The sequence below is a fragment of the Pseudomonas sp. LBUM1659 genome, assembly GCF_059716045.1.
Genome location: NZ_CP166797.1, coordinates 1,490,086 through 1,547,013 on the forward strand (window position 1 = coordinate 1,490,086; position 56,928 = coordinate 1,547,013).

Sequence of the window (56,928 nt, forward strand, 5' to 3'; positions counted from 1 at the left end):
ACGTCTGAAGAGCCGTTGGGCCGCGCTGGAAAAGGTGGTCGGGGCGGAGCCGCGGATTCAAAGCGTGGCGGCGGATCTGGTCACACACTTTGAGGAGCCTAATCAGGGGCTGGTGAGCATGGGGCAGATGCTCGGCAAGGCCATGGTGGTGGGCAGGAGTCTCGAGATCTGTGTGCACCTGTACAACGAGATCGTCGCACTGGGTCCGGAGTGGCACGACGAAGATCCCAGAAAGGCGCGATTTAAGTCATCATGACCGGCAGCGCGTCGGACAAGGCCGCTTCTGACCGTTTGGCTTCACACGAAAATACAAGCCATGACCATCAAGCTCCCAATACTCCTTGGTTTCCGGCTCTAGACTAGCGAGCGCGGTGTCAGATATGGGGCGTTATTTGATGTCCGCACGCTTCATTTGTGTACACCAGAGTTAGTGTTTTTTCAGTGTGCAGCTGGGTGTACACCGATCACAACCGTATGGGGCATCAACGAAAATCATGTGGACACAAAAAAACCGGCTCAGAAGGCCGGTTTCGTTGGTGTTCAGCTGCTCGCCGGTATATGCGGGATCATGCTGGAACAAGGAAGTGGAGCGGGTGAAGGGAATCGAACCCTTATAGGACAGATCCGACACCAACCTGTGTAGGTGTGTAGGTGGCTCACGCAATCAAGCCATTGATTTACGTGCCTTGCAGGTCTCGCTCATCCGAAATTATCTATGTTCACAGGTGAGCAATATGCAGATCGTCTGGAGGATTCATGTGAGTGACCCATTGCACGGTGGAAAGCTGCAAGGAGCGACTCAGTTCACTGAGCTTTCCGTCTTACTCTTCAACCTCCCGGCTCTTCATTCCACAGACGTCCCACCGTGGTTTTTGCGTAACCGAGCTCATCTGCAACCTGACGCTGAGTGAATCCTTTAGCTTTTAGCACTTGAATCGCTCGCCATTTTTCTCTTGCAGCTGTCAGTTTCCGAGCCTCAAGTTCCAATGCCTCCGCTGGCGGTATTTCATCAGCTAGATCTAGGCCTTCGAGTTCAGCAATTGCTGATAGCAGAATCTCTCTGGGCGTTCCCCTTTGCTTAGCCGCATTCACCATGGCAAAGAAGGAGGTAGGTTGAACATTAAGTGCGCTTGCTAAGTCCTCCATGACATCGACTGTCGCCGTAATTTTAGCCGTTTCAAGCAGGCTCACATGAGACTGCGCCACTGCCCCAGAAATTGCCTTCTGAGAGAGATCTTGACGGTTACGTAACAGCTGAAGGACAGCCGCGAACGGGCGACGCAACGACATTTGCCATCTCCATAAAAAAAGACGGTATGCCTCGTTTGCTTTGCCCCGTTCAAATATATATATTGATTGTTGCGGGGCAAAAAGCGGCGCCGTATAAAAAAATACTGGGCCACAGCAACTCACCCCAAGATTTCAGGGGCTTCTATCACTAAAGACCGGTGATTACCTAGCCCTAACAATTTTCATGAATTGTCACTTCAGAGGAATACCGGTGACCGATCTTTCACCAAGCAGCGAGCTACTTTCCGGCCCCGGCGAACCCCTGCATGGAGCGTTAGGCTCAGACGAAATTCTCATCGGACTCGTGCAAGCTCAATTCCCCCGCAAGCCGTATTGCTTAGTCGAGGACTGGACAATCTTCAAGGTTGACGCCACAGAGGACGAACTGATCAAGATCCACGCAGCCGGTCAGTTACCTATGATCGCTTTCGCTCACAACGTCCTGTTTGATAGCCAGAGAAGATTTGATGTCGGCGATTGGGTGCGTTCCACGCTAGCGATTTCGTTTGAAAACGGTTTTCTTTTTGAAACCAGGAATACGGTTTACGTGCTCAAGGGCCCAGGCCATGAGAAGAAAGCGAGTTTGGAAACAATCTTTTCTTTTTTCTAATCCAGTGGCTGCGGCCGTTGCAAATACTAGAGATTCGACATGTTCAGAACACAAGACAGCGACCTTTTAGGAGTACCCGGAATGTTCGGGGCAGGCCTGGCTCACTGGCACACCGTGTCGCGAGTGCTCCGAATGCACTGGTACTACGTCACTGTTCATCATGAGTTGGAAGGTCGACAGGTCGAGTACGAGTTGATGATCAACGATGAACATCAGCTGGAAGCGGTATTGAACTCCAAAGATCCCACAATGGTGGTTATCGGTGCCCAAGTAGTAATCCCAGCCTACATGAATGGGGGAGGGATACCGAGTATGGAACCACTTACCAGGGTGTCTGTGGGGGAAGATGAACTTGAGTGCGTCGTTTGCATTATCGAAGTGGAAACCGGTGCCGTGTACCACGACTCGCATCGTAAAGATTTCAACCGAGCATTGGTTTCCAATCTGAAAGAAATTTTCCACTCAAGTCGCATTCGTCCAGTCTGAAGCTGACCACGGCCAAACGGAGCTTTCGTATGAGCGGTACCGAAATGACGTTTCACAGCAAACGACTATCAAATTTCGATCTACTTCGAATTCATAAGGCGCAAGCGCAAGGTTTTGATCTTCCAGTGACGGCTTATCTGAATCATGTGGCCATCGTTGGTAAAAGTGCAGTGGGAGTCGTCTTCGGCCACGTACGGAAAGGCCCATTCGGTCGCTTCGATGATGGTCATTACATGCATACCTCTGACATCATTTGCGCTCGGCGTGAAGGTCGATTTTGGGTTCTCAATACACTGAACTCGCGATACGTCATCGCGACATTTCAGCGTGACATCGGCCGGCAAACTCTGCGCGACTTTCTAAAAGTATCGAGCCAGGAGGCTCACGAGCCACCCCATTCGATTCAATGAGTTTCTCACTCGTGCCCTCGCAGACCTGATTCAGCGTCCAGGAGGCTTTATGGCAATCAAACCTTTCAAAAAGGGCGAAGTCATTTGCATTCCATCTGGAGTATTTGAGAACTATCACCGATTCGGGCCATTCTTGGTTGAGATGGACTTTGATCTCAACGAATTCGTAACCACCGTCAATCATTCTCAAAAAAAGAGCTGGGAGATCGCGGAGTTAATGCACGAAATCTCCCGGATGCTTCTTGCTCAGGGCATTCTCTCAACGATCCCTTGTAGGAATATTCACTTAGGTGCGTTCGGCGAATGGCATATCAAGGAAGAGAACGACGATTACACCTAAAGCCTCTTCCACGTTAGTCGAACAGGGAAGGTACTGGCAACATCAGCCTGCATCAGGTACTGGCTCGATCCGAAGCACTTTGATTTTGCTTTGAGGACAAAGGAGACTTTCACCATCCTCTGCATAATTCTTCTTGGATTCGAAGGCTGCTTCGATTTCGCTGGAATTGCTGCAATCTTGATAATCATGCGTGTCGGTACTCACGTATTCATGATACATGCAACTCAATGCAGAGCCATTTACCCAGAAGCCGTCGGATATGGTCGTATCGATACGGATGAAGCTGATAAGAAATTTCATGCGACGCCCTTAAGAATTTGTTCCTGAACATAGAGAGTGGGCGTCGTGCACAAGGTCAATAATATCGATTATTGGCCAGCGGTCAATATTGAGCTGTATTGTTTGTGCTGCTTTTCACAACGCAGTACCATACTCAAAAATATTTTTGATTGGAGCTAAAGTATTCTCAGTTTTGAGCCGTTTAACAAATAAACATACCTTGAGGCTCAAGATATATGACTACCATCTCCTCGCAAGAATCTACTCACGCACATAATTTTCACCGAGGCCGAAAAGCCTACGAGATTTCAAGTCTTGTAGGTGCCTTTAGGGATGGAGACCAAGTCATACTAAAAATTGATGAGTGCGTCTTTCACTTGAGCCAAATTCAAGCCGATCTCCTCGCTCAAGGCTTTTTCATGTCAGCTCTACGCACCGATCTCGGGGAATTCGATATGGCATGGTGTAATGAGAAGATTCACAGTGTCAGTGCAATACCTAAAAAGACATCGCGTATGGGTATCAGGGAAGTCACGCTTTACACCCCGGAGGCAGACCACAGTTTTTTCGCGATGGGTTGGATCTACGAGGGAACAGGGGAGGATTTTGATTATCCCGCCAACGTGGTTTTCTTTAAAACTAGGCCGGATGGTGTTATCGAGTTCGTGAAGGGTAACGATGAATTTCTTTTGAGCTCAAAGCAGGCCGCTCAGCTCTGCTTAGAACTTGCAGATTCTTCCAGTTAACTTGGCACGCGTATCTGGAGTTCTTGGGGCAAGTACATCGAGTGGAGTGTCGGGGACGCCACATCGGATCAAGTCGCTGCTGTTCACGCGAAAAAGACTCTGTTCGCTTAACTGAAGCCCTACAAGTGCCTCGCTGGGGAATTGGATTGGCATAAGTATCGAGTTGAATGCTGGAGGAACCTTCGCTGAGCTTCAGCAAGGTTCCTCATTGGGTTTGGATGTTATGGGGAAGGACAACCAAGTAACGATGCCTCGCTGACAGCTTCGGAAAGTGGCTGTGGAGAGATGATTGCTTTCGTTGAGTATATTTGTATCTGATCAACCCACTGCGATACTTCAAGACCCAGCGTATATAGCTCCTTCTTGAGTTGCTCTACCTGTAGGAGCATCATCAAGCCATCTTCACTGCGGTTTTCAGAAGCCATGGCATAGTAACTGACGGTAATGCAGTAGTTTAAGATTGCGATCAACTCGTAGTAGTTGTTCGCCAAGCGAATGTGTCGCTCTTCCTGACCGCTAAGCAGAGTCATTTTAAACATCGAGCGTTCCTGTTGTGTATCTACAACATAGTCCGCGATGCTCAGTTTGGCGCAAAGATCGTTTAATGACTTCATGATCTCCAGGTAAATTCCGTCGTGATTTTTAGTTGGCTTACGGAGAGTTCGGTCTTTCAGTAGCTCTAAGGTCGGTAAAAAAAATGAGAGGTTATCTAATATATAATCCACTCGCCGGACGATATCTCTCATCACTTTTGCGTCCGCTTCCATTGCGCCCGTCGTGTGCGTTGAGTTACAGAAAACCGCTGAATGGAAGGCTTGGTTGATCTGGAGTTTTAGTGACACCTGGTGCGCCAGTTTGATAGTCCCCAATGACGCAATGTACTCAACTATTCCTTTTCGCTGTGCATGAAAAGCATCCAACCGGTTCTTCATGTCGGTCGCCTCTATCTGCGCCGCTGTCTGCTGGGTACTGTGCAACCTGCTAATGAAAACACCGACTGGAATTGTTAACGACAGCACTCCAAGTGGAAATTTACTTATCTCGATGAAGGTATCAAATCCTTTAGGAGTAAAGGATAGGGTGTAGGTCGACCAACAAGCGTAGCCTGCCGCGAGAAAATACAAGAATATCGTTGATAACCAGAACAGTAGAGGATATTGAGAGAACAGCCCTCGGCGAGGATTTAGATGGCATGCGAAATTGTAGAAGGTGAGGCTTTTGTCCTTTGATTGTACGGCAGCATGGGCAAAGATCACGGTGGTAAAAAAGATTGGCGCTAATGCCTTCATCATGTTGCTAAGGTAAATTAGATCCTGGATTTGCTGATTCATTTACGCTTCCTTTAGCTGGACAGGCATTTTGCCATATATGCGCCAAGGCAGCTTTCAGCGCAGCTGCAAAAAATGATCGGGGCATCCGAAAGAAGGCATGCGCATGATGACTTGGACTGCAGCAGCGGAAATGGATCGGTACAGGGCTCAGGCGCACTATGGTGGAGGTTCTTTTGGGCAACCTCTGAGAGAAAGCGAACACACTGATGACCTTGTTCCCTCTCCCAACCCGTCGCTTCAAAAAAGGTCATGAACGTACTGGATTCCATCAATGAGCAATGGGGCAGGGGAGCACTTTGCTTGGTGAATGTGCCAACCAACCCAGATTGGGGTGAGCTGGGAGATGATCAGCCAGAGCTTCACGACTCGATTTGATCAGCTTTGGGGAGGGCATTACATGTGATCACTATTTACTAGGCAGAATGGCGTTAAATGGGTGTGAATGGGTGTGAATGGGTGTGAATGGGTGTGTAATTGGGTTTTGAGGCGCTTACGCTCTTTTTAGATCACCTTTCCCCCGGCTTGGGTGAGGGCGCCTTAGCTTACAGACTCGCTGCTCTGTCCCTTCAAGTCTCGGCCACTGTCGTTTCTGGGGAGTTTTAAAACTCGCTCAGGCATCAGAAGCTCCGTACGTGATCGCTGAACACACCGTGGGCTTCCACTTCTTCGTTGTAGGTATTTACGGCTTCGCTGTTCTCTGCCAGCCATTGCTCGCACTGTTGCTTCTTTAGGGCATCGGCCAGTGGCTGTTCCGGTGGAGTTTTCACTTGAGTGTGCATGGTATTGTCTCCCGTTCAGTCGCGATCATAAGGGGAACCCTTAAGCAAGTACCCCATTTTCCAGCCGGCCAATCAGATCCAGTACGGCTTGAGTTTCCACCCGCGTTTCCAGCATATCTATTGGACATTTTCCTAGTCCCCGCACTGGTGTGCTCATCTAACCAATCAGCAGTGCTGACTTCACCTTAGACAAAGGCATCCTGAAAAACACCTATCGGCAGTTGAGGGGTTACAGCTGGCGTTTGACGGAATAGAGCGCTGGGTTGTGCCCTTGTCAGTGATCGTGCTGGTGGCGCTGTTCCTGATACAGAAACATGGCACAGCTCGCATCGGTATCCTGTTTGGCCCGGTCATGGTGCTGTGGTTTGTGGTACTGGGCGCGCTCGGAATCTACGGCATTTTGCAGCGCCCCGAAGTGTTGGAAGCGCTTAACCCTGCTTGGGCTGTGCAATTCTTTGTCGTACATCCGGGAATGGGTGTGGCGATTCTGGGCGCCGTCGTGTTGGCATTGACCGGTGCTGAAGCGCTGTATGCCGACATGGGCCACTTTGGTCGCAAACCGATTTCCCGTGCCTGGTTCATTCTGGTGTTGCCGGGCCTGGTGCTCAATTATTTTGGCCAAGGCGCCCTGATCCTGGAGAACCCGGAGGCGGTGCGCAATCCGTTCTATCTGCTCGCGCCAAGCTGGGCACTGCTGCCAATGGTTGCGCTTTCCACACTGGCGACCATCATCGCTTCTCAAGCAGTAATCTCTGGTGCTTTCTCCCTGACGCGCCAGGCCATCCAGCTAGGTTACGTCCCTCGGATGTTTGTCCAGCACACCTCCAGCCAAGAGCAGGGTCAGATTTACATCGGCACGGTTAATTGGGCGTTGATGGTCGGTGTTGTGCTGCTGGTGATCGGCTTCGAGTCGTCCAGTGCCTTGGCCGCTGCCTATGGGGTCGCTGTGACGGGCACCATGTTGATCACGACCATTCTGTCTTCGGCGGTCGTCCTGCTTCTTTGGAAAACGCCGCGCTGGCTGGCCATCCCGATGCTGCTCGGATTTTTGCTGGTAGACGGTCTGTACTTTGTCGCCAATGCTCCGAAGATTTTTCAGGGCGGTGCGTTTCCGGTGATCGCCGGCATTGGCCTGTTCATCTTGATGACCACCTGGAAGCGAGGGCGAAAAATCATCGTCGAGCGGTTGGACGAGACCGCGCTGCCTCTGCCGTTGTTCATCAGCAGCATTCGTTCGCAGCCTCCGCATCGGGTGCAGGGAACGGCGGTTTTTCTGACGGCCAGGGCCGATGCTGTTCCGCATGCGCTACTGCACAATCTGCTACACAACCAGGTTTTGCACGAGCAGGTGGTACTTCTAACCGTGGTGTCCGAAGACAGTCCTCGGGTGCCTGCTGCTCGACGGTTTGAGGTTGAAGCTTATGGTGAAGGTTTCTTCCGAGTCAGTCTGCACTTCGGTTTCATGGAGGAGCCAGATGTACCGACGGCCTTGAGTCTTTGCCACTTGAATGAGCTGGATTTCAGCCTGATGCGCACGACCTATTTCCTCAGTCGGGAGACGGTGATCCCTACCAAGCGCATTGGTATGGCGCGCTGGCGAGAAAGTCTGTTCGCGTTCCTGCTGAAGAATGCCAACAGCAACCTGAAATATTTCAGATTGCCGCTAAACAGGGTGATTGAACTGGGGACTCAGGTGGAGATGTAAACAAGAACAAGGCCGCCTCTGCGGCCTTTTTCCTTTGGCGTGCTCGTAGTTATCGCTCTTGATGCGTTTATTCTTTCAAGCGATTGCCGATGGCGCGTAGCAGTTCTTAAGCTGGATCAATATTTGGCGATCTACGCTTCTGCTAATCTCGTGTCCATAGCGTTTCAAAGAGATGACCGCATGTCCTTTGTAGACAAGTTCGTTGCTGAGATACTGGCTCTTCAGGTTGCCCTGTATCACTCCCGTGCTCGGTTAGAGGCGAGGACTGATAGCGAGGCTTTGCATGACCTCAGGATAGCTGTGAGGCGCATCAGGAGCTTACTGCGACCGATGCGCACCATGAGCGAGGTGGTGGCGCTGAACATCGCGGCAGCTGAGGTGGGAAGGATAACCACACCCACTCGCGATCTGGAGGTGATGATTCAAGAACTGGAGAGCAGGGGCTTTCTTGCCCAAGTTCAGCTCAGAAAAGCGCGCTTGGCATCTAACTACTCCAAGATTCTAAAAAGCCCACACCTCAACAACTTGTTCATTCAGTTGGACGAGTGGCCTACTGTTTTTCGTTCAGTTGAAGTCAACGGCGGTTTAAAGCACGTCCAGCCTCAAATTGAAAAAGCGCTAAAAAAGCAGATCGACCGGCTGCATGCTGCTGTGGATGACGCTGGATTTGATCGACACGAGTTGAGAATCCTGGTCAAGCGCACGCGCTACCTCACGGAAGCGTTTCCTAGCCTTTCACCGCTTTCGCGTAAAGCTGCGAGTTCTCTAAAAGCACTGCAATCGGCTTTAGGCTCCTGGCATGATCATTATCAATGGTGTCAAAAGGTGCTGATCGAATCTGACCTGCGCCCGCTGGAAAAGGTTTGGCAGAGCTGCGCAGCTACCGCACTTGAAAAAGCTGAGATCCAGTTGAAAGACTTGGCAACACGGCTGCCAAAATCTTCGGGCAAAAAGAAGCTGCCTAAAGTGGCAGCAAAAGAATGAGCGCGTTTTGAATGGTCTGAGTATTGCGGGCCGAAAGTTACAAATCGATGATGGTTCTTTGTCCATCGATGCCTGTACCTTAAGACAGCTCAACCACAGGTCTGTTTATGCTGATAGGCAAAGGGTGGGCTGCATTTACACGAACTTCCAGCGTTTTTACGAACGCTTCAGCTTCGGCATAGCTGCGAAATTTGACGCACCATGCATCCATCCACACAAGCCAACCTTCGGGCGTGTTCGCTTCTTCGATTCTGATCAGCATCACGAGAATCCTTTCATGAGGTAGCTCGGGTCAATGACGAGCCTAAACAAAAGAGCTCGTACCCTTTCGACGCCTAATTTTCGACTCTCAAGTGATCCAGAGAATTGGCTGGTAGGATTCATCTGATGGCTTTTCTCAGTGCCTCAATGCCCTTTCTGACGGATTCGGCATTCAAGTCGAGCGTGGCGATAGCGCCAAGGGCGTTGCTGGAAACGCCAGTAGATCCCCTTTGATCTATCCACATTGCTATCGACTCAATGGCATCGGCCAGCGCGAGTTGGTTTTCGTGGAGGGTTTCGAGTATGTCCGGTAGTTGGGGAGGGGATGACATGGCGACATTTCCTCAGAATGAACTGAAAGACTAGCAGCGTCAGAGAGGACGTGCAGAATCATCAAAGCTATCCCGTTATGTTGTGCAACCGACAGTAATCAGCCCATGACACGTTGACCATTTCGGCTATCTCCTTGTGCGCGGCAAGAATACGTTGGTGCGCCTGTTCTTCGGAGGTCGCAATCAATTGCAGTGTCAACTCCCAAGAGCCTACACCCAGTCTATCGGCTTCATTCTCGTATGCCTGCTCAATCAGCTCCTGCTGTTCATTGGTACTCAGCATGCGGATGCGTTTCTTGAAGGTCGGGTTGTTGCTCAAGAAGCGAGCGCGTGCGTCCTGGGATTCTTTCGGAGTCGGCAAGCAGTCTCCCTGTCGCGATTCAACGACCCGAATTTTGGCCTTCGAATGCGATGAGTTTTCTGGTGTAGCTGTTTATTGTCTGCTCCTATGTAGAAGCGGTGAGCAGCAGCCCCTTGCCCAGCGCTGTAATACCACCAAGGATACTCATGCTCGGCTTGCGAAGGCGGGGCGCTCTTTGCAGGGCGCCCCTGTTCGACCTGACTTAGTAGACCTGAGGCACGATGAGTTCCGATGGCGTCGGGTTGCGGGAGTAGTCCTCCTGCCGCACGCGCTGAGGCAGTTCAATCATAGGTAGCTCCACTTCTTCGTAGGGCATCTGCCCGAGCAGATGATGGATGCAGTTGAGGCGGGCTTTTTTCTTGTCGTCGGCTTGCACCACCCACCATGGTGCTTCGGCGATGTGGGTGCGTTCGAGCATGATTTCCTTGGCCTTGGTGTAGGCCTCCCAGCGCCGACGGGATTCCAGATCCATGGGGCTGAGTTTCCACTGCTTAAGCGGGTCATGGATGCGGCTGAGAAATCGCAGGTGCTGTTCCTGGTCGGAAATGGAAAACCAGTATTTAATCAACTGAATGCCGGAGCGAGCGAGCATCCGCTCAAACTCTGGCACCGTGCGGAAAAACTCTTCGTACTGATCGTCATTGCAGAACCCCATGACCTTTTCGACCCCGGCGCGGTTGTACCAACTACGGTCGAAGAGCACTATTTCACCAGCTGCCGGCAGGTGCGAGACGTAGCGCTGGAAGTACCATTGGGTACGTTCGCGGTCATTGGGTGCAGGCAGAGCGGCGACACGACAGACCCGAGGATTGAGTCGTTGTGTAATGCGCTTGATAACACCACCTTTGCCGGCTGCATCACGTCCTTCGAACAGAATCACTACTTTGTGACCAGTCTTGACCACCCAGCTTTGCAGCTTCACCAGTTCGCCTTGCAGGCGGAACAGTTCGCTGAAGTAGAGTCGTCGGGCTTCCTTCTCACTTCCGTCCTCGGCGTGTTCATCGAATAGCGCATTCAGGTCATGCCCGTCTTCGGATAATTCCAGTTCCAGCTCTTCGTCACTGTGATCGAGCAGCTCGCGGTGGATGCGCTGTATCAGGGTGTCTTCGATTGAGGGCATGGGACGAACTCGTGTCGGGAAGGGCCTGGCAAAGTGTTAGTCGTAACTTGTTACGAATTAATTACATCAACTTGTGATTTGGGGCAACCAGATAAGGAGTGTGGCCACCAGCGCCATGTGATAGCTGCCTAGATAGACAAGTGATGTCAGCGACATTTTTATGCCATTCGATTTTCATAAAAGCGTCACAAAATTGTTGCAGAGTTTGGGTGCCCGATATCACAAGGAGTTCCTTCGATGAAAAGTTTCATGAAGTCTGCTGCACTTGCCATTACGGTTTCTCTTTGTGCCACCTCAGTGTCCTTTGCTGCGGAAAGCGTTCGCCTGACAGGTTCCGGCGCCAGTTTTCCGGCTCCGATTTATCTCACCTGGTTCAAGGATTTCAGCAAGAAAAGCGCTGGCGTCACTGTGGATTACCAATCCAAGGGCAGCGGTGCGGGTGTACAGGACTTTTTGAACAAAACCGTTGATTTCGCGGCCAGTGACTCGGCGATGAAAGACGAGGACATCGCCAAGGTGGCCGAGGGCGCGCAATTGCTGCCGATGACTGCTGGTGAAATCGTGCTGGCGTATAACCTGCCGGGTAGTCCCAAAGGGCTCAAATTGCCACGCGATGTTTATTCCAACATCTTCCTCGGCAAGATCACTCGATGGAATGATCCGCAGCTCCTCGCGGCCAATCCCGAGCTGAAACTGCCGGATATGCCAATCACCGTTGTCGTGCGTGCAGACTCCAGCGGTACTACCGCAGTGTTCACCAAACACATGGCAGCAATTAATACAGAGTTCAATAAGGCGTTAGGTGAAGGCAACACCGTCAACTGGCCGGCCAGCGACAAATTCATCAAATCGCCCAAGAACGATGGTGTGACGGCCACCGTACGCCAGACCCCGGGCGCCATTGGGTACATCGAATACGGCTTCGCCAAACTGGCCAAGGTCGACTTTGCCCAGTTACAAAACAAGGCCGGTCAGTACGTTGTGCCAAACGCAGAGAGCGGTGCCGAGGCTCTCGCTGCTGTGAAGATGCCAGAGAGCCTGGTGGCTTGGCTGCCTGATCCGGACGGTGCCAAGTCGTACCCGATCACTTCCTATACCTGGATGATCTTCCGCAAGCAAAACGAGAACCCGGCCAAGGCCAAAGCCATGCGTGAGATGGTCGAATACAGTCTGACAGAGGGTCAGAAAATTGCCGATTCGATGGGTTACATTCCCCTGCCGCAATCGGTTATCGATCAAGTTCGCAAGGCTTCCGCCAACATTCAGTGACGCTTGCGAGGCCTCTTTCGGCGTGTGCTTGTAGCCTCGCCGAAGAGATTTCCCCTACGCTCCGGAATAGCCCATGAACAAGCCATTTGTCGTACCGGTTAATCCGGATTCTGCCTGCCGCCCCCCATCTGCGAAAGATTTTCTGGTGGATCGCACCTTCCGCGCGCTTGCGCGCATAGGTGTAGTTCTCGTTCTGGCGCTGGTATTCGCCTTGGTATTTGAGGTAGGGCGCAAGGCACTACCAGGCATGGAGAAACACGGTCTGGACGTCCTTTTAGGTACCGTCTGGGATGTGAATCAGGGCAAGTACGGCATTCTGCCGGCCATTTGGGGCACGCTCTACAGCGCCTTTATAGCGTTAGCGATCGCAGGTTTTTTCGGCGTCAGCATGGCGATTTTCCTGACCCAGGATTTCCTGCCTGCGCAACTCGCGGCCATTTTTCGCACCATTGTCGAATTGCTCGCGGCCATTCCCAGCGTCGTTTATGGTCTGTGGGGAATCTACGTGGTAATCCCGGCCATTCGCCCCCTCACGGATTGGTTAAACAGCGAACTTGGCTGGATACCCTTTTTCGGTACGACCTTGAGCGGGCCGGGACTGTTACCTGCAGCATTAGTACTTGCCATCATGATCCTGCCGACTATTGCTGCCGTTTCACAGGATGCCCTCACCGGCGTTCCGATGAAAACCAAGCAGGCGGCCTACGGGATGGGTACCACCCATTGGGAAGCGATTCTCAAAGTAATGGTGCCCTCCGCTGCTACAGGCATTTTTGGCTCGCTGGTGTTGGGTCTGGGCCGGGCCCTGGGTGAAACGATGGCCCTGGCTATGTTGGTAGGAAACTCAAACAATATTTCTCTCTCTCTGTTTGCACCAGCCAATACGCTGGCGGCGTTGTTGGCGCTGAACTTTCCCGAAGCGGGGCCGACCGAGATTGAGGTTTTGATGTATGCCGCACTGGTGCTGATGTTGATCACTCTCATAGTGAACGTCATCGGATCCATGATAATGGTCTATGCCCAGCGTGGTACTAAATGATGAGAGACCTTACTTCTCCTACAGCCGCTTTGCCAAGTCTGCAGCGCAAGTTTGAAGGCCGCGCCTTGCGCAGCCTGGTGTTGACCACGCTGGTCTGGGGCGGTGCTCTGCTGGCCAGTGTGCCGCTGATTTCCGTGCTCTATATGCTCATCACGCGAGGCGGTGCTCGCCTTAGTCTAGAGGTATTCACCGAACTACCGCCGACCGGATTCGAGACGGGCGGCGGCTTCGGCAACGCGATGGCCGGCACCTTTGTCATGGTCGGTATCGCAGCCGCCATCGCGGTTCCCGTTGGCATCATGGCGGCGATCTTTCTGGCGGAGCTGGGCCCGGACAGCAAGCTGGCTAACGCCGCGCGCTTTGCCGCCAAGATGCTCACGGGGCTGCCTTCGATTTTGGCCGGGGTTTTTGCCTACGCGCTGGTGGTGATGACCACCGGTACCTACTCGGCACCTGCAGGTGGCGTGGCACTGGCGGTACTGATGCTGCCCATCGTTGTGCTGACCGCTGAAGAGTCGATGCGGATGGTGCCAAAAATCATGAAGGATGCCGCCTATGGCATGGGCTGCACCCGCTCGCAGGTGATCTGGAAAATCGTATTGCCAACGGGCCTGCCGGCGATCCTCACCGGCGTCATGCTGGCCGTGGCTCGCGCAGCGGGCGAGACGGCGCCGTTGTTGTTTACTGCGCTGTTCAGCAACTACTGGATCTACCACGACGGCAGTCTGGCGGTGATGAATCCGACCGCATCGCTTGCCGTGCTGATTTACAACTTCTCTGGTATGCCGTTCGACAATCAGCTTGAGCTCGCATGGGCGGCCTCGCTGGTGCTGGTGATGATCGTGCTGGTCGTGAATGTTGTCAGCCGTATTTTCGGCAAGCCAAAGTTTTGAGAATGGGAGCATCTGAACTGTGAATGTATTATCCGTGCAAAAAACTGCCCCGTTTGAAATCCAGGCACCATTGGTCATGGACTGCAAGCTGGACAAGATTTTTTATGGCAACTTCATGGCCGTGCGCGACAGCCATGTACCGATCGAAAAAAACAAGATTACCGGATTCATCGGCCCCTCCGGCTGCGGCAAGAGCACTGTCCTGCGCAGCCTCAATCGGATGAATGATCTGGTAAAAGGCTTTCGTTTCGAGGGCCATGTGCAGTTCCTCGGGCAAGACGTCTATGGCAAGGGCGTTGATCCAGTGGTGGTGCGCCGCTACATCGGGATGGTATTTCAACAACCGAACCCGTTCTCGATGAGCATTTTCGATAATGTTGCTTTTGGCTTGCGCCTCAATCGTTACCAGGGTGATCTGGGTGATCGCGTAAAGCACGCCCTGCAGGGCGCGGCGCTTTGGGATGAGGTCAAGGACAAGCTCAAGGTCAGCGGTCTGTCCCTTTCGGGAGGCCAGCAGCAACGGCTTTGTATCGCCCGCGCTATCGCGACCGAACCTGAAGTGCTGTTGCTGGATGAGCCCTGCTCGGCACTCGACCCGATTGCCACCCGCCGGGTCGAAGAACTGATGGTCGAGTTGAAGAAGGATTACACCATTGCTCTGGTAACTCACAATATGCAGCAGGCGATCCGTGTTGCTGACACGACAGCTTTTTTCTCGGTTGATATTTCGCAGGGAACGCGTACAGGCTATCTGGTTGAGATGGGCCCGACTGCCCAGATTTTCGACAGTCCGCGCGAACAACTGACGAGCGACTACATAAGCGGCAAGTTTAGCTAACCGACGTTCAACCAATGCCGCATGCCGCCAATGGCCAAGTCGCCTTGGCGTTCATCCGGTCGTTTTACTTTCTCACACATGATTTCTTCGAGATTGCCCATGCCTGCAAAGCGTCGTCTTGATTTGCCAGCGATTGAGCGTGCGCTACGTGAAGTGCAGGGTCGCTTCGCTGAACTCAGCAGGCATTTTACCGAGCCGCGTGATCCCTTGACTGACGAAGTGCTGTGCAATGTACTTGATGGCTATGCACTGATTGACGACTACGTTGCACGTGGCGTCGACCTGTTTGATCTTCAGCACCTGAACCTGATGCTGGAGATCAATGCCACGGTTCTCTGTGGCCGAGATCCGGCGCGCCGACTGGAATTCGCTCAACACCTTGCGGCTACCGAGGAACACTTCTTCAACAACGTTGAGGGCGGCATCAAGGACTTGTTCAATTGGTATTGCGCGTATCGCAGCGAATCTGTCTGGAAGCGTGCCGCCGGTGTCTATGTTCGCATTCTCAGCAAGCCGCAATTGTTCATTGAAGGTAATAACCGCAGCGGGTCGCTCATTGTCAGCTATTTGCTCATGCGCGCAGGTTTGCCGCCGTTTGTGCTGTCGCTGGAAAACGCCGAGGGCTACTTCAACCCGTCTTCGGTCATACGCAACTCTGCCAAGCACGGGGTGAAGGCGTTGTACGAATTGCCCAAGATCAAGAAAAAATATGCGGCCTTCCTGGAAGAGCAGTCCCCGGATCTGATGGAGTTTTTCCTGAGCGAAACACCGCTGTCCGTTTATCAGGGAGGCCATTGATGCGCTGGTATCCGACGCTTAAAAAATGCCGAACTTCCAGCAATCGCGTGTGGCAGGCAATCCAGTGTGCTATGCCCATGCACCTGTTCAGGCGTCAGCGTCTACGCATTTCGTTCGATATAGATGACACGTTAGCCTGTCAGGCCCATCACAGCGCTGTCGAGCACAGCAGGCTGCCGGCTTTTGTTCATCGTTGGCTGGGAGAGCCGTTGCGTATGGGAACACGCGACCTGACCCGAGAGTTACGCAGACAGGGATGCAGTGTCTGGGTCTACACGTCGTCCGGTCGGACACCTTCGTACATCAGGCGCTGGTTATTACTGCATGGTATCCACGTTGACGGTGTGGTCAACAGTGTTCGGCATAACCGTGCCCTGACGGCACATGGGCTTTCGAACTCCCCCTCGAAATTCCCGCCAGCATTTGATATCGACTTGCATGTCGACGATTCCGAGGGCGTGCAGATTGAGGGCTATGATCACGGTTTTCGGGTCGTTGTAGTACGTCCGGATGATGATACTTGGGCGAAGAGAGTCTTGGATGCAGCAGCTGAAGTCCAGGCACAACTAGCTTGGCAGCAACCGCTCAGACACAGAGAGCCAGCGCAACAACGCACAGAAGTTTTTTCCTCCTGATGTCGATACGTCTGAATTTTTTGGATCATTCGCGGCAGCATCTGGCGTCTCAGGGGGCACCGCTAGAAAAATTGAACATCCATGCGGTACGTCATCGATATGTGCCACTGACGAGCGCCAGGCGCACCTCCGAAGCGATACGCGAATTCCTGTACCAGCAGCACAGGGATGAAGAGCCCGCACCGATGATCGCCAACGGCATGTTCAAGCCACGCCCACCGGAAGCTAGGGCGTAAAACCCTAGCGGATAGCAGATGTCACTTTTTCTTTTTCTCCGGCTTTTCTGCCTTCTCTGATTTCTTAGCCTTTTCTGGCTTGCTATCAGCTTTTTTTGCAGATTTCTTCGGTTCGGCATCTTTTTTCTTGTCTTTCTTTTCGGAAGATTTCGAAAGAGCCGAGGCAGCAGCTGATTTCTTTGCCGGTGATGACTTTTTGTCTTTTAATTCCTTGCTGGCTTTGGAAGCTTCACCTTTGCTTTTCTTCTCGTCTTTAGCCACGTTGCCCACCTCTCGGAGTATGCCGCTATTGGCAAAATTGCCTGTGGGATGATCCACAAGCTGATCATTAGGCGAGCGCGTCTAAAAGCGGTTCAAATTATTTTGAAGCGTCGAAATAGGCTTTGGGTGATGGGCTTCCACCGCAATCTGTTGTAAGAGCTCATTAAGGAAGGGTTGCCGATTCTCCCGGTGTATCTCGGCAACTCGGTTAAGATGCGTGAATCCCATGAGCGGTGCCTACCCTTGATTCATCTCGACAGGCATCACAAGCTGACAGGCCAGTTCGTTGAGCTCTTGAATGTGTTGGAGGAAGCAAACTGAATCAGCGCTGCTCAATCTGACCTGTCTACCGCCACCGCAATGCCCACCGATGACGCGGGCATTGAAAGATTTGGAAATAGTACATTCCATCGACTTGAAGCCGGGTGATCACAAACGCTGCTTAACTGAGATTGTCGTTTTCTCAGATCACTGTTCGAGCGGAGGAGAAAGGAATGACTGGCAAAATGCGGGTGCTGTTTGTCTGCGCCAAGAATGATGTCCGTTCCGTGTGGGCAGAAGCGCTGCTTCGCCACACTGACTCCTCAAACTTCGAAGCTTTTAGTGCTGGCCTTGAGCCTGGTGAAGTTGACCCTAGAACCTTGGAGTCTCTCGAGCACATAGGCATAGAGACCAATGACCTGCGCAGCAAATCAATAGGTGAATTTGAGGGGCAGGAGTTCCATTACGTGATCACACTGTGTGACAAGTCTTCCGAGGAGGCAGCACGGATGCCGACCTCCGGCGAGGTCATCGTGTGGAGTTTTGAAGACCCGACGACCAGTGAGCGACATGAACCTTTTCGCCATGCGCTTCAGGAGATTCACGACCGGATTAAGATGTTTGTCACGGTAAAGACTAGGCAGTGAAGATATGAGCGCTCAGCAAATTTCTCTGCAATAAGGATGAGCTGATTCGACTTCCATTTATGCATGCAACGTAATGTCTCGTGCCAACGAGCCTCAACTCGATTGAACGCTTTAGCCCGAAAGATCAGCGATGAGTATTCGGGGCGGGAGGGGAATATCTTTGAGGTGAGTGGCGATCACCTTGAGATCGAAGAGCGATTGTAAGAATTCGATGGGATTGGCCTGAAGACTGTTAAAATTTTCATGCGTTAAGTAAGCAGGTTGCTAGCCTAATCGTGCGTGCTCACCTCATGAGTTTGTACGCCCTCGGAGGTGCGTTTTGTAAATTCGGATAATCATCGAGCGCAAGTCTGAGCACGTCTCTATCCTCAGGTTCGAGCTTCGGCTTGTGAATCACTCCTACTTCAGCGTCAAGTGGCTACCGCCTCATAGCTATCCGCTGAAGAGTCTAAGTAGCTGGGAGCGACTCACTCAGCACGTTACCCCAAGCCCACTTATCTGACGCTCTCCTTCTGATTATTTTGATCTCTATTTTCGCCGCATAGCGCCTTGCAATCAGCGACTGACAGTTCCCTGTGTCAAAAAGTCCGGCGGTATAAAATAAGGTTAAGTGTCTAAGCCATAACCGTTTTTGACCTCGTCGTGGTATTTCGAAGGCTAAAAACGAGCATTTATCAGCCAGAAAGAAGCAATACAAGAATAAACTGCTACAATCAAAACGGCCCAGCCGAGTCATTATAAGTCCTTCCTAAGTTTATTTAATGTCTATTGCGATGCTCAGGCATTAATTGGAATAGCCACCATAAAAATAGTATTAATTTTTTGGAGTGCGACGTGACAATTTTCCCGAACTCATTGACTTCGTCCAATGGTTGCCAAGGTTGCAAAAGCACTCTTGAGCTGGATTTAGATTTTACTTTCGCTTTTCAACCAATAGTGGACGTTCGCGATCAAACAATTTTCGCACATGAGGCGTTGGTGAGAGGCATTAATGGAGAGGGGGCGTTGTCAGTGCTGGAGAAAGTAAACGATCAAAACCGTTATCGATTCGATCAGCTTTGCCGCATGCGTGCTATTTCCACTGCTTCGCAACTTGGAATGACTCAACACCTATCAATTAATTTTCTACCCAACGCGGTTTACCGTGCAGAATTGTGCATTAGAAGCACGTTGGAAGCCGCACGTACTCACGACTTCCCGCTCGATCGGCTGATTTTCGAGACAGTCGAAAGCGAATACATTGAAAATAATCACCATCTGACCAACATTCTACGTGTATATCGGGAGTTCGGTTTGAAAATAGCAATTGATGACTTTGGATCTGGTTATTCGGGACTGACCCTGTTGGCAGATTTTCAACCTGATCTTATAAAACTCGATATAGCTTTAGTGCGTAATATCCATCGTGATCGCTCCCGTCAGGCTATCGTCCGTGGTGTTGTCATAATATGTGCGGAAATGGGTATTGAAATCATTGCAGAAGGAATCGAACATGCTGAGGAACGGGATTTTCTTACCGACTGCGGGGTTTATCTGATGCAGGGGTATTGGTTCGCCAAGCCTGCATTTGAAGCAATGGCTCTGGTCACTGCCAAGTCTTGGCATAAAGCATAGATTGCCTCAAATGCGCCGTGGCCAAGGCGCTAAAGATAAAGCTCTTTGTATCTGAGTATCAATACAAAAAACTCCAAAGGGATCGATAGCTTCCAGGATGACAGGTTAAGGGGGTACTAAAAATACAATTAGTGGACGGCATAATAAAAAATGAGTAGATATGCTTGATTTGATACTAGGCTCTTTCTGCAACGTTCCGAAGGTAAGCGCTTGACATGCGAGACATTGGAGTAGAGGGTAAGGTTAAATTGGAAGATAGCCATCCGTTCTTCATAGTTTAATGCTAAAAGGGGAGAGGGGTTTATTGCTATATGGCAGGGTGAATACAGTCCGACTGGGGCGTTTAAAAATTAATATTGTACTTTGCGAGTGAGTAGGGAAATGAATCTTACGTTCGAAGAAGCATCGATTCAAGCATTGTTGGGCGCACTCGATCAACTGGATACTCTGAACTTCGGGGTAATTGGCTTTAGCGACGCGTCAGAAGTGGTGATTTACAATACTTTTGAAGCTACAAGTGCGGCCTTGCGACAGGCGCGTGTTTTAGGTAAGAATCTATTTTTGGAGATTGCTCCCTGCTTGAATAACGCAATGGTCGCTCAAAGATTTGAGAATGAACCTGAGTTGGACGTGATTATTTCTTACGTTCTAGCACTTAGAATGAGGCCCGTCCCAGTAAGATTAAGACTGCTTAAAAAGATTGATAATAACACCCGCTTCCTACTGGTTGAGTGGGCGTGAAAATGAGTAGCATAGAGCTGACCAATGACTCAATCGAGTCAGAGTACGAAGCATTAATTTCATTCATGTATCTATCGCCAGTAGGGCTGGTAAGAACCGACCCCGGCGGAAAAATTGATATGCTTAATCCCATGGCAACACAATTATTGATGCCATTGGTTAAGTCTATTGGTCTTGAAAATCTGTTTGAAACACTTGCTTCCGTTGCGCCTGAGCTACGTAACTTAGTGACAAGTTTTAGAGAACCATGCGGATCAATATGTGTAAATCATAGAATCCACGTGTCGTCAGCAGCTGACGGAGGTATTGTTCTCGCATGTACAATTGTAAAGGTCAATGACGAGGTTCTAATAACAGTTCTAACTGATATTTCTTGCCAAGTTGCAACTGAAAGGAGGCTAAGGCAGACAGACTCATGGCTGGATGCCATCTATACGATTGTTAACGATTTCGCAGTCCTCGGCTTGACTGAACAGGGAGTAATTAATAGCTGGAGCCCTTCGGCAGAGCGTTTAACAGGTTACACGGAGTCCGAGGCTATTGGTGAGACGTTGGGCCGCTTCTATAGCTTGTCCGCTTTGGAAGTGGATGTTTTGAAGGAGCAACTCACGTTCGCACGTGAAGAAGGTTGGCACTCTCGAGACTATAGCTGCCAGCACAAATCAGGACACAATTTTTTTGCTCAAACAATGATCGCCGTTCTGCGTGACGAAGATGACAAGTTTTCTGGCTATACGGTGGTGTTTCGAGATATCACCGAGCGAAAGGTGTCGAGTGACAATCTGGCCAACTTGCTCACTAAAGACCACCTCACAGGCGCAATTAATCGTGCCCACTTTTTCAACTTGGCCGAGAAAGAGTTTGCGCGGGCAGGTCGATACGAGCACTCAATATCTATAATCATGCTAGACGCCGATCACTTCAAGCATGTTAATGATAGCTGGGGGCATCCCATTGGCGATGAAGTTCTTAAGTCGATAGCCAAAATTGCCGAGGGGGTTCTTCGCCCCGGAGATACTATAGCTAGGTTTGGAGGCGAAGAATTTGTTGTTATGTTACCTAAGAGTAATAGCCTCGAGGCTTCAGTTATTGCGGAGCGACTAAGGAGCAGCATTGAAGCATCTAGTGTCGATGCTGGTGGTGAGGAAATCAAAATCACAGTCAGTATTGGGTGTGCCTCGATGAGTCAATCGCGATCCACTCTCAAGGAGCTGTTAATCTCCGCAGATAGTGCTCTCTATCATGCAAAATCCAAGGGTAGGAATTGTGTAGTTGATATTGATGACTGCTAATGTATGGCATCACCTGGGTTAACAAGAGATATGTCGCAAAGACATTAATGAAGATATTGAGGAGATGTGCCACCTGTTCCCGATACTGAAGAAGACGCAAGTAGCATGCGGGCACGATTGACCCGACGCACAACTCGGTTTAGGACACCGTATGCATGCTCTGAAAGGTGGTTAGGTTTGCGACGGTAGTCACGGATCAGGTTGCGTGTGAGCTCCAAGTCAGTAAGGTAGCTGAAACGGCATATGAGATTTCTCAGCAGACCGATGTTAGTGTTCAACACGGCGCGGTCGTAAGGATGACCACCTTTTATCTCCAATCGAATCGAAGCTCTGCAGCAATTTAGGCGATTTTTGCAGAGAAGAAATCCTGGCGGCCGGTGACTTGGACTTGGAGTTAGAACCTTGCTAAACGACAACCAATATTTGGTGTTTGAACAGGGGACTTTATTAGACCGGACATTGCTGGAGCGTTAACTTATCAAGTCCGTACGGAGTTAATCTTTGCGTTCCTACTATCCGAGTTGCTTCTTCAACAGTGCGAGTTCAGCTTCCAGTTCACGCACTCGTTCCTTGGCCTCAACTTCAACGCTGACGTCCTTCTGGATACCGATGAAGTAGGTGAGTTGATCGGTGTCGTTGAACACTGGGGTGATCGACAGTTCGTTCCAGAAGGCGCTGCCGTCCTTTCGATAGTTGCGAATGACTTGGCGACAGGGGAGATGATTCCTTAACGCCTCGCGGATGACTGTCAAACCAGCTTGGTTACGGTCATCACCCTGCAGGAAGCGGCAATCCTGGTACAGGATGTCGTCAACGCTGTACCCCGTCAGGCGCTGGAAGGCGGGGTTAGCATAGATCAGGATGTTTTCGTCGCCTTCCTGCTCTGCTACCACGATGCCATCGTTGGATGCTTCAACCACCAGTTTCAGCAGTTCTGCGTCGATCATTTTCAGAGCCCCAGTGAGTGACATCTCATTTTTAGCGGTTGAGTAGTAGCTAAATTTTTAAGGTCTACGGTAAGACCCAATTAATGCCACTGACGCTTTATTTCCTGCCACTGCTCGTCTGACAGCCACTTATCTGCCAACGGAAAGAAAATATTTTCCTCCGAGTCCATATGATCGAAATATTTTTTTATAAAGTCATCGATAGTGTCAGCAATTACTCTCGTTTCCTGAGTTGTGTCCTCCAACATCTTCAGCTGTCCAGCAATGCGCCCAAATGCTTGATGATCTCGCTCGATATCCTTGACCCGTTGGTGGATCGGTGCCTCAGTCCCTAGCAAAGCCAGCCGAATAAGTTCTTCATTTTCATGGTGGTGTCGTTCTGGATCACCATGCATGGCTTCCAGCATCTTGAACAACAGCTTGCAGTCATCAGCACCATCGGATTCATGACTCATCTTCCTCAGCAACTCTTTGAGCTGAGTGATTTTTATAGCCACCTCATGATGATATGCCTGAAGTTCTTTCAACAAGACGTTCATATCAAAACCTCTTAACGACACCAAACCATCACGACGAAATATTTCTTAACCCGCGACCTCCAAGGCAAACAAATTTTAAATATCTATATTTATCAATGCCTTGTTAGCCGAGCTCACCAGCATGATTTAATATTATTAGTATAGGCGAGCACAGAGCTCTCACCCCCTAAGATTTGCCCTTTGAAAAAAATTAAATATGAAATGAATAATCATATGTACCATTTTGATCTTTCGGATATTAGCCAGCGAATACGGAGGGAGAGAGCAGTGTCGCCCACAAGGTAGATCCCGTGCCTTTTTTACGAAGCTTCCGATCGACTCATGTCCGGTCGTGTTCCTCATCGGAAACTGACAACGGTCGCTTGCGATGGCGGCTTATGGCCGCTAATGGTGAAGGGGGCTTTTAGAGGGCGTTAAGTTGATATCGAGATTTGTTGTTGTCCCTGCAATTCGAACGTAAACGGGTTCCATGCGAAACGGATCGCGCTTCTACTGTCAGACTGCACCTATAGGCTTCAACCTCTATGGCAATGAGGAGAAGCTTCGGCTGAAGATTACCTATCAGACCCGAGAAGAGGCTGAGGTAGAGTGTAAGCGGATTAACCTTGAGCGGCTTCAAAGCGTCCTTTCGGAACGGGAGTCCGTGACTGCGCTATAGGAATTCACTTCCGCATTGTCATCAGGCGCCCGGTTTCCGAAACGAGTGGATCAGGAGCCAGCGGAAGCACGACTTACACCACTTTGACGCGGATGCTCAGTATTCAGGAGCGAACAAACAGCGTCTGCCTCCAGTCTGACTTTGAATACGCCATGCTTGCTAGCTGAACCTCCCTCTACAAGATCAACCACCCTGTATCGCTTTGTGCCATCGTCCAGCTTGGTTGTTTCAATCACCCTAAATCTTGCTTGCATGAATGATTTCCGTGCATGACATTGGTGACCTACAAGTACCGGCAAAAGGAGACGACTTCAAGAACGGGACGGGCTTAAGCTGAGACAATTTATGACGGTGCACCATGCTTCTCATCGCATGAAGCACGGTTAGCAGTAGGTACCGTGTTTAGCCATTTTTCCTATAGTCGATGCGTCGGGCCAGCAGGGCCCGGCTAAGCTTTAGGTTTTCTGAGGAAGGCACAGATGCTGTCATCGATCAAAGAGTAACTACCAAGCCCACCAGCTCTTGGAAACATTTGGTCAACCTTAGGGCTGCCCTCGCGCGGCACAACCCTTCATGACCTCATACACCGAGGTCTTCCTTACGAGTATCTCAATCACATAGAGAGCAGCCTGCAGGTGGGGCGGAATGTCATTTCTCAGGCCATTGGCGTATCACCTGTATCACTAGCACGTAGGGCAAAGGCGGGCCGCTTCAGCACCGTTGAAAGCGACCGTTTGGTCGCATTGATTGCTGTCTTTGAGAACGCCTTAACCATGTTCGAGGATGACGTCACCGCTGCAACGGAATGGATGAACTCGCCGGCTCGAGGGCTCGGTTCAAAGCGCCCACTGGATATGTTGAGGACGAGAGTGGAAGCGAGAGCTATTTTCGATCTTATCGGTGGACTGGGGAGGGGAGTGCTTGTATGCGATTTACCAACGGTCTGGCGGATTTGAGGCCTTCAGGTTCATTGGCTATCGCTCCTTCGGGCCCTGGCCTGGCTCGACCTAACATCTTCACGTAGTGTGGCCTGGCAACTCAGTCCGCAGTAGCGCATGCCATGACTGTTCTGCCTCATTTCTACCGAGCGTTGTCAGGGGTCGCAGTTCCAGAGTCGAGATCCTGCTTTCTGAATGATGGCGATATGCCCTAGAATTGGCGATGGTCGCTTCATACGAGATTGGAGCAGCGGTAACGCCCCAAAACCGCGCGAGCTGAGCCCTATGAGGTTGGCCGAAGCACCACGCATTACACTGCGCATAGGGATATCAGGATGATGTTGACTAAACGGCGCAGGTCTTTATTGGGATTCATTGTCTTGGCTGTCGGCTTGGTTGGTTTTTCGGCTCTATTACTGCTTAAGTCAGAAACTCAACGCAGGGAGACACGCTTCTCGGATTACGTGCAGAACATCTCGAGCATCGTGCGAAATCAGCTTGATACCAATGAAGCGGTATTGTCGGGGTTCTCTGCATTTCTCCAAGCGGTCGATCAGAGCGACACGGAAGCCGCAGCTCGTTATGCGTCAGCCGTTTTGTCTGCATACCCTCATATTTACATGCTTGAGGCGGCGAGGGCGGTTCCCATCGTGGAGCAGGCTGCATTTGAGACTCTGATGCGCCGCACCTGGCGTCCGGACTTTGAGCTCAAAGACTTCCCGAGTCTCACCCAGCAACCTGCCCAGCATCAGGCCTACCTCAGTGAGACCTGGCCTGTGTTGTTTATGTACCCGCCGCTTCCCGAATCCAGTTCTATCTATGGCGTTAGGTTGGAAACCGTTGGGCATCTGTCCTACGCGTTGGCCCGCACTCACAATAATCCGAAGCCGGTTGTATCACCTGTCTTCTCTATGTACGAAGGAGGCAGCGCTTACATTCTCATGCAGTCCGTGAGTCGGCCCGAAAATTTAAGGGAGAGCAATCGGCCCAATTTTTTCGGCAGCACCATGGTGTCTTTGCTTTTAATCAAGACCGGCTCGCTGTTGGATGCGGTCAATGATGCGAACATAGATCCCTTGGTTCATATCAGCGCCGTCATGAAAGCCGGTGTAGGGTCTGAAAGTAATGTGTTCTCTACGGACGCCCACAATGCAGGCGTTCTTGACCGTCTATTTCTGCCGCGCCTAACTGATCGAGTTGAAATCAGAAGTACCTCGCAACCGATGACATTGCTGTTTGAGCGTCAGTTGCGTTTTGGAGACGTTCTGACTGCGCAAGCACTGATCATCCTTGCGATTCTCGCAGCGGCTCTCTTCCTTATTCCAGGGGTACTGATTCGGCACTTTAGGGCGATGGAAAGGGCTGAGGTTGAGCACGAAAGATCCGCCTATCTTGCGACCCATGACGTGCTCACCGATCTGCCAAACCGCTATCTATTTGCTGATCGTTTTCAGCAAGCCTTCTCCGATTGGAAAGAGCGCGCGGAACCATTTGCGGTGCTGTTGATCGATCTGGATCATTTCAAACAGATAAATGATCAGCACGGTCATGAGATCGGTGATCAGGTTCTTCAAGCGGTCGCTGGTCGCATGCTTAAGGCCACTCGCTCGACTGATACCGTCGCCCGCTACGGAGGTGACGAGTTCGTGATTCTGATTACGGATCTATCTAATCCAGAGAGTGCTGAAACCAGAGCGGCGAGGGTGCTCGACTCCATTGCGGGTACGGTTGTGACAAGCGCTGGGGAGCTTTCGCTTTCATGCAGTATCGGCGTATCAATTTGCCCGTTACATGGACAGAGCCTCGACGCATTGCTCAAAGCAGCGGATCAAGCTATGTACGGAGTGAAACAGCTAGGGCGCAAAGGAGTTGCGATCACCGAATATCCAGAACCTTGAGATGTTTATTGTAACCGAGTCGTTTCACAACACCGCTTGTCGCGCGCGCTCGGTCATTGTGGGTTATGGAATGCGGTTGCAATTGCTCGTTCGAAGGGTGATGAGACGATAAGGTCGGGTGGGGTCGCGGATATGTTCGCGAGTGCCTTTGCTTGGAGCTGGACATTTCCGGTCAAGGGTATCGAGTCTGGCGCTTTAATGGGGAGCCCCGCATATTCGGCGCTCTCAGCTTAACGACGTGCACGTGTGTCTGGAAGACCCGCGCCTGCAACGCGGCTTTGCTCGCGCATTGCGTGTGTTGGAGCGTGACGTGCCGGTGTTTTTACAGGGCGAAACCGGTACCGGCAAAGAAGCCTTTGCTGCGGCGCTGCACCGCGCCAGCTCCAGAGTCAGCAAGCCGTTTGTGGCGATCAATTGCGCGGCCATTCCAGAAACGCTGATCGAGAGCGAGCTGTTCGGCTATCGCGGCGGCAGCTTCACTGGTGCGCGCAAGGACGGAATGATCGGTAAGCTGGAGCAGGCCAATGGCGGCATTCTATTTCTCGATGAAATCGCCGATATGCCACTGGCGTTACAGACTCGCCTGCTACGCGTGTTGGAGGAACGCCAGGTGATGCCGCTAGGCGGCGAGACGGCACGTCCGCTCGATATTCGCCTTATCAGTGCCAGCAACCAGGATCTGCACACCTGTGTGGCCGAAGGGCGTTTTCGCGAAGATTTGTTTTACCGCATTGCTGGGTTCGCCGTGCAGCTCCCGCCGTTGTGTGAGCGTTCAGACAAGGGCCGTTTGCTCGACCTATTGCTGCGCGAGGAGGCAGCAGGGGCCCGAGTTCGGCTGGAGGCGGGCGTCAGAGAGCGCTTGCTGGCGCAGCCTTGGCCGGGCAATGTCCGGCAGCTGCGTACGTGCCTGCGCACACTGGTAGCGTTGGCATTGGAGGGGCGTGTCACCCTGGACGATTTGGCGGAGTTACTGCCGGCAGTGCCAGCTACAGTTGCGCTGGCCGAAAATCCGCTGGGCGTATCCGAGCGGCAGACACTGCTCACATTGATTGAGGCGGAACACTGGCATATCGCCCATGTTGCCGCTCGCCTAGGGATCAGCCGCAATACGCTCTATCGCAAACTGCGTCATCACGGTATTTCACGACCCGGTTGAACGCAGAATGACATCGTCGCGTTTCCTCCCTCTGTGGACTTGGACTGGGAGTAGAAACGACATGTGTACTCGACCTTTTCGGTTGGCCGGAGAGGGAAGGGCTCGCTTGAGCTTCGTCACGCGCCTCAGTCAGCCGTAGCACCTGATGTTGATTGTTGTAATCGCTCATTCGGGCAAGGCCCGGCTTAATGGTAGCGATTTAGCTACATCACGGAATGGCGCGACAAGCGTAATTGACACCTCATGGGGCACCCCTCCAGCTAGCGTCAAATCAGCCCAAGCTGGTGATTCAAGCCAGTTCGTGCAGCTGAAATACTGACGCAACATTCTGGCCATATCATTCGCGTCACTGAAATCCAGGGAGTTGGAGATGAATCGGCCATCAAGAAGCATGCGTAAACTGCTCGACTCCGTCGCCACCAACAATGAGGTAGCGGCACTTGATGTGATGCGTGCTGCTGAGCAGCTCCAGGACGAGGTGTTGCGTCAACGATTGCTCAACCTCATTCACCGACTCAACCAGGACGCTATTGACTTACGAGCGGCGCGTGACGATATCCAGGGCGGAGCTATTAGGCTCGCGTGATCGGTCTCGGTGACGTCTCTTAGTCTGTATGCCGCACTGGTCTCTTGGGCCAAGGGCGTGTTGACCCGTCCCGAGCTAGCTGCCCTGCGGGTCAGCCAGGTAGTTGGGGCGACGTTCATCTGCTTCGGAGCAGCCATCCTGACCATGCGTCGACAGGCTGCATAAGAGGAGGGCGGCCAGGTGCCGATTACCGCAGCACAGGCGCCAAACCATCACCACTGATTTGATGCAGAGCCTGCCTCTTTCAAGCCTGGGTAATCATCGAGCGCAAGGCTGGGTTTGCCATCTTCAGTCGGATCGGATAACGGCTTATGAATCACTCCCGCTTCAGCATCCGCACGCATCTGATCGAGCTCCCTGTGAAACGCCTTGTCCTGAACCGTGGGCTTACTGGTGTATGGCTTTCGTTCGGGTTCAGGCTGTGCTGCATAAGTCGTAACCGCGTCAGGGTCATGCTGTAGCTTTTCTTGAACTTGCGATTCGAGCATCGCACGTAGCGCGTCTTTGTCGGGCCGAGTCAGCAATTTGTCACTCCTATTAGGAAACCAGACACCCAGTAATCGACTGGGCCAGCGGCCGGTTGGGAAACATCCAATCGATCGTGTCGAAAATTTTGGCTGCAGATACAGCCACAGGATTTCAGGTCGAAGATAAGAGGCGGATCATCAATTTCTTCCAACACGGCGATCGTGTCAAATTGGGGACATGCTTGGTGATCGCTCCCACCGTGACTACGAGGTAGAGGGATAAAGCCATTGTCTGGCAAAAATGTACAAGCGGCACTAAGGCAGATTCGCAGTCAGTCTTGCGGGTTTGAGCACTGATACGCGTTGTATCAACCCTCAATTTGGTGATGTGCGTGTGAATTTTTTTAGGCTCAGACCTTCAGTGCTAAGGGCGCTGTTGCGGCAACACTTTCTTTACCTCAGATGAGATAACGTCAACAGAGTCTCGATAGCATTTGAAAGACCCAATCTCGGCTTACGCTCACGGCAATGGCTGCTCTGAACGTTGCTGTGGCTGAAAATTCTCCCATAACTGATCTCTTGGTCGGAATTTCTTTAGAGGTTCTTGAAGAAAACCATTCACAAGCTACTCTGGGCTATATAAGTCGCAGCTCATTTAGAATTAAGGTGCAGCTCATATCCAAGGAGCCCTAAATTGAAAGAGATTAATAAAATCATTATGAGTATGTGTCTTGTTCTAGCCGCTTTTTCGATGACAGCATGCTCGAACAAATCAATAATAATTTCAGGCGAATCATCCAAAAGCAATGCTGAAGCAACTCTATTAGCTCAAGAGCAGATAGGGCGTTATGAAAAACTTGGATGCATTGCACGCTCTATTGGAAGCGGAGCCGGCACTGGGGTTGGGGTAGGACTAGGAAAAGGACTGATCATAGGAGATGATTGTCCCGAGTGCAAACACCTTAAAGATAAGCAAAGCGAGCTTGTAGAAAAAAGAGAAAATACCTTTATTGTGACCGTTCTAATGGAATGCCCTTCAGATGTCCATGCCACCAACACAAGTAATCTCTGAACGAGGGCGAACTGATGCTTGCCTCGCCAACTACCCTCCATTTAGTTTTATTAGCTACTTTACTAACCCTTCCTGCTCTGCCAACAATTGCGAGGTCTGCCGCATTCTCTGGCGCTAATAATTCACCACTAACCGAAACTGATATACAACAGCTAAGCGGAGTCCGCGACGGAAATAGACTATACTCTGGGGATATAATTTATAATATTGATGACCTCAGATCGTCTGGATTTACTTCTAACCTTTGGCCAAGCGGAGTCTTGGTTTATGACTTCAGTGCAGAAGTAACGCAAGACCAGATTAGCAGGTTCGAGCAATCTTGTAATGCTTGGACTGCATCAACCCCTTTACAATGCGTTCGACGTACAACTCAAAATGATTATATCTTAGTGAGAAATCATAGCGGCGAAGGATGCTCAAAGGGAAGTGTAAGTTGTTCATATGTTGGGAGAATAGGAGGCGTCCAAGATCTAACAGTTCATGTTGATCACTGGAATATCCCTTCAATAATTCGACATGAAATCGGACATGCGATAGGAATGCGGCATGAGCAATCTAGGCCCGATCGAGACAACTACGTCTTAGTACGATATCACAATATAAAATCTGAAGCTGTGTCAAATTTTGAGACTGATAGTAACCTAGCACTGCTTAATGAGTATGACCTTGACTCTATAATGCATTATTCGAATTGCCAATTCTCAATTCATGGTGGTACTTGTAGCTTGCAACGTCCTGACCTGCAAACTATCGAACCGCGCGCCTGCGGCCGGGATAGGGTCGGTGGGGATGCTATAACTACACTTGACATCCAGGGTGTGCAAAGAGCTTACGCACAATCTATCTATGCTCTATATGATGTCCAGAGAGACCGTAGTTGCGGAGTACATACACTGTCTAGCGTACAAACTGCATATTTGTGTGGCAACGACTGCGCTTATGCGAGTGAGATAACCTTTGGTAAAATTGAGCAGCTTTCCGGTCAAGACTGCGGCTCGTTTCACGTTGAGCGAGACTGGAATGGATTATGCCGAGGTGTCAATAAAGAAGTTGTGAAGCATTGGGATGACTTGGACGAATTTTCATGCTGGAAGGGGCCGGTTCTGACAAATCGATACGAGTGGTGGGTAGATTGTGGTTGCTCTATACAGTTACTGCCAGCAGCATGTGTTCATGATAATTTAAAGCCGCGCCCTGAAAGAATAGACCAATTACTTAGCACGGGCAGCGATAATGAAAAAGCAGCAGCGTTATATCTAAAGAGAATGGAGGGGTGGAAAAAAGAAAAAGCTATCGACGATCTTGTTTCAAAGTACTCTCTTAATCTTATAATTAAAAATCTTTTAAGAGAGGGCTTTGATGATCAGATAGTTTACCTTTTATGTAATATGAGGATAGCAATTGAAGCAAAGAAGCTTTCTGATAAAAACTATAAAATAAGCAACGGCGTTTTCAGAAGGCTTGCGGTTTCAGCCGGACTGGTTCTTCCAAATTAGAAAAAATGAAACTTGTAGATGGAGCTTCGAATGTCTGCTGGTCGATGCAAAATAATAAACGAACCTTTGCAATACCTATAGAAAATGAATAACTGGTAAACACAGCGCCTAATGTTCGGCATCGGCATCGGCATCGGCATCGGCATCGGCATCGGCATCGGCATCGGTTTCGCGAGACCGGCTTTCAACAAGCAGCAACTACTTGCAGTTGCCTGCCTTCCGATGTCCTGCTGCTTGAGCCTCAAATTCTGACGTGAAGGAGACCTGATTTTTTTCTGACACCTGACCATAGCCAGGGCATCCCATTGAAAGCTGGTACACCTGGTTCTTCCGGTTACCGCTGATCACATCTGTCCCGGTCACGCTCGCGAGGCTAAAGACCCATGCTCCATTCTTCGGATGACGCTTATGCTGACTGGCATCTTCGAAGAGGGCGCTTTAAGATGATGCCGTTATGCTATCGGATTAGCAGTGTGGCGGACGTGCTTAACCGGTAGAAGACGGATGGGGAGCAGGCGTCAGTGCATTCTGCGTATGAGCCATCAGCTTTTCGCCAATGATAAGACCGAAATTTCTGCAGACGATCTGCTCGCGATAAATCGCCGGCGTTTCTGTGGCGCTATTCGGCTTCATTTCCGCTGTAGTCGAGTCAATGCTAGGAGCAAGATTTTGACGACCGTTGATGCCCAATTTTGCAGTGATGAAGATGACAGCACACTGCGGCAAGCGAATAAGGACACCCCTGATCTCTTTGCGTTTGACTGTGGGCAATTACCGTTCGAACGGATGGGGGATGCGCACTTTGAATTGCTCCTGGCTGACCTTTACGCTGCGCGAGCAACAGATGGTACGGAGGATTGGTACGACAAAGCCCGCCGTCTTAATGATGGAGCTGACCAGGGCCGCGATGTCATCCTGTTTGAGGATTCCTCTCCCGTCGGCGTAATCCAGTGCAAGCGCTATAACGGGATCGTATCCCTCGCCATGGTCATTCAGGAGATATGCAAATTCTTCCTTTACGCGACCATCAAGCCCGGCATTGCATCAGCACCAGGTGAGCCATTTCGCTACTACGTTGCAGTTTCTGATCGAGCAGCCGGCAAGCTGTTCGAGTTCATGGAAGCGAAGGGCAGGCAACGCTTCGAAGATTTGAGAGCAGAGTTCGAGGAGAAAGCGTTTGCTGCGCGTAAAGCCTCCGCAACCTTGAGAAAGCACGCTGCCCTGAAAAACCTCACGAAGGAGCAGCTGTGTGATTTGGTATGGGCCAGGATCGACAATCTGCATACCGCTTTACATAAAAAAGATGACCTCTCTCGGATGGTGGGTGCATATCCTGAAATCAAGTCAACCTATTTCCGGCTTGAGTCCGACACCGCAAAGATCGTTGGCGAGCTAAAAGGCTTTTTGCAGTCGTGCAACTTGGTAGTAAGCGACGAAGAAGCGGAGCTCATCTCTGGGATCCGCACGGAATATATAAAATTAAAGCTCGGTCGCCACCATCGATTCAACCTCGCCTTGGTGCAAGGTCAAGAACTCTTGCCTTTCATGCAAGGAATGCTTCAACCCAAGGCTGGAACGCTCTATAACAACTTTGGATCGCTGCCGGTGCTATTGACCGCAGGTGCAGCGGCAGCTACCCCCGCCGATTGGCAGGAGCTGAATCAGCTCGTCAATGGATACGACAGCCAAGCAGTCGTGTTCGTGGGATGCGGTGACGTCTTGGGCAGTCAACTCCTCGATTGGAAGAACTCTGATGAGATGATCTGGATTGATCCACAATGGGATCCTGCCCCGCTACAGCGATACCGGGCAGGGTGGTGTTGGGTCAAGGATCCCATGCGGGAAATCTTCAACTGCTATGTACTGGTTGAAAATGAGACAGGCGAGACAAACTATGGCCATGCTGACGTCTCTCTACGGCTGGCGTTTGAAGATCTTATCCTTTGGCCAACCTTGGGTAATGATTTTACAAATCCCATTTCGAATGCCAAATCGCAATTGCGACGGATCATGGCCAGCCAAAAAGAGGATAGGTCTAAGCGGCCTAACCTTGTTTTAGCCTCTCTCAACGTAACCAGCCTTGAAAAGGTACTGACCTCAGTTTCGGATCACTATGGCCAGCGCACTCAGTCCACTATTGCAATGGCCATTGCTAATAGTAACTGCGTCCATGCGTGCGCTGCAGAACTGTACAGTGCTACAGGCATTTTCCCGTCAATTGATGCCGAGTTCGCGACTCGACCGACTCCGATAACAGTGAATCCACCTGGCCGTGTCATGCGCCGAAGCAGCAGCGGCGCCTTAACGTTCATCCTAGACTGGACAGCAGAGTTGACCCTTCTGTCGGTGAAGGCGCACCGATTGGTGGATGATCGTGTAACAGCAGATATGGCACCGGTCGCGCTTGAGTTCCATGAGCTATTCGACCGTTATCCCCCCTACCCAGGTTATTTGGCTGCTGTGAGAAACGAGCTGATTTTGCTCAATAACCTTGTGCAAGGCACAGGCCTGTCGGACTACTCAGGGTTTACCTATCGAACCCAATTTGGTGTGAGAGTAGGAGAGCATTTCCCGCTGGAGGAGCTTTCCTCTACTGGTGAATGCGTTATGAGAACCGTCCAGGCACTGAGTTATCTGAATGTCCCGGTCAGCAGTCAGTGGTCATGTGCACCAGAGTTTCAGGGCCATATTCGATATGACAACCCAGAGCATGGGGAGGTCAGCATCATGGCCTGGTCAAACAACAGTTATCACGTGAGGCAAATGGAGGCAGACCTTTTTGATTGGGCCCGGCATCCCATTGTGCATCCCAACCTGATTGTCTTTGCTCAGGGACGCGGAAACGTCGGTGACAGGAAACCTAGTCACGGTCGATATGACTTCACTGCCAGCTCCCCTGCTCCTAGAGGATCAATCACCGAACCTGCCATTGCGAGAAACGTTTACATGTTCGGTCTTAGCGAGATTGAAGAGGTTTATGACGACCCCACGGCACCTTCGCCGGAGCAATTCATGGAAGATATTTTTGTGCGAAAGGGGAAGCTAGATGCTCAATGAGCTGGTAGGAATCATAGGGTGTCGAGCTCTAGATGCGGGCTTTTACAAGGCCAGCACGCAACGTTATTTATCGACTGAAAACCCAAACTGGCCTGACGGTGATCTTGAGAACCAGCTCGGCTATTGGGAATCTTCCTTTGCTTCCATCTTACTGGTGAATATCACCACTGAGACTGGTGCTGAGGCTTTAAGAAAAGCCAAACTCGCTGAGACATTCCTCGATGCCGCCATTGTCCAGCGAGAGAGTTCGGGCCTCGTCATTGACGGTTACCTTGTGCTTGCCACCACCCAAGTGAGTGATGAGTTCAAGGCATTCCTAATCGATATTGAGAGGGATATCAGGTTCGTCAGAAAGCATGTGGTGACGTGGGGAGCTAATGGGTGGGAGCGCTATGAGCGCATTACGCCGTTAGGCTTGGCGCGATTCGACGAGCATGTGGAGCCTGCGGTCTTCAACTCGGACGATACCGGGTACATTCAGCTTTTAGAGTTACTGGCCGAGGTGGGCAGCGAAGAGCTTGCCGAACGTCATGGCAAAGAATGGAATCTCAATGAATAACCTGCCGATCAAATTTCTTTCCGTCACCATCCAGAATTTTCGGGGTATCCCGGATGAATTGGTGGTGCCATTGGACGCACCCTTGACTGTCATTCATGCGGCCAACGGGACTGGCAAAAGCACCATCTGCTACGCATTGGAATGGTTGATCACCGGCAAAGTCGATGACCTCAATACCGCGCCGCTGGAGTGTCAGTGGGGGAGAGGAACGACCAGTGTTTCCGCAAAATGCTTGATTGACGGAAAGCCACATTTGCTGACCCGGAACAACACCTCGCTATGGATGACCGAGGAAGGTGCAAGAAAGAAAAAAATCAATGATGAACATTTGCTTGAGATGCTCACGCCTGCGTCGATTTCCGGAAGAAGCACCATCGCGTTGCGCAAAGCGAAACGAGGTTGGTTGCGCAATAGCCGCTGGCTCTATTCCAACTCCCTTTCGTTGTTGATCGACAACAACAAAGCGGACGAGCGTCAGCAGATCTTCGCCGACATCCTCGGCTTTGGCCATCTCACGAGCACACTGCGAGACTTACGCGAATACAGAAAGGCATTGCCGAATACCAAGGGCCTAGTGGACAGCATCGGTCGGCTTAGCAATGAGATCGAGGCGCTGGAGAATTCGCTAGCCATAAGCTCCCCAGTGAAAGACAAAGCCTTGGGCCATCTGGCGACAATATTTAATGCCTTACCCCCATCAGCAGAGGGTAGCTTGGGGGATCGCCTGAAGGCTGCGCAGCTTCGCGTCGCGATGCTCAGTCAGAAACACCAGCGAGAATCGAGTGCACTGATCACCCTTTCAGAGCAGTGGTTGCAATATCACAACTCTTTAAGCCAGATTGAAACACTTCGCCAATCGGTTGCCGCCGTGGCTGGGGAGCAAAAAAAAGCCACTGATGATCAGCTCATTCGGTCAGCGGAGTTGTCCGAGGCACAGTTGAAGGTTTCAGAAAGTGAAAGATCAATCAAATGGGCTGACGAAAGCCTAGCGACGCTTCAGCGCTGGTTACCGATCACTGCAAATTCAAATGTCTCGGAGTACTTTCGAGAAGGGGATATCACTCAGGTTGACCTACGTACTAAGTTTGTAGAGCTCACCTGGCCTTTGAATCAACAAGAGCAGTGGCAGGCCGCCCTTGATTTGCTATCCAGAAACCTACCAAAAATTTTGGAGTGGGAGCGCCAGAAGCAAGAGATGATGGCCAACCCAGTAGCTCCTGCCATTGATTTGGATGACGCGGTTCGCCTGGCCAATGAGGCAAAAAATGCCCACGTCAGGGCAGAAGCGGACTTTGATGCGTTTTCAAGCGTTTTAGAAAAACTGAAAGCCATGGGAAGCGAAATCGCCCACTCCCATGAAGATGCGCATTGTCCGCTCTGCAATCACGATTGGGGCACCGCTGAAAAATTGCGGATAGAAATTTCCACGGGCCATCAACTGCTTGCACCGGCGCTTGAGGTCGCTGCAAGCAAATTGGCAGTGGCACGCCAAAAGGAACAGGAGGCTACTACAAAGCTCACGCTGGCCAATGCTCAGAAGCAAGCCTATGACAGCCATCTTTCCCGTTTGAGCTCGGTTGTCCAGGAGCTGAAATCGTATGATACGAAAACCCGATACCTAGAGATTATGCGCGTTCAGGACTTTTCTGGGTTGAACGCGGCTGGTCTTGCTCACCTGAGCAACCGAGTCACCTCAGCGATACAGCTGGGGATGGTTTTTGAAAAGCTGACTGAGGTGGAGACGTTTTTCGGCATTACTCCTGAGGGCGGAGCTGGCAGTCGGGTATCGACGTCAGTCGCACGGTTTGTAAGTTATAAAAAGCATTTTCAAGATCAGATTGACCTCTACAGCCCCGCGAAAACCCGTCTTGTTCCTGTTGTCCAGGCTCTTGCGGAGACCATTCAAGTAAAGGCAGGGGAGATCGCAGGAATCAATAAAAGCATATCGGCGGCGCAGGTAGTCACTGAGGGCTTCGATTCCCTATGGAAGGAGGTGTTTGGCGATCAACCTGTTTTGACTGAGTCATATGAGTTGATGCGCCATCAGGTGAATCAGCGAGGTGAAGACACAGCGACCTACAGGAGCATGCTTGCCGAATGCGAGGCTGTGGTGAGTGTTGATGCCGATTCACTGAAACTAAAAAAACTTCAGGAAGAACGGCTTGCGTTAGCCAGGAAATTGGAAATCGGCTCAGGCTACATCGCCGAAGCGGATCTCGCGATCGAAAACTACGCCATGCATGTGAAAGATTTCACTGCTTCTAGCCTTAAACCACTGCTCAGTCCCGCTGCTGAGCTGTTCTCCCGGATGCATGCCAATGAGGTCTATAAAGGATTGGGTGTCTCTGACGGCGGAGATGCGCTGAAGTGGACTGTCTTTGCGGAAGGGCACGAGCCTGCGTTGGACGCAGAGGGAAAGCTTAGCCAGGGACAGCGCCAGGATCTGGCATTGTCGCTTTACCTTGCCAGGGCCCGAAACACTGGGGGAAGTTTTTTCCTCGATGAGCCAATAGCGCATTTAGATGACCTCAATCGAGTTGCCATGCTGGATATCTTTCGCTTGGTCGCCACGTCGATGCCTTCCATGAACCTCATTCTGACTACTGCGAGTGATGCGCTTGCCCGGCATATGGCGCAGAAGTTTTCGAGCATCACGGACAGGCATCTTTTGAACATGATTCACTTGGAGGGGAATCCTCGTACTGGGGTCAAGATGACCGTCCAGCGCAACGCAGCAGTACCACACCAGCTTGGTTAGCCTAGACGTCGTGTGGCCCTGAAGATCTGCGATTGTTGGTCGTGCGCTTTCATCAGTGCCTTATCCGTTGGTTGATTCGCTTTCTCAAGGGTTGAAAGCAGGAGCGACCATTTTGATAGATAAGCCGATTAGATCCTTCGAAAGTGATCTAAAAGGAAATTGCGGGTCGCATCCAAACGAATCAACCTCCTAAGAGATTTAACATTGCAAGCAGATGAAAAGCGTTACCCCAGAGATAAGTTTACAAAGCAACTTGTCCGAATCTGCAAGGCACTGGATGAGCTATCGGTTCGCGATATTTCGTACGACTTGTATGGCACTACCGCAACGTGTCACTTAGAGGCTACCGAACTTTGGGTCGTTGGTTCATACGTGCGGGGTGCGCTTACCTGCGGCGACTTGGATGTCGTTGTGAGTTTTGCTGCCACTGGCGCGGGTCTCCCGATGCCAAAGATTCTGTCCAGGGCGTTTTTCGGCGCTACGCCCGGTGTTCGGTTCTACAGCGGCACACCTGAGGTCAACAGGTCGGGAGCCGTGTTTCCAGACGCGGTGCTGATTTGGTCAACACAGGATTGCGATTGGCAAGCTCGGATCGATTCGATCATGCCGGATCCGACAGCGGGCAGAGCTGCCCGAGATACCGACTCTGTGCCACTACGCGCTGAGCAAATGCGCTTCCCTAGTTGCACTTTAAACGATGTTGCTCGTTGGGAACGAGACGGTATCCTGGAGTGGGATTTTGTTTCTTTAGATAACGAGCTGCTGAGCCCTATACCTCCACAAGAAATTGGGAGCAAGGAAAGGCAGCTGTTTGAATGCCTAACAGGCATGGGGCAGAAAACCCTTGACTTGACACCTGCTGTATGGAGGGTGATGCGGGAGACGGAGCCCGGCGCGTCTTGGAAGGCCGCTGTGAGCGAAAAGGCGACATTGAGATGTGGCGGAACCTTGATTCATGTTGGTGCCCCTGCTTTGGATTTGACGCATTTTGAGAACGCTAAGGTGAGGCAGTTGATGCTGGTGCCGCATCGGACTGCACGTGGCCCTAACGGAATGTGGCTCATTCGGCGCGGTCCTAAACATCCTCATATGCTCGGTCTCAAAAGAAGCTGCATTTTCTACGTTGGCAAGCCAGGCATTGAGGCTGCGGCCCACCCTCCGCAAGAGGGGGAAGATGCGAGCGTCATTGAGGTTTTCGACTTGAAAGCTGATGCCACGGAGGCGCTCAAGAAGATGAAGTTGAACTCTACGAACTCTTCGCAGGTGATCCAAGCGAAGGGCTTTGCACTATACGAGCTCATTATTCGAGCTGACGCGATTCGGTATGGCGATGATCTGATTTCATTCACATCCAACAGGCTCTCAGCTCGGTAAAGGCATAGTTTCTCTGGGATTAAGGTGCCACAGAGATTCGTCTCAGTATTTGCTGTAGAGGCCCGCACCGGCTCGTGATCGTGACGATTGTCACCTTTCAAATAATTTCGCTGACGCCGCCTTGAATGAAAATCACGTGGCATCAGCCACAGGGCTTAGGTTTGCCCCACCATCTAAATAGCAGAGGGACTATGGATTCAAGAAATGGAAGCCCCACGGACGGTGAGAAGAGCCAAGTGACGGTCATTTTCGGAAATCGCAATTCTCTTCGCAATCCTCCTCCCGTAAATACTATCCTCATCGTCCCAAGCCAAGATGAATGGAATGACTTTGGTCTTCGAACCCGGATTGACCTTCGCATATGTCTCTCAGAGCATTCAGAGCCTTTCGCTACCGCCGGTTTTATCGGCTTCATCACCAATTCGAAAGATGAACCCAATGGCGTAATCCGATTAGAAGAGATGCTGGGCAGCACTTTAAACATCGAGCTGCCTGCAACCGATTCACATAGGTTTTTCACCATGCTACCCAGCATGGATGCTTACCGAGCCCTCGTGCGCGAATTTGGCCCAGCCAGAGCAGTCGAAGCGCTTAAAGCGATGAGGGATCTAGTTGCCCTCAACGAATTCAAGAACAATTCAAACTGGCTTGATATTGCGGCCCAGTCTGACGTTTTCTTGAAGTCTTTCATGAGAAATGCTGAGTCTTATTTTGCGTATAAAAACGCCGGCTCCATCCTCCGGGGACTGGAGCACGAAGAGTTCGGAAAGCTATCGGAGGTCTTTGATATTCGATTCCGATTACCAGGCCGTCAAAATGCTCACGAGCTAACCTTTCGATTTAGTCACGATAATGACCTGCCGAAGCGAATTGCAGTGGTCATCGGTAAGAACGGTGTAGGCAAGAGTCAAGCCCTCGGCCGAATCGTACGCGCGGCTTTGAGCGGAGATGACTCGCTCACAGACGGAAGTATAGGAGGGCGTGTTCTCGTGAACCGCGTCTTGGCTTTCGCTCCGACGAATGAAGCTGGATCAGTGTTCCCTGGAGAGCGGCGCAAGCGGCCTAAAGTCTGGTATCGACGCTTCTCACTCAATCGCTTAGGGAGGATACGTAAGGGCCTTGGCGTCGCTGATCAGGTACTTCAAGTAGCTCGATCTCAAGAATATATTGGAGAGTCGACGCGCTGGGACATTTTTCTTGGGGCGCTCCAAGCCATCGATAACTGGGAGCAGATTTCACTACCGCTTCGTAACAATAAACATGACGCACTTTCTCTCAGGCGCTTAAGACAAGGCGGCGAACAGCAAATTATTGAAAATTTCGCCTCCATCGATTTGCGACGGGAACCTGTGCGGATGATCGACGGAGTCGGCTACCCCTTAAGTAGTGGCGAAATTTCATTTGTACGGTTCTCTGCGCAGGCGAGCCTTCATGTCGAAAATGGCTCGCTTATACTTTTGGACGAGCCGGAGACACATCTGCACCCAAACTTCATCAGCCAATTCGTCTCGCTATTGGACAATCTGTTAGTGCAGACTGGCTCCGCTGCAATTATCGCTACACATTCAGCCTATTTCGTTCGTGAGGTTTTTCAGGAGCAAGTGTCGGTACTACGGGCAGATCAGGATGGTTTCGTAAGTGTTGAGCGGCCAGCTTTACGTACGTTTGGAGCAGACGTCGGGGCTATTTCTTACTTCGTATTTGGTGAGGATGAACCATCGCAGCTTGCCGCTGCGCTTGAGGCAAGGCTTTTAAGGCGCTTCAGTACATGGGAAGCCCTGTATAGCAAGTACAAGGATGAACTTTCACTCGAAGTTTTAGGGGCGCTACGAGAATCGATGGAGGGTGAGGTTCTTGAATAAGATTCCGCGTCCCAATATTGATGATGGTTTTGCATTGTTGAACCTAGCTAATAATAGAAGGGCGGGGAGTTACCCGCACTTACAGGCATCTGTTGGAACAATCCAGCAAGCCTATGCCCAATATGAAAATGCTGCTGGTAATGCTTTTGCAGTCGCTGCAGTGGGCATTCCACCATTAACTGAGACTTATTTAAAAGCTCATTACAAGTCGCCGCCTAAAGACCTTGCGCATATTACCAAGCTACGTCTAGGTGGGGAGTATTTGATATGCCCGATGTGCGGATCATCCCATCGTGGAACTCTAGATCACCTTCTGCCACAAGATAGTTACGGGGTATTTGCAGTTTTTTCTCTTAATCTCGTCCCCGCTTGTAAATGTAACAGCCTGCGACAGGAGCTATTGATAGGGCCAAATCCCGGTGAACGCATACTGCACCCTTACTTCGACGATTGTTTATCTACGCGACTCGTCAAGGCGAAAATCAGTGATCTTGGGCCAGTTCCTAAGATATCGCTGGAGTTATGCGTCAACCATGCTCATCCAGAGTATCCAGCGATCGCGTTCCACGTTCGCTCGATTGTCCAGCGTACCCCCATCACGGGATTCTTGAGTAACAGATGGGTGAGTCTCTGCCGTCGGCCGAGCTTGGTAGTGAGGGCGCTAGAAACCAATCCAACGTCCTACAACGCTCTTAAGCGTGTTCTTTTAAAAGAACTGCGCTTGCTTGACGACGTTCATGGGGGGCGTAACAACTGGCATTCGATGTTCATAGCCGGTTTACTCGATCGGACGGTACTAACCTGGTTGCATTTGCAAATTAATAATCCCGGACGATTGGCGGATGCTCCGTTGATTTAGCTATAGTATTTCGTCACGAAAAATCATCACCGAATCATCGTCAGCGATGAGTTAGGGGAATCGATCGTCGCGTCCTTGGAGACTTGAAAGTCCCTTTAGGTGCCAATGGTTGATAACTTCCCGAGTCATCGCCGGAGGTGTGCTTCATGTCATCAGTGCGCAGTAGTTCCACTTCCCTGCAAGTGGCTGTCGGTGCTTGGTTACCTGTTTCCGACGCAAAAGAGACAATGCTTCCATATCAAGAATACAGGTGAGTCTCTGAGTAGCCGTCCATTGGCGCGTGTGCTGCGAACGTCGCTTGTCGAATCAGTCGTCGGGGCTGGCAGGTTCATCATTGCGCCTGAAAACGGTAACGTTTCGTATAATCGGTGTACCGTTTACTGTTCCGACCTCCGCATCCTCATCTCCTACCTCATAGTTTTCGCTCCAAGTTTCGCTGATTACAGCTTTGACAAGCTCAGCTAGGTTTGAGCTTGGCCAAGAGGAATCTCCAACCATAGCCCTAGGCCACTGAGTTTGGCCCACGGTTAGCACTGACCCGCTGTGCTTCGGGACTACCCATATATTGCTTCCAATCTCGAAGAAACTTTTGAATTCGCGTGGATGGACGTCATCAGTGTCCTCCTCATACGAGAATTCTCCATCAAATGTGATCGTCAGTTCCGAAGCGTCCTCAAATCGATCCCGTATCTCACTGACGTTGAGCCAGTCATTTGGGCCTTGGCAAGCTATCGGTAGGTCACCAATGGCTCCTCCACACTCAAGCACAATCTCTGCACATCGGGCTTTGTGAAGCTCATCAGATCTAGACATTCCGATGATGGTAGCCTGCTCTGTTGCCCAAGCCGCCAGCTGTTCTTTAGACGCAGTTGGCAAAGCGGAATCGCGAGACGCAGTCAAGGTTTCGCCTACTAACAAACCTTGGATGTTTGACATCCGAGAGGCACGAAGACCTCCGATCGTGACCCATCCTCCATCCGCACCAAAGAAGCTGCTTGGCTGGATGAATGCGCGCCCCAATGGTTTGCCGGTCTCATCAAAGATCGGTCGTATTGCGGAAATGCTCGTCCCTGTTCTGTTGTACCTGCTAGGCATACCTAACGGGTTCAGTCGGACGAGTAAATCGGCATCAGGGAGGTCTAGCCAATCCCCTGAATTGATAGCAGAAAGTGTTTCGCCGGATTCTTCAACTTCAATCGAAACGTCCAAGTTTGGCGCGATCGATGCGATGAGCTGCTTTAAAGTCAGCACGCTGGCACTGGTTTTACTGTTGTAGAGTATTCCGCCTTTACTGCGGGGAGCGGCCCTCAGCAGAATCTCAATTCTCGTTCCGCCATCCACTGGAGCTTGACCCCGTGTTGATTGAGCGAGGATCGGGCGCGATACAGTGCCGTCCCTGAATTCCAATACGCGAGCGGCGTCTTCACCTAAGTCAAACCGGCGGGATATTACCCTTACTAGCGATCCAATCATAAAAACTGAGAAAAAGCCGATGCCGTATCGTCCAATCGCGTTCATGCCCTTTGCGATGAGCCCCGGAAACTCTTGAGAGGCTAGGGATGAGCGCCAAAAGGATGTACCGAAGTCAATTAACGGGCCGGTCAAAACGAGTTCCGACATACCAATACCATTGTCTTCTACCGTCAACCAGTGTCCATCTTCTTTTTCGCTGAGTGACACCACTATGGTGCCCCAGCTTTCGCGTCGCCCTATTTGATAGCGTCTACGAGCTTGGATGGCGTCGGTGCAATTCTGGATGAGTTCTCTGATCACCACAGTCGGGTCATCACCATAAAGCTTCGCACCGCCTAAAGTTTCCACAACTTTTGGGATGTCAGAGACCTTCAACTGAGTGTCAACCGGACGCCATCCTCGGGTATGAATAGTTCGGGCCAGTGACTCGGGACTGCCTGCTCCCTTCACCCGTCGCGCTCGGAAGAACAGTCCTTTCGCTCTGTTCTGCATCAGCAAGTCGACGTTCTGCAATTCGCGATTTACTGCTGAAATCGTGTCATATGCCAGCCACCATGCATCGGCATCTGCAACATCAAAAGGTGCACCAGCGGTAAAAACCACCGCTTCGTGCTCGATATGAGGTGCAGCCAAGCGCTCTTGGAATGACCAGTGCAGAGCAGATATGCCTTTGGGATGCGTTAGCGCTCGCAAAAACCTGGGTGCTCTGCGTTGATCCAAGTGGAGCGCGTCCGCAATGCGGAGCAAACAAGCAAGTTTGACTCTATCAATCTTGCATTTTGTCTTGCCTGCAAGAGCACCGAGATCTTCCGATAGCTCCTGTTCTACGCGGGCGACCGACCACCAGTGGCTATGGGCAATGAGTCCTATTGTCTCGCCGTAGAAAAACCGTACTTCGGCGTCGTCAATTAAATAAAGCGTATCTCCATTAGCAGACGGCCACCCTTGTTTTGCTAACTTTTCAGCTTGCTGTGCGTGCAATTGGCGCAGCACTTCAGGTACAGCACGATCAACGATACTTGGGGGAGGGCTGTTTACTTTTTCGGAATCAAACTCATCTTCCCCGAGCAAGGCCGTCACGGTGTCTTTCCATGCTACGGTCTCCTTCAAATCTTCAAGACCATTCGGATAAGCCGCAAGGCTCATTGCCGAATCGTGCAGAAGAACACTTGCGCCGAACACGAATGCTTCGGCAGGAGTAATGGTCAACGCTCCTTCCGAAACGAGAGATGCCGTCTCCCATAGGGCGTCAAGATGGCTGATGTCATGGACTGTCATGCCTGGCATAGCTGTTACGATCTGCGCAACCAGCTGACCAGCTTTTTCCCGCATAGCTAGGTATCTTTCCCGAAAAAACTCCTGCTCTGCGGTTGTAATGTCTATTTGAGGATTGACGAAGGCATGGCGCCACAGCCAGGTTAAGCGAAAATCAGACGCAGTAGACATGGTAACTCTCCCTGTAGCGCTGCCCTGGTCAGCGTAGACCTCAGTCAACATCGATCCTTTGGCTACGCCGTTGTAATACGTAATGTGATTATGGATTGTCGTCTAAGTAGAAGAAAACAGTGATTCCCACTCACAAAGTCTTTAACAGTTGCTCGAGTGTCCGATGCTCCCAAGTGCGTGTCGGCTGACTTGTTGGCCTCGAGAACACGAGCCATCTGGGCCCACTTGAAGGCCTGCTTTCCAGGCAATATCGTCTGGATGCCTGTATAGCAGGTAGCCGCAACAATTGGGCACATGGTTCGTGATGTCATACTCACGCCATTCATTCTTTGTCACATCGAAGTGGGAGGAGGCAGCCTGCTCAAGAGAAAAACTGCTGACCTGGAATCTGTGACCAACAGGAGAGCCGAAATAGACTCTCAAGCTTAGGGCGCCTTCGACATTTGAGGTATCGCATCTGCTTGAGGCCCTTAGGTGGCACTGGTAGAAGCATTCCCTTCATCACGCCGCCCCTGGACTCTTCTGTGTAGAGCACGATATGGCCATGGTTGTCGCGGATCACACCATCAGAAATGCTTCCGAGATGGCGACCTGGATAGGAATAGATGGAGCCTTCGTAGATGTAGGCTACTGGACGACCGCAGTAAGCATACAAATGCTCATTGTCATCCGTATATGCTATCGGCGTACGCTCGCGATCGTAGAAATCTAAGCTCATCAAAATCCTTCTTTTGGGAGCGAGGGAGTGCAGGGCACGGCTGTGCCCTGAGCTCTGTTAAGCGGTCAAATTATTTGGCCGCTTTGGGGCGAATGACGATACGGAACGGCTGACCGTTCGCACGTCGAATCACCTTCCCCGATTTGGTGGTGATGGTCATGCGGTAGATGACCTCGCCTTCCTCGTCGGGTTTTTCGAACATCTCAAGCTGGGACATAAAATGTCTCCTACTGAGGTGGCTCGAACACAAAACTCGCTCCCTTGCGAAAGGAGCCCACAGGGGCTACCATCGCAAAGCTTCTCAACAAAGCGCGAGAGACATCTGGAGCATGTTCAGATGTCTTTTCCCTAAGGCCGGTCAAGTTCGTACCTTGACCGGCCTTTTTGTTTCTGGCGTTCCGTCATAGCATCCTAACTACCCTTTTGATGTTGCTTCAGGTGCTAGAAAGACTGATTAGTCACAACCATATGCGAATCCTATCATCATCATTTTGATTACGTCAAATCCTCATATGCTATGATGGGCGATAGGCCGACCACGCGCTGGCAAGACGGCAAGACGGCAAGACGGCAAGACGGCAAGACGGCAAGACGGCAAGACAGCAAGACAGCAAGACATCGGATGGTTAGACGGAGAGCATATGATTGATTTAAGCGAGTACAGCCAGGCGCAACGGGAACGTCTGGTGTACATAGACTTCCGCCTGTATTTCACAGGCTCCGTCTCGCGGATGGATCTCATGGATAGGTTTGGGGTAGGTGGGGCTGCTGCAACTCGGGATTTCGGCCAGTATCGGGAGGTTGCACCTGAGAATACCGAGCTTGACTCAGTGACCAAGCACTATGTGATTCGAGATACCTTTTCGCCTCTCATCGCCCACTCACCAGAGCGAGTTCTCAATGCCCTTTCGCAGGGATTCGGGTATGGCCTCGACTCAGATGAGAAGCCGCTGATCGCGCACGAATCTGTATCGCTTCTTAGTAAGCCGAAGGTGGAAGTTTTAGCACCGATCACGAGGGCGATTCACCTCAAACGGGTTGTTAAGATCAGCTACACCTCTAGCTCAGGCCAGTCTGAGCGGGAAATCGTACCATTCGCTATCGGTTGTGACGGTCTGCGCTGGCACGTCCGGGCGTTTGATCGGAAACGTGAAAAATTCGCGGACTTCGTTCTAACGAGAGTCGGGCACGCCGAGATTCAAATGAGGGAAAGAGCTAGAGACGAAGAAAGGCCGAGGCATGATGATCAGTGGAATCGAATGCTCGAGCTTCCTCTTGTCCCTCATCCCGATAAAGACTCCACAGAGATCGTAAAGCGTGACTACGATATGCAGGATGGGGTGCTTAAGTTGCGTGTACGAGCTGCTATGGCAGGATACGTTTTGCAGCAGTATCACGTGGACTGTTCGGCAGACCACAGCATTGCAGATAAGGCCTACCGTCTATGGCTAAAAGATCCATTGGCTCTTTATGGCGTAGAGAGTTCCATGTTCGCGCCTGGCTATCAAAGTCCTAATTGATCGCTAACCAACGTCTCCGCTACAGAGGTCGAAAGGTCGAACCCCGCTGCGGATTCGTCAGTTCTATCATGAGGAGGTAACCGCGTCCTGGCCTGACCTTCGGGCTTGCTGAGCTTTCCATGGGGCGGGAGGAAGGCGACGAAATACATTATGGAAGCTCCGCATGGAAGAGAATCTACGCCGCCTATTGTTGGCATTCGAGGATTGGCTGGTACGCGAGGAGCTTTTGGGCGATGCGTTTTTCCTATCACCGGCGGAATGGCTGAAGCGTAGAGAAAGCTGGCTGAACGACGCCGCGTACGTCTTGGTGTTCGACAGCAGCAGCATCCACTACATGCTTAGTTACGGGTGCGATCTCACCGAATTCGACGACATCTTCGAAAGCTTTGGCTTCTACTACGAAATGGGGCATAGCTGGAATCTGGGCATCTACCCGATTGAGGATTACGACTTCACTCCGACCCCGGCAAGATCTACGTACTCGCAGCTCCTTCGTGATCCCCGTTGGAAGCGAAAAGCTGACCTCGTGAAGCAGGTGGCTGAACATAAGTGCCAGGATTGCGGTACTGCCGGCAGGCTTGAGGCGCACCATTGCTATTACGCCCGTATGAGCAATGGATTTCGGCCTTGGGAATACCCGATCAGTTCGCTTCGGGCGTTGTGTCCTGGATGCCACGAGACCCGAGAGAAAGTCGAGATGAGCTTCCGCGCTTGGTCTGCAAAGCTCACTCACCAGCAGCTTGTGCAACTCCAGAAGGGGGTCGACCATGCGGGGTATTGGATGGGGAGCAACGAGCTTCTTGAGCTACTCAATGAATCCACTCGCAATGAGTGCGAAGAACTAAAAGAATTGCACAAAAGAGTAATGAACAAGCCCAGCACGCAGTAGCGCTGTGATTATCTGCGCTAGAGACGGCTACCTTCGTACATGATTGCTAAAAGGCTGGATCATTTCGGGATTGGTAAGAGGAATATAGCTCCACTATGGCAACAGTCGTCTGTTACAAGTGCGTCAAAGAGTCGTACCTGGTGCGCCAGATGAAGCGTAAAGGTTTGTCCATGCTGTGTACTCTGTGTGGGGTGAAGCGCAAATGCTTTCCCCTTTCAAGTGTCTCCGACATGGTAAAAACGGTCTTGAACGGCTACATATGCGAGGGCGAATACTACCGGCGCTTTAACCCAGGTAACTCGCAGGAGGGAGATGATCCGGAGTACTGGGTAAGTGAGGTTCTACGTTGCGACAATACAGAGCCCATTGTTCAAGCGGTCTGCGATGACCTGGAGGGATATTCTTATAGCCGAGACACCAACTATGTTCGCAAGCCATTTCTCCCCGATGGTATTGGATTGCAGTGGGTCGAGTTTCAGGAAGGCATGCTGCACGGCAATCGCTTTTTCAACGACAGTGCACGAAAATTTCTGGGTTGGCTGTTCGACGGACTAGACAGCTATTCCAGTTCCTCGCAGGAAAATGCCGTCGTAAGGCTGCTAGCATCGAATACGGCACCGCCAATTTTCCGAGCTCGCCCATGTGCCTCGTCTGAAGTAATCGACTCTATTTCGGCTGATCCAGACCGCAATCTGGGAGCTCCTCCGAAAGAAAAAGCTAGTGATGGACGAATGAACCCAGCAGGAGTGCCTGCGTTCTATGGAGCTTTTGAACGCAACACCTGTGTGGCCGAACTCCGGCCACCAGTAGGCAGCAATGTCATAAGCGGGGAGTTCCGTCTTAGCGGAACCGTCAGGGTATTGGACTTTGGGCGGTTTGCAGAGGCCGATCTGGGTGCGCATCCAAGCTTTTTTGAGCCAAATTACATCCTAAAAGTCGGGCGACGAGACTTTCTTCGCGACCTTCACGAGCAAATCACGGTTCCAGTGCTACCGGGATCCGGAAAAAGCTATCTGATCACTCAGGTCATCGCTGAATACCTTGCGACACAGCATTTTCCTCGTTTTGACGGAGTCATCTTCAAGTCAGTTCAAAAGCCGGGGGGGCAAAACATCGTGCTGTTCTCGCATGTGGCGTCACGGAGGAGCTCTGTCGTTCAACCTACCAATGGTGGGTACATGATTCTCGGGGCTAAAGAGTCAGTGGGCCCTCAAATAACTTTCGTTCCTGGTAGCTTGATGATGCATACAATAACGGGCGTCCACTATGCGCAGGACGATCATGCACTTTGAGCGCCCGGCGAGGGCAAAGGTTGCTGCGAGTAATTGCTAGAGTGGGGCCTTGGCTGCCTCACTTGCCGTTAGCCAGTCGATTTAATATTGCCCTGGCGGTCACCAGCGCTATATGAAGTCGCAAGGTGGAATGATCTTCATCCGAGAGGCCTTTATGCGAACCATCCGAGTGCAGCATTTTCAGCAACCCGTTGAGCATACCTTTCCCATCCTGGTTCCATTCGGAACGACCCTCGGATAAAAAACCGCACTTAGCCAAGGCTTGAAAACCATTGTTCAAGCTGGGGTTCGGTGGCAGATCAGCGGACGCAATCTGCGTTGCTATTTCCAGAATCAGGCTCTCAAGGAATGTCCTGATTTGCGCGTTGGCAGCGGCCCAGTCCCCCCTTGTATGTGCGTCGATAGCCTGATCAAGATGACCACAAGATCTGACGAAGCCGAATTGCTTCAGGTGCTGGTGAACTAGATCATCGCCAGCAGGCAAGTCCACATTTTGTGGCAAGCTTCGTCTCAGCCAAGGTGGAGTGCCTTGTCCGCAATCACCGGCATCCCATGAGACATCAAACCCATCTCGTGCCAAGCAGCGCTCAAGTTGCTTTTGCTCCTCATATTTGGGAGGTGAACTCATGAGCCCAACGGCTTCTCGAACTAGCGCCTCGCCATGCGTCATCTGACCTTCCCTGGCCCAGAAAACAAGCTTAGCTCTAGCCAGGAGAGTCTTGTTGAATACCACTCTTTTCTTGGGAACCGACAGCTCACTTCCTGAAGGTACCCACTGATCCAGCTCAAGACGCTGCACCATCAGGTCAAAGCCTGCGTTTGTTCCTTCTTTTTCAATCAAATCCGATGCAGCCAATAGAGTTTGACGAGTGAAATGCAGTTGCTCAGACATCATGTCCTCCAACGTTCATTAGGTACGCTGCCTCAACAGTCAGGCGGGCTTTTGGGCTCGTGACTGGGCCTGCTTGCAGACCATATCTCTAAACCATTTCCAGCACGTACCGACAATGATTGCACAGCGAATCGGAATCGAACCCTTCCGCATCAAGTGTCGCTCCGCACTCTATACATTCAGCCGCTTTCGGGCCGTCACCGCAAATGGCGCAACACTGTTCCTCGATAACGTATGAGTCATGGTCACACTGTTCGCAGGTATCTAACGGGCCTTCTCCGCCTTGTGTGGCTGCAATGTATAGGTCTGCGAAGTATTTCCCTGTCAGCATGGAGTCGACCACATCATCAAACTGCGATGTAGCTTCGCATCGAGTGCAGTGAAAAGTAGTGAGCGAAACTGTTTCGACGTCACCTGAGGCTTTCATGAGCTTGGCCCTGCATTCTGGGCAGCTCAGATGTTCTGTCGCGCTTGCAAGAATGTCCGATGGCCAAGAGACGTGGCTGAGTGACTCAAGGCATGCCTTTTGCTCTCGCTCGTAGAAAGCTTCCTGCTCAGTCAGAAATGTCCAGGTGTCTGTGCCAAGCAGGCTCACTGGACTGATCCCTAAATGGATGGGAACGAACTGCTGTATTAGGTGAAAGCAGTTCGCCACGGTTTCCAGCAGCACCGATGTCGGACGAGTGCTGTAATAGTGTTCTATATCATTTCGAGTGCTGGTGAGTGCTTCGAGCAGCTTCCATTCTACTCCGTCGATCCCCAGCCCCTTGAGCCGCGAAATTATGGTGTGGACATCGACAGTCTTTTTACCGCTGCCAACCCAAACCACCTGGCCGTCAGTTCCGAAGATCGGTGTCACTTTCTCTTTAAGTAGTGCTTCACCTGAACCAGGTGCGCTCATGGCCTGCAACTTGACCTTGAAGAGCAACAGGAGGCCCGAGGTCAGATTTCGAATGGAGGAGAGGGCTCGGGCTTCATCGTGTTCCGCAGCTTTGAAGTCCTCCACCCCAAGTCGGATGGAAGCTACAGCGTTATCTTGCATTGACATCCCTTTCTCCTTACCAAAATGGCCGCTTCAGCCTGACATGGTTCATTAACCAGATACCCGCACGGTTAGCCAGGGCACCCCATCGAGTGGTGGTAGATCTGGCTTTTCCGATTGCCAATGATCGAGCCTGTCCAAGATCGCTTTTCGTGTTTCGGTCAATCCGAAAAAATGCGCTTGACGTAAATTATGTATGGATATACAGTTTTCTCAACTGCACAGACGGTGCCAATCCTGGTCGTAGCGTTTAGGGACGCCAGCACGGATCGTGATGCAACTAGAAAAAGCCCCTTAACTGGGGCTTTTTTTTGCCTGAAATTCGAGTGAATTTGGCGCGGCCCTTGCGCAATGCACTACAAGCTCGCTGAGCACGATGCCATTGCTGTCCTGCTATCGTTCCTTCGAGCCGCCGGCTCGGCTCAGTAAGCCAAGCAAATCGCAAATGGTTATCGCACGAATCGCTTGAGTGACCGGCGACTCGCTATCACTTGCTCTCGTATCTCGTCAGGGTCTATCGACATGCCGCCGTCCGCTGTCACGCGCAGAGATTTCAGATTGTTGAGGGCAGCTATGAACGCCCGATCTCTGGCTTGCTCGCGTCCTGATCTGTTGTCTCGACAAACGAGCCGTACCAATCGACCGAACCACTTCATGCCGCACTCCTGATTTCGTGTTCCATGACAGCATTTCAGCGATGCGCATGAGAGGTTAAATGAGAGCGCGAGTAGAAGCGAGATATTGGACGACCTGCTCCAGTCCCGCTCGGCATGCGATTAGATCGCGTGGTCGACCACTCAGACCTCGATTCATGCTGCTTAGCCAGACCTTTGCATTTTGCTCGTTTCCTGCGACGGCGAGCAGTGACTGATACAACTCAACCAGGAGCATGGCCCGGCTTCGCGCTTCGGTGCTAGGTTCAAGTAGCTCATGTCCGTGACGTAAACGCAGCACAGTTGAAACCTGCTCGCCCAGGACAGCTGATAGATCAGTATCATCAAGCCCCAACCCTTCTCCGGCTCGGATAAAAGCTTTGCTGAGCACAGCGTTTTCAGCGCTCGATGTGACAAAATTCATGCTCCACCATATGATCTGTGATGGCCGAGTTTAACTATCCATCTTCATGGAGCAGTATGGCCGCTTCTGACCGATGAACGGCTCCAGCAGCCAGCAATCAATGGTCTGTAACGTAGTTTTGTGCTTTGTAACTCTACTTACGTTACAGCGCACAAAACTACGTTACAGACCTCAGAAGGCGAGGGGGCGAAAGCAAGCGGAGCGCGCAGGCGTGCGGATGGAAGCCCGCAAGGGCCAAGACCAGCGCCGCGCGTGGGCTTGGTTTACGACAGCCATCCCCGACAAGGGGCACGCCCAAGACCATGGCCTCTTACCAGCCAGCGTAATGAGTAACCAGATGGCCCCAGGCCGAGAGCGCCGACCCATTGCTGCGAAGGATGTTCATTGCCTCGGCAGCAGGGATTTTTGTCGGACAGCCCCCAGTCAGATATGTCTTGTCTTTGCCTTGGCAGTACAAGTGCATGATCGTTAAAACCATGATCTGTTTCAGCGGCGACATTGCGCGATAGCTTTTGCGCATTGCTTTCAATTCTTCGGGGATGGGCTCTTCTCCGCGAGCCCAGTCGAAGCCGCGAGGTCGCAAGTTGTAATGCCAGCCTGGGCTGCCGTAGGCGCGTTTGACGTGCTCAAAACAACCTTCAAGTGAGTAAGCCTCAACAATTCCCCACACTGCTTGCCCAAAGATATTTCCGCGCTCTGATGCACTGGGAAAGGTAGGGATTGAAGCTCCGCAAACTATCGCCAGCGCCGTGTGCTCAATACCATCCATGCAAGGCACTTTGTCGACCATGTCGACCAGCCCCCAACCTGGGAAACGGCCAGCAACGAACGTGGGATTAACTGCCGCGTAGGCAGCAAGGGCGACTGGTTCTCGCGAGTGATGGATGTAGGCTTGGGTGGCAGTGTGAACATTCGTGAATGCCCATACACCTGCCGAAAGCTGATGGACGCCAATCTCAGACAGAAGGTCTTTGGCTTGGGCGACGTAGTTGTTGTTCATGTATTCGAATTCCTTGAAAGCAGTAGGTTGTGACCCACTAATACCTTGGAGACCATCGCAGATCTCCTTAGATTCTATGGAGTTGCCGCCCTCGGGTGTCACAGAAAGAGTGCTTTCTAATAACGTGAGCCCAAAGGCGTTGCCACTTGAGTGATCTGGTCTTTCGTTAAACAAGGATATATTGAACTGTTGGAGGCGGTCTGCAAGTGTTTGGCCCTTACTCAATAGTCGGAGTGATTCGCTGCATCGAACCATGGAGTTCATATGGCAGTTCGGTATCACTATAACTGAAGCACCTTTTTATTGTGATTTTATGGTCGAGTAATAGGCTTAAGAGCCCGTTTTTTTTGCTATTTCTACAAACCAAAATTGCATTCTTAATGCCTATGCTGCATGCCATTTCTGATGTCATTGCAAAACCAAGCGAGACAAAGGAATCCTTTAACAAGGATGATGGAATACGCACGTAGCCGTCAGAAGCCTCTGCATAAACTCCTTTGTCGTTTGTCGAAAGTAGCACGCAAAAAAATGAAGGTTCAGATTGTGGTACAGATGAATGTATAGTGATCTTATCGGTTCGTCGGAAAACAGAGGTGCCTGAAATCAATACAACTTCTTGAGATTGTTGACGCGAAATGTTGTTTAACTTTTTAATAATGTCGGGATTATCGCAAACGGCCACAAGTGTCCTTTCGCTGTTCAGGCATGAAACAATTTCGGGTATGTCAAGGGTCGAAGTTTCAATTTTTATCAATTTTGCAGGGCAAGTGGCATTGGTGATGCTTACACTTGGAAAGTAGGTAGCTAGTTGCTTCGCAATCTGGGTGCCGACGTTAAAATTAGTTGCAGTAGTGAGGTTGGAAATAGCGATAATTCTATCTCTTTCGGTTAGCTTTTTAAACAGTAAGTGATAATCTCCAATCGTATAATGATGTAGGTCGGGTATGATGATTGTCCTATAGCCAGAGTCTTGGGGCGGAAGTTCATTTAATAAATTAAGGTCTGCATCTGCGTTGGAGTAATGATGGTCATTAGTTTGTTTTCTAAGGATTAGGAGTGGAGGAGGGTTGCCCAGTATTTGAAGTATGGCAGATACTTCGGTTATGTACTGGTTTGTGATGTTTGCTGACTCTGCAGATATATAAGACAAACGTGAGTTGATAGAGGTGGATACCGCTTCGGGGAAGTTTTGCTCATAATATATGCCCATGAGCCCAGAGTATCGTGAGTACGCATAGTCTATTTCTGAATTGGCGTATTTCGGGGTGAATCCACGACATATTCGCTGGATCTCAATGCGAAGTAGTCGTTGCTGAATGGCGTGAGGGGTGAGTTGAACTTTACCCAAGCCCTCGATTATCAGTTTATTTTCTTTGCACCAATTGACCGCATCATTGAATTCAGCTGGAATGTCAGAATAATTTATTATGGTGTTACCATAATTAGTCTCTTGATGTAGCCAGTTTAATAGTCTGCATTCTTTGTTTTTTGTCGTTTCTTCGGAAGCTTGGAACTCCATCAGTTTGGCTGGCGTCTTTATAATTTCAGAGTAATCGGCGCCGTAGTAGCTGTAAATAGCCTCAGAAGACTGCTGAGAAATACCCGCTCTCATCATTGATGTCATCGCATCCTGGAAATCAAGAAAGCGATTGCAATGAAATTTTAAAATGCTAATGTACGGTTCTGGTAAGTATTCTTCGAGTAAACCAAATGTTGGCTTGTGCAAATTGTCTGCGAGCTTTGTTGTGGTTGCTCTGTCGATATTAAGTAAAATCGATTTAACCTTGTTTGGAAGCTTTAAATCATCTGCATAGAAGTTTTTGGAAACCATGTGAGGCCAAAATTTGCTCGGAATGCTAATTGGCGTTGCGGATAGGATTTCCTTACGGCCAAGATGATATTTCCATGTGAGATTGTATGCGGCGCCGGCCAATATTGGCGGCAGGTGTGGGCGACCAATTAGCTTTAGAGTCAGCGAGCGCTGATTATCCTTCTCGATGCAGCGCACTATACTGGTACCGTCAACGCGATGGCTGATGTCAGTTACTAGGTAAGTCTTCATTGGTAAGATCAGTCATTAGCGAGTTCGTGAAAATAGAAGCTTCAAGTTTTTCAAGTTGGCGTATGCGTTTTTTCAAGTCTTCATTTTCTACTTTGACTTGCATTAGTTGCGTTCGCACCCTGATAACGGCCTGATTCGTACTGATGTCAACTGCAGGAGTTAAATTAAGTTCTTGCCGGTGTTTGATTAAAAGCTCTACTACTGAGGCTAATTCGCTAGAACCTCTTCCTGGATAAAATACTTGACGGCTGGTGCCCAGTTCCTTAGCTAGCCATGAAAGATTTAACCCATGGCCATGACTCTGGAACGGTTTTCCAGATTGAATTTTTTCAAGAGCCATTTCCTTCAGTGATATGGCGCGCCTATTCGTCAAGATCAATGTGTTCAAGGCGGTTTCTAGAGTTTGCTCGGTCACGCTCCCACCTCAAATAGGGCTTGGTTTTTTTATGTTCAGAAACAATTTCCGGATCACCTGAAAATGTCGCATCATCAAAAAGCTCATTGTTTATAAACTTTAAGTTCTGGTTCTTGTCTAGTATGTCCTTTATGAACATGCAGGTGGTTTCATATTCATAAAAATAGCTGTCAGTGTCTTTCTCTGGCGGTGAAATTGTTTGCGCTTGCGGCTGTTCAGAGAGGATTTTTTTTAGAATACTTATTTGTCTATCTTTCTCAGTGACCGCGCTGCGCAGCGCTTTGAGCTCAACCTGAACGTCAGCTACTTCCACTTTGGTGGTTGGAACAAGGGCATGAAGATATTGATTCAGTATTTTTCTATGCGCACTGTCACCCTTCCTGAAAAGAGAGGGGTCTAAATCAAGTCGCTGTCCTAACTCGGTAGATAGTTCCGACTTATTTTTGAAGGTTTTTTCGACTTTCACCATAGCCTTCAAGCTGGCCTGAAGGCGGGATAGGTTCGCTTTCAATTCCTCTTTTTTATGATGTGCTCGACGTTTTTTTTCGGTGCTCATTAAGCGGCATCCAGCAATTTAATATGCCGGTCTTCAATCTTCGTGCTCAATTCGCTAAGTGAAATACCCATAGTGGACATAATTGTAAGGATTTGCGCAGTATACATGGCTCTGTCGTTCTGAGCGCTCAATGCCATCTGCAGCAATTCAGGACTTTTAGCGATTTTCTGGATCAAATGCGGGTAGCCCTCAGCGGCAAGCTGGGGAAAAAGAGAGCTGTCGAGCACTTGGGCAATAACACGTTGAGCAGGATTGTTCATGTTAACCTTGTGCTTCACATAGCTTTTCAGATCCCGCAGCCTGCTAATCATACCGCCGTTATCTTTAGACGATTCTAGATGTTTATTAAGCAGTTGACTGATGTGATAATAGCTTGCTAACTCAAGTTTGCTGACGGTTAACTCATGATGAATGATTTCAACCTCTTCGGGTGGGGTGTTAGATGATTTCAAATGCCGAAGCTTTTGCACAAGCTGTTCTGATTTGGCTGCTAGGCTTCTCATGATACAGTTGATACCTGGTAGGTGATCTACCCCGAATATTGCGATAGGGCACAGCCCGCAAACACGCTCACGGCCAGTGAAACTAATAAGTTGCTTCGGACATACGCCATTCTTGACGCACACGCAGTTCGTGTAAAACGCTACAGGTTCATTGGCAGTGGTTGCAATAAGCTGCATGCCAGTCGTTTCGGATTCAATAACTGCAGAGGTAACGCTAAGGAAGTTTTGGTCTCTAGCTAAAATCTCTCGATTTAAATTC

The 56,928-nt window shown here is 50.7% G+C and carries 55 protein-coding genes and 8 pseudogenes (2 of these 63 cut by a window edge); 38 read left to right on the forward strand and 25 right to left on the reverse strand.

What is annotated here, in order from left to right; genetic code table 11:
- Nucleotides 1-243 (forward strand): annotated as a pseudogene (locus ACA048_RS06640) (hypothetical protein); its annotated part reaches 29 nt to the left of the window's first position; the annotation flags it as partial.
- A 585-nt stretch (nt 244-828) separates the two neighbouring features.
- On the opposite strand, the gene ACA048_RS06645 reads toward ACA048_RS06640, so the two are convergent.
- Nucleotides 829-1,290, reverse strand: coding sequence for a helix-turn-helix domain-containing protein (locus ACA048_RS06645; RefSeq protein WP_497628437.1), 462 nt, complete (start codon nt 1,288-1,290; stop codon nt 829-831).
- A gap of 211 nt (nt 1,291-1,501) precedes the next feature.
- Between ACA048_RS06645 and ACA048_RS06650 the strand changes: the two genes are divergently transcribed.
- From ACA048_RS06650 to ACA048_RS06665, 4 genes are read left to right on the forward strand one after another with little or no spacing between them, the layout of a single operon-like run.
- Nucleotides 1,502-1,900, forward strand: a complete 399-nt coding sequence (locus ACA048_RS06650) for a DUF6957 family protein (protein WP_497628438.1) — start codon at nt 1,502-1,504, stop codon at nt 1,898-1,900.
- Nucleotides 1,901-1,939: 39 nt separating this feature from the next.
- On the forward strand, nt 1,940-2,386 hold the full coding sequence (locus tag ACA048_RS06655; RefSeq protein WP_497628439.1) for a hypothetical protein: 447 nt from the start codon (nt 1,940-1,942) through the stop codon (nt 2,384-2,386).
- Between the two features lie 29 nt (nt 2,387-2,415).
- Entirely contained in the window at nt 2,416-2,796 is a 381-nt protein-coding gene (locus ACA048_RS06660; protein ID WP_497628440.1) for a hypothetical protein, read from the forward strand.
- Between the two features lie 49 nt (nt 2,797-2,845).
- Nucleotides 2,846-3,136: a hypothetical protein gene (locus ACA048_RS06665; RefSeq protein ID WP_497628441.1), complete on the forward strand. Its 291-nt coding sequence runs from the start codon at nt 2,846-2,848 to the stop codon at nt 3,134-3,136.
- 42 nt (nt 3,137-3,178) lie between these two features.
- On the opposite strand, the gene ACA048_RS06670 is transcribed toward ACA048_RS06665, so the two are convergent.
- Nucleotides 3,179-3,436 carry a hypothetical protein gene (locus tag ACA048_RS06670; protein WP_497628442.1) on the reverse strand — a complete coding sequence of 86 codons (258 nt, stop codon included), beginning with the start codon at nt 3,434-3,436 and terminating at the stop codon, nt 3,179-3,181.
- A gap of 215 nt (nt 3,437-3,651) precedes the next feature.
- On the opposite strand from ACA048_RS06670, the gene ACA048_RS06675 reads away from it, so the two are divergent.
- Complete coding sequence (locus ACA048_RS06675; RefSeq protein ID WP_497628443.1) at nt 3,652-4,161, forward strand: hypothetical protein; 510 nt, start codon at nt 3,652-3,654, stop codon at nt 4,159-4,161.
- Between the two features lie 221 nt (nt 4,162-4,382).
- Here the strand turns inward: ACA048_RS06675 and ACA048_RS06680 are convergent, their stop codons facing one another.
- Nucleotides 4,383-5,492 (reverse strand): hypothetical protein, encoded by a 1,110-nt coding sequence (locus ACA048_RS06680; RefSeq protein ID WP_497628444.1) that lies wholly within the window; start codon nt 5,490-5,492, stop codon nt 4,383-4,385.
- A 249-nt stretch (nt 5,493-5,741) separates the two neighbouring features.
- Between ACA048_RS06680 and ACA048_RS06685 the strand changes: the two genes are divergently transcribed.
- Nucleotides 5,742-5,867 carry a DUF4113 domain-containing protein gene (locus tag ACA048_RS06685; RefSeq protein WP_497628445.1) on the forward strand — a complete coding sequence of 42 codons (126 nt, stop codon included), beginning with the start codon at nt 5,742-5,744 and terminating at the stop codon, nt 5,865-5,867.
- 242 nt (nt 5,868-6,109) lie between these two features.
- On the opposite strand, the gene ACA048_RS06690 is transcribed toward ACA048_RS06685, so the two are convergent.
- Together ACA048_RS06690 and ACA048_RS06695 are read right to left on the reverse strand one after the other, a co-directional pair.
- Nucleotides 6,110-6,271 (reverse strand): type II toxin-antitoxin system CcdA family antitoxin, encoded by a 162-nt coding sequence (locus ACA048_RS06690; protein WP_497628446.1) that lies wholly within the window; start codon nt 6,269-6,271, stop codon nt 6,110-6,112.
- Between the two features lie 40 nt (nt 6,272-6,311).
- A pseudogene (locus tag ACA048_RS06695) lies at nt 6,312-6,428 on the reverse strand (antitoxin Xre/MbcA/ParS toxin-binding domain-containing protein); the annotation flags it as partial.
- A gap of 54 nt (nt 6,429-6,482) precedes the next feature.
- On the opposite strand from ACA048_RS06695, the pseudogene ACA048_RS06700 reads away from it, so the two are divergent.
- Nucleotides 6,483-7,976 (forward strand): annotated as a pseudogene (locus tag ACA048_RS06700) (potassium transporter Kup); the annotation flags it as partial.
- Nucleotides 7,977-8,156: 180 nt separating this feature from the next.
- A complete protein-coding gene (locus ACA048_RS06705; RefSeq protein WP_497628447.1) occupies nt 8,157-8,960 on the forward strand; it encodes a CHAD domain-containing protein in 804 nt (267 codons plus the stop codon).
- A 79-nt stretch (nt 8,961-9,039) separates the two neighbouring features.
- Here the strand turns inward: ACA048_RS06705 and ACA048_RS06710 are convergent, their stop codons facing one another.
- From ACA048_RS06710 to ppk2, 4 genes are all read right to left on the reverse strand, one after another.
- Nucleotides 9,040-9,222: a hypothetical protein gene (locus tag ACA048_RS06710; protein WP_497628448.1), complete on the reverse strand. Its 183-nt coding sequence runs from the start codon at nt 9,220-9,222 to the stop codon at nt 9,040-9,042.
- A 118-nt stretch (nt 9,223-9,340) separates the two neighbouring features.
- Nucleotides 9,341-9,553, reverse strand: coding sequence for a hypothetical protein (locus ACA048_RS06715; RefSeq protein WP_497628449.1), 213 nt, complete (start codon nt 9,551-9,553; stop codon nt 9,341-9,343).
- 67 nt (nt 9,554-9,620) lie between these two features.
- Nucleotides 9,621-9,914, reverse strand: coding sequence for a DUF6388 family protein (locus ACA048_RS06720; RefSeq protein ID WP_497628450.1), 294 nt, complete (start codon nt 9,912-9,914; stop codon nt 9,621-9,623).
- A gap of 202 nt (nt 9,915-10,116) precedes the next feature.
- Nucleotides 10,117-11,034, reverse strand: a complete 918-nt coding sequence (gene ppk2 / locus ACA048_RS06725; protein ID WP_497628451.1) for a polyphosphate kinase 2 — start codon at nt 11,032-11,034, stop codon at nt 10,117-10,119.
- A gap of 237 nt (nt 11,035-11,271) precedes the next feature.
- Here ppk2 and pstS point away from each other — a divergent pair, with 237 nt between their 5' ends.
- The 6 genes from pstS (at nt 11,272) to ACA048_RS06755 (ending at nt 16,506) form a co-directional block, all read left to right on the forward strand.
- Nucleotides 11,272-12,303, forward strand: coding sequence for a phosphate ABC transporter substrate-binding protein PstS (pstS, locus tag ACA048_RS06730; protein WP_497628452.1), 1,032 nt, complete (start codon nt 11,272-11,274; stop codon nt 12,301-12,303).
- 73 nt (nt 12,304-12,376) lie between these two features.
- Complete coding sequence (gene pstC / locus ACA048_RS06735) at nt 12,377-13,342, forward strand: phosphate ABC transporter permease subunit PstC (protein WP_497340283.1); 966 nt, start codon at nt 12,377-12,379, stop codon at nt 13,340-13,342.
- Nucleotides 13,342-14,235, forward strand: coding sequence for a phosphate ABC transporter permease PstA (gene pstA / locus ACA048_RS06740; RefSeq protein WP_497340281.1), 894 nt, complete (start codon nt 13,342-13,344; stop codon nt 14,233-14,235). The genes pstC and pstA overlap by 1 nt, the downstream gene beginning before the upstream one ends.
- Nucleotides 14,236-14,311: 76 nt before the next feature.
- Complete coding sequence (pstB, locus tag ACA048_RS06745; RefSeq protein ID WP_497349926.1) at nt 14,312-15,073, forward strand: phosphate ABC transporter ATP-binding protein PstB; 762 nt, start codon at nt 14,312-14,314, stop codon at nt 15,071-15,073.
- A 99-nt stretch (nt 15,074-15,172) separates the two neighbouring features.
- Nucleotides 15,173-15,871, forward strand: a complete 699-nt coding sequence (locus tag ACA048_RS06750) for a hypothetical protein (RefSeq protein ID WP_497349924.1) — start codon at nt 15,173-15,175, stop codon at nt 15,869-15,871.
- On the forward strand, nt 15,871-16,506 hold the full coding sequence (locus tag ACA048_RS06755) for a hypothetical protein (protein ID WP_497628453.1): 636 nt from the start codon (nt 15,871-15,873) through the stop codon (nt 16,504-16,506). The genes ACA048_RS06750 and ACA048_RS06755 overlap by 1 nt, the downstream gene beginning before the upstream one ends.
- A 257-nt stretch (nt 16,507-16,763) precedes the next feature.
- Here the strand turns inward: ACA048_RS06755 and ACA048_RS06760 are convergent, their stop codons facing one another.
- A complete protein-coding gene (locus ACA048_RS06760) occupies nt 16,764-17,012 on the reverse strand; it encodes a hypothetical protein (protein ID WP_497349922.1) in 249 nt (82 codons plus the stop codon).
- Nucleotides 17,013-17,159: 147 nt separating this feature from the next.
- Between ACA048_RS06760 and ACA048_RS06765 the strand changes: the two are divergent.
- From ACA048_RS06765 to ACA048_RS06790, 6 genes and pseudogenes are all read left to right on the forward strand, one after another.
- Nucleotides 17,160-17,324: pseudogene (locus tag ACA048_RS06765) on the forward strand (ParA family protein); the annotation flags it as partial.
- Nucleotides 17,325-17,497: 173 nt separating this feature from the next.
- A complete protein-coding gene (locus ACA048_RS06770; RefSeq protein WP_497340277.1) occupies nt 17,498-17,911 on the forward strand; it encodes an arsenate reductase ArsC in 414 nt (137 codons plus the stop codon).
- Nucleotides 17,912-18,745: 834 nt separating this feature from the next.
- Nucleotides 18,746-19,525, forward strand: a complete 780-nt coding sequence (rimA, locus tag ACA048_RS06775; RefSeq protein ID WP_497628454.1) for a S6 modification regulatory phosphodiesterase RimA — start codon at nt 18,746-18,748, stop codon at nt 19,523-19,525.
- 381 nt (nt 19,526-19,906) lie between these two features.
- Nucleotides 19,907-20,266, forward strand: coding sequence for a hypothetical protein (locus ACA048_RS06780; protein ID WP_497628455.1), 360 nt, complete (start codon nt 19,907-19,909; stop codon nt 20,264-20,266).
- A 2-nt stretch (nt 20,267-20,268) separates the two neighbouring features.
- Nucleotides 20,269-21,558, forward strand: coding sequence for a sensor domain-containing diguanylate cyclase (locus ACA048_RS06785; RefSeq protein ID WP_497629815.1), 1,290 nt, complete (start codon nt 20,269-20,271; stop codon nt 21,556-21,558).
- Between the two features lie 164 nt (nt 21,559-21,722).
- A pseudogene (locus ACA048_RS06790) lies at nt 21,723-21,863 on the forward strand (chemotaxis protein); the annotation flags it as partial.
- 207 nt (nt 21,864-22,070) lie between these two features.
- Here ACA048_RS06790 and ACA048_RS06795 read toward each other — a convergent pair.
- Nucleotides 22,071-22,505, reverse strand: coding sequence for a PAS domain-containing protein (locus tag ACA048_RS06795; protein WP_497628456.1), 435 nt, complete (start codon nt 22,503-22,505; stop codon nt 22,071-22,073).
- Between the two features lie 80 nt (nt 22,506-22,585).
- Nucleotides 22,586-23,044 carry a hemerythrin domain-containing protein gene (locus ACA048_RS06800; protein ID WP_497628457.1) on the reverse strand — a complete coding sequence of 153 codons (459 nt, stop codon included), beginning with the start codon at nt 23,042-23,044 and terminating at the stop codon, nt 22,586-22,588.
- A gap of 1,188 nt (nt 23,045-24,232) precedes the next feature.
- Here ACA048_RS06800 and ACA048_RS06805 point away from each other — a divergent pair.
- From ACA048_RS06805 to ACA048_RS06825, 5 genes and pseudogenes are all read left to right on the forward strand, one after another.
- Entirely contained in the window at nt 24,233-24,658 is a 426-nt protein-coding gene (locus ACA048_RS06805) for an antitoxin Xre/MbcA/ParS toxin-binding domain-containing protein (protein WP_497629816.1), read from the forward strand.
- A gap of 320 nt (nt 24,659-24,978) precedes the next feature.
- Nucleotides 24,979-26,538 (forward strand): sensor domain-containing diguanylate cyclase, encoded by a 1,560-nt coding sequence (locus ACA048_RS06810; protein WP_497629817.1) that lies wholly within the window; start codon nt 24,979-24,981, stop codon nt 26,536-26,538.
- A 226-nt stretch (nt 26,539-26,764) separates the two neighbouring features.
- Nucleotides 26,765-27,694: pseudogene (locus ACA048_RS06815) on the forward strand (sigma-54-dependent Fis family transcriptional regulator); the annotation flags it as partial.
- Between the two features lie 370 nt (nt 27,695-28,064).
- Nucleotides 28,065-28,280: a hypothetical protein gene (locus ACA048_RS06820; RefSeq protein WP_497628458.1), complete on the forward strand. Its 216-nt coding sequence runs from the start codon at nt 28,065-28,067 to the stop codon at nt 28,278-28,280.
- Nucleotides 28,281-28,445, forward strand: a pseudogene (locus ACA048_RS06825) (LysE family translocator); the annotation flags it as partial. It abuts the gene before it with no gap.
- A gap of 47 nt (nt 28,446-28,492) precedes the next feature.
- Here ACA048_RS06825 and ACA048_RS06830 read toward each other — a convergent pair.
- Entirely contained in the window at nt 28,493-28,804 is a 312-nt protein-coding gene (locus ACA048_RS06830; RefSeq protein WP_497628459.1) for a hypothetical protein, read from the reverse strand.
- 637 nt (nt 28,805-29,441) lie between these two features.
- Between ACA048_RS06830 and ACA048_RS06835 the strand changes: the two genes are divergently transcribed.
- The 3 genes from ACA048_RS06835 to ACA048_RS06845 all read left to right on the forward strand — a co-directional run bounded on the left by ACA048_RS06835 (nt 29,442) and on the right by ACA048_RS06845 (nt 31,567).
- Nucleotides 29,442-29,819 carry a hypothetical protein gene (locus ACA048_RS06835; RefSeq protein ID WP_497628460.1) on the forward strand — a complete coding sequence of 126 codons (378 nt, stop codon included), beginning with the start codon at nt 29,442-29,444 and terminating at the stop codon, nt 29,817-29,819.
- A gap of 14 nt (nt 29,820-29,833) precedes the next feature.
- A complete protein-coding gene (locus ACA048_RS06840) occupies nt 29,834-31,315 on the forward strand; it encodes a M12 family metallopeptidase (protein ID WP_497628461.1) in 1,482 nt (493 codons plus the stop codon).
- Nucleotides 31,316-31,426: 111 nt separating this feature from the next.
- Complete coding sequence (locus tag ACA048_RS06845; protein WP_497628462.1) at nt 31,427-31,567, forward strand: hypothetical protein; 141 nt, start codon at nt 31,427-31,429, stop codon at nt 31,565-31,567.
- On the opposite strand, the pseudogene ACA048_RS06850 reads toward ACA048_RS06845, so the two are convergent.
- A pseudogene (locus tag ACA048_RS06850) lies at nt 31,514-31,690 on the reverse strand (endonuclease); the annotation flags it as partial. The gene ACA048_RS06845 and the pseudogene ACA048_RS06850 sit on opposite strands and share 54 nt — an antisense overlap.
- A gap of 294 nt (nt 31,691-31,984) precedes the next feature.
- Here ACA048_RS06850 and ACA048_RS06855 point away from each other — a divergent pair.
- From ACA048_RS06855 to ACA048_RS06880, 6 genes are all read left to right on the forward strand, one after another.
- Entirely contained in the window at nt 31,985-34,372 is a 2,388-nt protein-coding gene (locus tag ACA048_RS06855) for an ABC-three component system protein (RefSeq protein WP_497628463.1), read from the forward strand.
- The gene (locus ACA048_RS06860; protein ID WP_497628464.1) at nt 34,362-34,931 is read left to right on the forward strand and encodes a hypothetical protein; all 570 of its coding nucleotides are present in this window, start codon (nt 34,362-34,364) and stop codon (nt 34,929-34,931) included. Before ACA048_RS06855 ends, ACA048_RS06860 begins: the two co-directional genes overlap by 11 nt.
- Nucleotides 34,924-37,689 (forward strand): AAA family ATPase, encoded by a 2,766-nt coding sequence (locus tag ACA048_RS06865; RefSeq protein WP_497628465.1) that lies wholly within the window; start codon nt 34,924-34,926, stop codon nt 37,687-37,689. Before ACA048_RS06860 ends, ACA048_RS06865 begins: the two co-directional genes overlap by 8 nt.
- Nucleotides 37,690-38,100: 411 nt before the next feature.
- Nucleotides 38,101-39,063, forward strand: a complete 963-nt coding sequence (locus ACA048_RS06870) for a hypothetical protein (protein ID WP_497628466.1) — start codon at nt 38,101-38,103, stop codon at nt 39,061-39,063.
- Between the two features lie 236 nt (nt 39,064-39,299).
- Nucleotides 39,300-40,925 (forward strand): AAA family ATPase, encoded by a 1,626-nt coding sequence (locus ACA048_RS06875; RefSeq protein WP_497628467.1) that lies wholly within the window; start codon nt 39,300-39,302, stop codon nt 40,923-40,925.
- On the forward strand, nt 40,918-41,784 hold the full coding sequence (locus ACA048_RS06880; protein WP_497628468.1) for a hypothetical protein: 867 nt from the start codon (nt 40,918-40,920) through the stop codon (nt 41,782-41,784). The genes ACA048_RS06875 and ACA048_RS06880 overlap by 8 nt, the downstream gene beginning before the upstream one ends.
- Nucleotides 41,785-42,090: 306 nt before the next feature.
- On the opposite strand, the gene ACA048_RS06885 is transcribed toward ACA048_RS06880, so the two are convergent.
- The 3 genes from ACA048_RS06885 to ACA048_RS06895 all read right to left on the reverse strand — a co-directional run bounded on the left by ACA048_RS06885 (nt 42,091) and on the right by ACA048_RS06895 (nt 45,638).
- A complete protein-coding gene (locus ACA048_RS06885; RefSeq protein WP_497628469.1) occupies nt 42,091-44,703 on the reverse strand; it encodes an HD domain-containing protein in 2,613 nt (870 codons plus the stop codon).
- A 361-nt stretch (nt 44,704-45,064) separates the two neighbouring features.
- Nucleotides 45,065-45,421, reverse strand: a complete 357-nt coding sequence (locus tag ACA048_RS06890; RefSeq protein WP_497628470.1) for a 4-fold beta flower protein — start codon at nt 45,419-45,421, stop codon at nt 45,065-45,067.
- A gap of 70 nt (nt 45,422-45,491) precedes the next feature.
- Nucleotides 45,492-45,638: a hypothetical protein gene (locus ACA048_RS06895; protein WP_339555579.1), complete on the reverse strand. Its 147-nt coding sequence runs from the start codon at nt 45,636-45,638 to the stop codon at nt 45,492-45,494.
- Between the two features lie 424 nt (nt 45,639-46,062).
- On the opposite strand from ACA048_RS06895, the gene ACA048_RS06900 reads away from it, so the two are divergent.
- From ACA048_RS06900 to ACA048_RS06910, 3 genes are all read left to right on the forward strand, one after another.
- Nucleotides 46,063-46,941, forward strand: coding sequence for a helix-turn-helix transcriptional regulator (locus ACA048_RS06900; protein ID WP_497628471.1), 879 nt, complete (start codon nt 46,063-46,065; stop codon nt 46,939-46,941).
- 163 nt (nt 46,942-47,104) lie between these two features.
- Nucleotides 47,105-47,830 (forward strand): HNH endonuclease, encoded by a 726-nt coding sequence (locus ACA048_RS06905; protein ID WP_497628472.1) that lies wholly within the window; start codon nt 47,105-47,107, stop codon nt 47,828-47,830.
- Nucleotides 47,831-47,979: 149 nt separating this feature from the next.
- Complete coding sequence (locus ACA048_RS06910) at nt 47,980-49,122, forward strand: RES family NAD+ phosphorylase (RefSeq protein ID WP_497628473.1); 1,143 nt, start codon at nt 47,980-47,982, stop codon at nt 49,120-49,122.
- Between the two features lie 58 nt (nt 49,123-49,180).
- Here the strand turns inward: ACA048_RS06910 and ACA048_RS06915 are convergent, their stop codons facing one another.
- The 8 genes from ACA048_RS06915 to ACA048_RS06950 form a co-directional block, all read right to left on the reverse strand.
- Nucleotides 49,181-50,014 (reverse strand): hypothetical protein, encoded by an 834-nt coding sequence (locus ACA048_RS06915; protein ID WP_497628474.1) that lies wholly within the window; start codon nt 50,012-50,014, stop codon nt 49,181-49,183.
- Between the two features lie 88 nt (nt 50,015-50,102).
- Nucleotides 50,103-51,062: a hypothetical protein gene (locus ACA048_RS06920; protein WP_497628475.1), complete on the reverse strand. Its 960-nt coding sequence runs from the start codon at nt 51,060-51,062 to the stop codon at nt 50,103-50,105.
- A 705-nt stretch (nt 51,063-51,767) separates the two neighbouring features.
- Nucleotides 51,768-52,133 (reverse strand): antitoxin Xre/MbcA/ParS toxin-binding domain-containing protein, encoded by a 366-nt coding sequence (locus ACA048_RS06925; RefSeq protein ID WP_497628476.1) that lies wholly within the window; start codon nt 52,131-52,133, stop codon nt 51,768-51,770.
- Between the two features lie 310 nt (nt 52,134-52,443).
- Nucleotides 52,444-53,133, reverse strand: a complete 690-nt coding sequence (locus ACA048_RS06930; protein ID WP_497628477.1) for a hypothetical protein — start codon at nt 53,131-53,133, stop codon at nt 52,444-52,446.
- Nucleotides 53,134-53,350: 217 nt separating this feature from the next.
- Nucleotides 53,351-55,195 carry a hypothetical protein gene (locus ACA048_RS06935; RefSeq protein WP_497628478.1) on the reverse strand — a complete coding sequence of 615 codons (1,845 nt, stop codon included), beginning with the start codon at nt 55,193-55,195 and terminating at the stop codon, nt 53,351-53,353.
- Entirely contained in the window at nt 55,173-55,583 is a 411-nt protein-coding gene (locus tag ACA048_RS06940) for a hypothetical protein (protein WP_497628479.1), read from the reverse strand. Before ACA048_RS06940 ends, ACA048_RS06935 begins: the two co-directional genes overlap by 23 nt.
- Nucleotides 55,558-56,166: a hypothetical protein gene (locus ACA048_RS06945; RefSeq protein ID WP_497628480.1), complete on the reverse strand. Its 609-nt coding sequence runs from the start codon at nt 56,164-56,166 to the stop codon at nt 55,558-55,560. The genes ACA048_RS06940 and ACA048_RS06945 overlap by 26 nt, the downstream gene beginning before the upstream one ends.
- Nucleotides 56,166-56,928, reverse strand: partial view of a hypothetical protein gene (locus ACA048_RS06950; RefSeq protein ID WP_497628481.1) — the final stretch only. It continues 2,576 nt past the right edge of the window; 763 of the gene's 3,339 nt are visible here — the last part of the coding sequence; the start codon falls outside the window, past its right edge; its stop codon occupies nt 56,166-56,168. Before ACA048_RS06950 ends, ACA048_RS06945 begins: the two co-directional genes overlap by 1 nt.

Coding starts and splice junctions, on each gene's coding strand:
- ACA048_RS06645 (WP_497628437.1), bottom strand. CDS start 1,290: ATGTCGTTGCGTCGCCCGTTCGCGGCTGTCCTTCAGCTGTTACGTAAC.
- ACA048_RS06655 (WP_497628439.1), top strand. CDS start 1,940: ATGTTCAGAACACAAGACAGCGACCTTTTAGGAGTACCCGGAATGTTC.
- ACA048_RS06660 (WP_497628440.1), top strand. CDS start 2,416: ATGAGCGGTACCGAAATGACGTTTCACAGCAAACGACTATCAAATTTC.
- ACA048_RS06665 (WP_497628441.1), top strand. CDS start 2,846: ATGGCAATCAAACCTTTCAAAAAGGGCGAAGTCATTTGCATTCCATCT.
- ACA048_RS06670 (WP_497628442.1), bottom strand. CDS start 3,436: ATGAAATTTCTTATCAGCTTCATCCGTATCGATACGACCATATCCGAC.
- ACA048_RS06675 (WP_497628443.1), top strand. CDS start 3,652: ATGACTACCATCTCCTCGCAAGAATCTACTCACGCACATAATTTTCAC.
- ACA048_RS06680 (WP_497628444.1), bottom strand. CDS start 5,492: ATGAATCAGCAAATCCAGGATCTAATTTACCTTAGCAACATGATGAAG.
- ACA048_RS06685 (WP_497628445.1), top strand. CDS start 5,742: ATGAACGTACTGGATTCCATCAATGAGCAATGGGGCAGGGGAGCACTT.
- ACA048_RS06690 (WP_497628446.1), bottom strand. CDS start 6,271: ATGCACACTCAAGTGAAAACTCCACCGGAACAGCCACTGGCCGATGCC.
- ACA048_RS06705 (WP_497628447.1), top strand. CDS start 8,157: ATGTCCTTTGTAGACAAGTTCGTTGCTGAGATACTGGCTCTTCAGGTT.
- ACA048_RS06710 (WP_497628448.1), bottom strand. CDS start 9,222: ATGCTGATCAGAATCGAAGAAGCGAACACGCCCGAAGGTTGGCTTGTG.
- ACA048_RS06715 (WP_497628449.1), bottom strand. CDS start 9,553: ATGTCATCCCCTCCCCAACTACCGGACATACTCGAAACCCTCCACGAA.
- ppk2 (WP_497628451.1), bottom strand. CDS start 11,034: ATGCCCTCAATCGAAGACACCCTGATACAGCGCATCCACCGCGAGCTG.
- pstS (WP_497628452.1), top strand. CDS start 11,272: ATGAAAAGTTTCATGAAGTCTGCTGCACTTGCCATTACGGTTTCTCTT.
- pstC (WP_497340283.1), top strand. CDS start 12,377: ATGAACAAGCCATTTGTCGTACCGGTTAATCCGGATTCTGCCTGCCGC.
- pstA (WP_497340281.1), top strand. CDS start 13,342: ATGAGAGACCTTACTTCTCCTACAGCCGCTTTGCCAAGTCTGCAGCGC.
- pstB (WP_497349926.1), top strand. CDS start 14,312: ATGGACTGCAAGCTGGACAAGATTTTTTATGGCAACTTCATGGCCGTG.
- ACA048_RS06750 (WP_497349924.1), top strand. CDS start 15,173: ATGCCTGCAAAGCGTCGTCTTGATTTGCCAGCGATTGAGCGTGCGCTA.
- ACA048_RS06755 (WP_497628453.1), top strand. CDS start 15,871: ATGCGCTGGTATCCGACGCTTAAAAAATGCCGAACTTCCAGCAATCGC.
- ACA048_RS06770 (WP_497340277.1), top strand. CDS start 17,498: ATGACTGGCAAAATGCGGGTGCTGTTTGTCTGCGCCAAGAATGATGTC.
- ACA048_RS06780 (WP_497628455.1), top strand. CDS start 19,907: ATGAATCTTACGTTCGAAGAAGCATCGATTCAAGCATTGTTGGGCGCA.
- ACA048_RS06785 (WP_497629815.1), top strand. CDS start 20,269: ATGAGTAGCATAGAGCTGACCAATGACTCAATCGAGTCAGAGTACGAA.
- ACA048_RS06795 (WP_497628456.1), bottom strand. CDS start 22,505: ATGATCGACGCAGAACTGCTGAAACTGGTGGTTGAAGCATCCAACGAT.
- ACA048_RS06800 (WP_497628457.1), bottom strand. CDS start 23,044: ATGAACGTCTTGTTGAAAGAACTTCAGGCATATCATCATGAGGTGGCT.
- ACA048_RS06810 (WP_497629817.1), top strand. CDS start 24,979: ATGTTGACTAAACGGCGCAGGTCTTTATTGGGATTCATTGTCTTGGCT.
- ACA048_RS06820 (WP_497628458.1), top strand. CDS start 28,065: ATGAATCGGCCATCAAGAAGCATGCGTAAACTGCTCGACTCCGTCGCC.
- ACA048_RS06840 (WP_497628461.1), top strand. CDS start 29,834: ATGCTTGCCTCGCCAACTACCCTCCATTTAGTTTTATTAGCTACTTTA.
- ACA048_RS06845 (WP_497628462.1), top strand. CDS start 31,427: ATGTTCGGCATCGGCATCGGCATCGGCATCGGCATCGGCATCGGCATC.
- ACA048_RS06860 (WP_497628464.1), top strand. CDS start 34,362: ATGCTCAATGAGCTGGTAGGAATCATAGGGTGTCGAGCTCTAGATGCG.
- ACA048_RS06865 (WP_497628465.1), top strand. CDS start 34,924: ATGAATAACCTGCCGATCAAATTTCTTTCCGTCACCATCCAGAATTTT.
- ACA048_RS06885 (WP_497628469.1), bottom strand. CDS start 44,703: ATGTCTACTGCGTCTGATTTTCGCTTAACCTGGCTGTGGCGCCATGCC.
- ACA048_RS06890 (WP_497628470.1), bottom strand. CDS start 45,421: ATGAGCTTAGATTTCTACGATCGCGAGCGTACGCCGATAGCATATACG.
- ACA048_RS06895 (WP_339555579.1), bottom strand. CDS start 45,638: ATGTCCCAGCTTGAGATGTTCGAAAAACCCGACGAGGAAGGCGAGGTC.
- ACA048_RS06900 (WP_497628471.1), top strand. CDS start 46,063: ATGATTGATTTAAGCGAGTACAGCCAGGCGCAACGGGAACGTCTGGTG.
- ACA048_RS06905 (WP_497628472.1), top strand. CDS start 47,105: ATGGAAGAGAATCTACGCCGCCTATTGTTGGCATTCGAGGATTGGCTG.
- ACA048_RS06910 (WP_497628473.1), top strand. CDS start 47,980: ATGAAGCGTAAAGGTTTGTCCATGCTGTGTACTCTGTGTGGGGTGAAG.
- ACA048_RS06915 (WP_497628474.1), bottom strand. CDS start 50,014: ATGTCTGAGCAACTGCATTTCACTCGTCAAACTCTATTGGCTGCATCG.
- ACA048_RS06920 (WP_497628475.1), bottom strand. CDS start 51,062: ATGTCAATGCAAGATAACGCTGTAGCTTCCATCCGACTTGGGGTGGAG.
- ACA048_RS06925 (WP_497628476.1), bottom strand. CDS start 52,133: ATGAATTTTGTCACATCGAGCGCTGAAAACGCTGTGCTCAGCAAAGCT.
- ACA048_RS06930 (WP_497628477.1), bottom strand. CDS start 53,133: ATGAACAACAACTACGTCGCCCAAGCCAAAGACCTTCTGTCTGAGATT.
- ACA048_RS06935 (WP_497628478.1), bottom strand. CDS start 55,195: ATGAAGACTTACCTAGTAACTGACATCAGCCATCGCGTTGACGGTACC.
- ACA048_RS06945 (WP_497628480.1), bottom strand. CDS start 56,166: ATGAGCACCGAAAAAAAACGTCGAGCACATCATAAAAAAGAGGAATTG.